The 40,725-nt window shown below is 33.1% G+C and carries 46 protein-coding genes and 1 tRNA gene (1 of these 47 only partly in view); 32 read left to right on the forward strand and 15 right to left on the reverse strand.

Annotated elements, in window-relative coordinates:
• From ACODSI_RS02720 to ACODSI_RS02735, 4 genes are all read right to left on the reverse strand, one after another.
• Positions 1-598, reverse strand: the 5' end (the start) of a protein-coding gene (locus ACODSI_RS02720; protein WP_488915314.1) for an ABC1 kinase family protein. The gene continues 710 nt to the left of window position 1, outside the view; the window shows 598 of its 1,308 coding nt (coding positions 1-598); the start codon lies at positions 596-598; its stop codon lies off the left edge, out of view.
• A 24-nt stretch (positions 599-622) separates the two neighbouring features.
• A complete protein-coding gene (locus ACODSI_RS02725; RefSeq protein WP_488915315.1) occupies positions 623-1,294 on the reverse strand; it encodes a TetR family transcriptional regulator C-terminal domain-containing protein in 672 nt (223 codons plus the stop codon).
• Positions 1,295-1,445: 151 nt separating this feature from the next.
• A complete protein-coding gene (locus tag ACODSI_RS02730; RefSeq protein WP_488915316.1) occupies positions 1,446-2,141 on the reverse strand; it encodes a YiaD family glycine zipper/OmpA-like lipoprotein in 696 nt (231 codons plus the stop codon).
• Positions 2,142-2,159: 18 nt separating this feature from the next.
• Positions 2,160-2,633, reverse strand: coding sequence for a lipocalin family protein (locus tag ACODSI_RS02735; protein WP_488915317.1), 474 nt, complete (start codon positions 2,631-2,633; stop codon positions 2,160-2,162).
• A gap of 174 nt (positions 2,634-2,807) precedes the next feature.
• Here ACODSI_RS02735 and htpG point away from each other — a divergent pair, with 174 nt between their 5' ends.
• The 4 genes from htpG (at position 2,808) to ACODSI_RS02755 (ending at position 7,209) form a co-directional block, all read left to right on the forward strand.
• Positions 2,808-4,694: a molecular chaperone HtpG gene (htpG, locus tag ACODSI_RS02740; RefSeq protein WP_488915318.1), complete on the forward strand. Its 1,887-nt coding sequence runs from the start codon at positions 2,808-2,810 to the stop codon at positions 4,692-4,694.
• A 118-nt stretch (positions 4,695-4,812) separates the two neighbouring features.
• The gene (locus ACODSI_RS02745) at positions 4,813-5,247 is read left to right on the forward strand and encodes a hypothetical protein (protein ID WP_488915319.1); all 435 of its coding nucleotides are present in this window, start codon (positions 4,813-4,815) and stop codon (positions 5,245-5,247) included.
• A 26-nt stretch (positions 5,248-5,273) separates the two neighbouring features.
• Positions 5,274-6,692: a hypothetical protein gene (locus tag ACODSI_RS02750; protein ID WP_488915320.1), complete on the forward strand. Its 1,419-nt coding sequence runs from the start codon at positions 5,274-5,276 to the stop codon at positions 6,690-6,692.
• A gap of 106 nt (positions 6,693-6,798) precedes the next feature.
• Positions 6,799-7,209: a DUF2721 domain-containing protein gene (locus ACODSI_RS02755; RefSeq protein ID WP_488915321.1), complete on the forward strand. Its 411-nt coding sequence runs from the start codon at positions 6,799-6,801 to the stop codon at positions 7,207-7,209.
• Positions 7,210-7,215: 6 nt separating this feature from the next.
• Here the strand turns inward: ACODSI_RS02755 and ACODSI_RS02760 are convergent, their stop codons facing one another.
• The 3 genes from ACODSI_RS02760 to ACODSI_RS02770 all read right to left on the reverse strand — a co-directional run bounded on the left by ACODSI_RS02760 (position 7,216) and on the right by ACODSI_RS02770 (position 9,921).
• On the reverse strand, positions 7,216-7,881 hold the full coding sequence (locus tag ACODSI_RS02760) for a response regulator (RefSeq protein ID WP_488915322.1): 666 nt from the start codon (positions 7,879-7,881) through the stop codon (positions 7,216-7,218).
• Between the two features lie 7 nt (positions 7,882-7,888).
• Positions 7,889-8,656, reverse strand: a complete 768-nt coding sequence (locus tag ACODSI_RS02765) for a sensor histidine kinase (RefSeq protein WP_488915323.1) — start codon at positions 8,654-8,656, stop codon at positions 7,889-7,891.
• Positions 8,657-9,387: 731 nt separating this feature from the next.
• Positions 9,388-9,921, reverse strand: coding sequence for a hypothetical protein (locus ACODSI_RS02770; RefSeq protein WP_488915324.1), 534 nt, complete (start codon positions 9,919-9,921; stop codon positions 9,388-9,390).
• A gap of 469 nt (positions 9,922-10,390) precedes the next feature.
• On the opposite strand from ACODSI_RS02770, the gene ACODSI_RS02775 reads away from it, so the two are divergent.
• From ACODSI_RS02775 to ACODSI_RS02820, 10 genes are all read left to right on the forward strand, one after another.
• Positions 10,391-10,939: a TIGR02594 family protein gene (locus ACODSI_RS02775; protein ID WP_488915325.1), complete on the forward strand. Its 549-nt coding sequence runs from the start codon at positions 10,391-10,393 to the stop codon at positions 10,937-10,939.
• A 12-nt stretch (positions 10,940-10,951) separates the two neighbouring features.
• Positions 10,952-11,632 (forward strand): YEATS-associated helix-containing protein, encoded by a 681-nt coding sequence (locus ACODSI_RS02780; RefSeq protein WP_488915326.1) that lies wholly within the window; start codon positions 10,952-10,954, stop codon positions 11,630-11,632.
• A 24-nt stretch (positions 11,633-11,656) separates the two neighbouring features.
• A complete protein-coding gene (locus ACODSI_RS02785) occupies positions 11,657-13,144 on the forward strand; it encodes a hypothetical protein (RefSeq protein ID WP_488915327.1) in 1,488 nt (495 codons plus the stop codon).
• A 61-nt stretch (positions 13,145-13,205) separates the two neighbouring features.
• Positions 13,206-13,346 carry a hypothetical protein gene (locus ACODSI_RS02790; RefSeq protein WP_488915328.1) on the forward strand — a complete coding sequence of 47 codons (141 nt, stop codon included), beginning with the start codon at positions 13,206-13,208 and terminating at the stop codon, positions 13,344-13,346.
• Between the two features lie 114 nt (positions 13,347-13,460).
• Positions 13,461-14,255: a hypothetical protein gene (locus tag ACODSI_RS02795; protein WP_488915329.1), complete on the forward strand. Its 795-nt coding sequence runs from the start codon at positions 13,461-13,463 to the stop codon at positions 14,253-14,255.
• A 134-nt stretch (positions 14,256-14,389) separates the two neighbouring features.
• Positions 14,390-15,124: a hypothetical protein gene (locus ACODSI_RS02800; protein WP_488915330.1), complete on the forward strand. Its 735-nt coding sequence runs from the start codon at positions 14,390-14,392 to the stop codon at positions 15,122-15,124.
• Positions 15,125-15,611: 487 nt separating this feature from the next.
• Positions 15,612-15,842 carry a hypothetical protein gene (locus tag ACODSI_RS02805; protein ID WP_488915331.1) on the forward strand — a complete coding sequence of 77 codons (231 nt, stop codon included), beginning with the start codon at positions 15,612-15,614 and terminating at the stop codon, positions 15,840-15,842.
• Positions 15,843-15,861: 19 nt separating this feature from the next.
• Positions 15,862-16,164, forward strand: a complete 303-nt coding sequence (locus ACODSI_RS02810; RefSeq protein ID WP_488915332.1) for a hypothetical protein — start codon at positions 15,862-15,864, stop codon at positions 16,162-16,164.
• Positions 16,165-16,289: 125 nt separating this feature from the next.
• Positions 16,290-16,931 carry a hypothetical protein gene (locus ACODSI_RS02815; protein ID WP_488915333.1) on the forward strand — a complete coding sequence of 214 codons (642 nt, stop codon included), beginning with the start codon at positions 16,290-16,292 and terminating at the stop codon, positions 16,929-16,931.
• A gap of 44 nt (positions 16,932-16,975) precedes the next feature.
• Positions 16,976-17,338 carry a VOC family protein gene (locus ACODSI_RS02820; RefSeq protein WP_488915334.1) on the forward strand — a complete coding sequence of 121 codons (363 nt, stop codon included), beginning with the start codon at positions 16,976-16,978 and terminating at the stop codon, positions 17,336-17,338.
• A gap of 153 nt (positions 17,339-17,491) precedes the next feature.
• Here the strand turns inward: ACODSI_RS02820 and ACODSI_RS02825 are convergent, their stop codons facing one another.
• From ACODSI_RS02825 to ACODSI_RS02840, 4 genes are all read right to left on the reverse strand, one after another.
• Positions 17,492-17,995, reverse strand: a complete 504-nt coding sequence (locus ACODSI_RS02825) for an outer membrane beta-barrel protein (RefSeq protein WP_488915335.1) — start codon at positions 17,993-17,995, stop codon at positions 17,492-17,494.
• A gap of 19 nt (positions 17,996-18,014) precedes the next feature.
• Entirely contained in the window at positions 18,015-18,434 is a 420-nt protein-coding gene (locus ACODSI_RS02830; protein ID WP_488915336.1) for a hypothetical protein, read from the reverse strand.
• A 241-nt stretch (positions 18,435-18,675) separates the two neighbouring features.
• Complete coding sequence (locus ACODSI_RS02835) at positions 18,676-19,323, reverse strand: response regulator (protein ID WP_488915337.1); 648 nt, start codon at positions 19,321-19,323, stop codon at positions 18,676-18,678.
• A gap of 32 nt (positions 19,324-19,355) precedes the next feature.
• Positions 19,356-20,906 carry a sensor histidine kinase gene (locus ACODSI_RS02840; RefSeq protein WP_488915338.1) on the reverse strand — a complete coding sequence of 517 codons (1,551 nt, stop codon included), beginning with the start codon at positions 20,904-20,906 and terminating at the stop codon, positions 19,356-19,358.
• Positions 20,907-21,378: 472 nt separating this feature from the next.
• Between ACODSI_RS02840 and ACODSI_RS02845 the strand changes: the two genes are divergently transcribed.
• Positions 21,379-24,291 (forward strand): M4 family metallopeptidase, encoded by a 2,913-nt coding sequence (locus tag ACODSI_RS02845; protein WP_488915339.1) that lies wholly within the window; start codon positions 21,379-21,381, stop codon positions 24,289-24,291.
• A gap of 112 nt (positions 24,292-24,403) precedes the next feature.
• Here the strand turns inward: ACODSI_RS02845 and ACODSI_RS02850 are convergent, their stop codons facing one another.
• Positions 24,404-24,595, reverse strand: coding sequence for a hypothetical protein (locus tag ACODSI_RS02850; protein ID WP_488915340.1), 192 nt, complete (start codon positions 24,593-24,595; stop codon positions 24,404-24,406).
• A 194-nt stretch (positions 24,596-24,789) separates the two neighbouring features.
• Here ACODSI_RS02850 and ACODSI_RS02855 point away from each other — a divergent pair, with 194 nt between their 5' ends.
• Entirely contained in the window at positions 24,790-25,599 is an 810-nt protein-coding gene (locus tag ACODSI_RS02855; RefSeq protein ID WP_488915341.1) for a hypothetical protein, read from the forward strand.
• 116 nt (positions 25,600-25,715) lie between these two features.
• On the forward strand, positions 25,716-26,180 hold the full coding sequence (locus ACODSI_RS02860) for a hypothetical protein (RefSeq protein ID WP_488915342.1): 465 nt from the start codon (positions 25,716-25,718) through the stop codon (positions 26,178-26,180).
• Here ACODSI_RS02860 and ACODSI_RS02865 read toward each other — a convergent pair.
• A complete protein-coding gene (locus ACODSI_RS02865; protein ID WP_488915343.1) occupies positions 26,177-26,770 on the reverse strand; it encodes a murein L,D-transpeptidase catalytic domain-containing protein in 594 nt (197 codons plus the stop codon). The two genes, ACODSI_RS02860 and ACODSI_RS02865, sit on opposite strands and share 4 nt — an antisense overlap.
• A gap of 94 nt (positions 26,771-26,864) precedes the next feature.
• On the opposite strand from ACODSI_RS02865, the gene ACODSI_RS02870 reads away from it, so the two are divergent.
• The 11 genes from ACODSI_RS02870 (at position 26,865) to ACODSI_RS02920 (ending at position 37,259) form a co-directional block, all read left to right on the forward strand.
• Positions 26,865-28,262, forward strand: a complete 1,398-nt coding sequence (locus ACODSI_RS02870; protein ID WP_488915344.1) for a DUF1800 domain-containing protein — start codon at positions 26,865-26,867, stop codon at positions 28,260-28,262.
• A 56-nt stretch (positions 28,263-28,318) separates the two neighbouring features.
• Positions 28,319-29,485 (forward strand): DUF1501 domain-containing protein, encoded by a 1,167-nt coding sequence (locus ACODSI_RS02875; protein ID WP_488915345.1) that lies wholly within the window; start codon positions 28,319-28,321, stop codon positions 29,483-29,485.
• A gap of 61 nt (positions 29,486-29,546) precedes the next feature.
• Positions 29,547-30,449, forward strand: a complete 903-nt coding sequence (locus tag ACODSI_RS02880; protein WP_488915346.1) for a DMT family transporter — start codon at positions 29,547-29,549, stop codon at positions 30,447-30,449.
• A gap of 79 nt (positions 30,450-30,528) precedes the next feature.
• On the forward strand, positions 30,529-30,894 hold the full coding sequence (locus tag ACODSI_RS02885) for a DoxX family protein (protein ID WP_488915347.1): 366 nt from the start codon (positions 30,529-30,531) through the stop codon (positions 30,892-30,894).
• Positions 30,895-30,909: 15 nt separating this feature from the next.
• Positions 30,910-31,626 (forward strand): aquaporin Z, encoded by a 717-nt coding sequence (gene aqpZ / locus ACODSI_RS02890; RefSeq protein WP_488915348.1) that lies wholly within the window; start codon positions 30,910-30,912, stop codon positions 31,624-31,626.
• Between the two features lie 73 nt (positions 31,627-31,699).
• The gene (locus tag ACODSI_RS02895) at positions 31,700-32,302 is read left to right on the forward strand and encodes an alpha-ketoglutarate-dependent dioxygenase AlkB family protein (protein WP_488915349.1); all 603 of its coding nucleotides are present in this window, start codon (positions 31,700-31,702) and stop codon (positions 32,300-32,302) included.
• 34 nt (positions 32,303-32,336) lie between these two features.
• Positions 32,337-33,164 (forward strand): sterol desaturase family protein, encoded by an 828-nt coding sequence (locus ACODSI_RS02900; RefSeq protein WP_488915350.1) that lies wholly within the window; start codon positions 32,337-32,339, stop codon positions 33,162-33,164.
• Positions 33,165-33,264: 100 nt separating this feature from the next.
• Entirely contained in the window at positions 33,265-33,540 is a 276-nt protein-coding gene (locus ACODSI_RS02905) for a TIGR03643 family protein (RefSeq protein WP_488915351.1), read from the forward strand.
• Positions 33,541-33,609: 69 nt separating this feature from the next.
• Positions 33,610-34,545, forward strand: a complete 936-nt coding sequence (locus ACODSI_RS02910; protein WP_488915352.1) for an alpha/beta hydrolase — start codon at positions 33,610-33,612, stop codon at positions 34,543-34,545.
• Positions 34,546-34,597: 52 nt separating this feature from the next.
• Complete coding sequence (locus ACODSI_RS02915) at positions 34,598-36,457, forward strand: M61 family metallopeptidase (RefSeq protein ID WP_488915353.1); 1,860 nt, start codon at positions 34,598-34,600, stop codon at positions 36,455-36,457.
• Positions 36,458-36,539: 82 nt separating this feature from the next.
• On the forward strand, positions 36,540-37,259 hold the full coding sequence (locus ACODSI_RS02920) for a DUF4369 domain-containing protein (RefSeq protein WP_488915354.1): 720 nt from the start codon (positions 36,540-36,542) through the stop codon (positions 37,257-37,259).
• Positions 37,260-37,293: 34 nt separating this feature from the next.
• Here ACODSI_RS02920 and bamM read toward each other — a convergent pair whose 3' ends face one another.
• Positions 37,294-38,391, reverse strand: coding sequence for a BamM family beta-barrel-assembly machinery protein (bamM, locus tag ACODSI_RS02925; RefSeq protein ID WP_488915355.1), 1,098 nt, complete (start codon positions 38,389-38,391; stop codon positions 37,294-37,296).
• 79 nt (positions 38,392-38,470) lie between these two features.
• Between bamM and ACODSI_RS02930 the strand changes: the two genes are divergently transcribed.
• Genes ACODSI_RS02930 through ACODSI_RS02940 form a run of 3 tightly spaced genes read left to right on the forward strand, consistent with a single transcriptional unit; the run spans position 38,471 to position 39,927 of the window.
• A complete protein-coding gene (locus ACODSI_RS02930) occupies positions 38,471-38,857 on the forward strand; it encodes an RNA-binding S4 domain-containing protein (protein WP_488915356.1) in 387 nt (128 codons plus the stop codon).
• A complete protein-coding gene (locus ACODSI_RS02935) occupies positions 38,844-39,425 on the forward strand; it encodes a class I SAM-dependent methyltransferase (protein WP_488915357.1) in 582 nt (193 codons plus the stop codon). Before ACODSI_RS02930 ends, ACODSI_RS02935 begins: the two co-directional genes overlap by 14 nt.
• Before the next feature lie 4 nt (positions 39,426-39,429).
• Positions 39,430-39,927 carry a phosphoribosyltransferase family protein gene (locus tag ACODSI_RS02940; protein WP_488915358.1) on the forward strand — a complete coding sequence of 166 codons (498 nt, stop codon included), beginning with the start codon at positions 39,430-39,432 and terminating at the stop codon, positions 39,925-39,927.
• Here the strand turns inward: ACODSI_RS02940 and ACODSI_RS02945 are convergent.
• Positions 39,919-40,437, reverse strand: a complete 519-nt coding sequence (locus ACODSI_RS02945) for a shikimate kinase (protein WP_488915359.1) — start codon at positions 40,435-40,437, stop codon at positions 39,919-39,921. The two genes, ACODSI_RS02940 and ACODSI_RS02945, sit on opposite strands and share 9 nt — an antisense overlap.
• A 126-nt stretch (positions 40,438-40,563) precedes the next feature.
• Between ACODSI_RS02945 and ACODSI_RS02950 the strand changes: the two genes are divergently transcribed.
• Positions 40,564-40,636, forward strand: a tRNA-Lys gene (locus ACODSI_RS02950).
• The last annotated feature ends 89 nt before the right edge of the window (positions 40,637-40,725 follow it).

Below are 40,725 nucleotides of genomic sequence, written 5' to 3' on the forward strand. Positions count from 1 at the left end.
CTAAATTATAATCGGTTTCCTCTAACAATTTATCTTCAACTTCTTTAAAATATTTATCAGAATCTTTGCCTTTGATGTTGAACATTCTGATGGCAAATGGCTTTACTAAGGCCAAATCCGAACTTATACTGTCTGCTACACCCGGATATTGGATTTTCACAGCAAGATTTTTCCCATCTTTGGTTGCTTTGTGTACCTGACCGATACTCGCAGCATTCATAGCATCTGGTGTAAACGTGTCGTATAAGTTCTCTGGATATTGACCTAAATATTTTTTAAATGTTTTTCTAACCAACGGCGCTGATAAAGGCGGAACCGAAAACTGTGACAACGAGAATTTATCGACATACTGCTGCGGCATAATACTTTTGTCCATACTCAACATTTGAGCTACTTTCAAAGCACTTCCTTTCAAATTCTTCAATCCGTCATAAATATCTTCGGCGTTGCTTTCATTTAATTTATCACGATTCAAAGATGGATTTACTATTTTTTCGCCATAATAAGCAACATAGTTCCCTCCCACTTTGATTCCAGTTTTAACCAATTGACTGGCTCTTTCTATTTTTCCTGTTGGAATTTTGTCTAGTGTTTTCATAGTTATTTTGAACTGACCTCGATGTTAATTCATTTTTTCTTTCCAAAGGAATTTACCCAAATCGAATAAACTCTCTAAAGGTTTTGTATCTAACAAATCAACTACCGTATTGACAGATTTTTCAATTAAGACGTCTGTTTTTTCAAAGCCTTTTGAGGTATCATCCATCCAAAATTTCAATAAGAATAAGAACTGAATCCAAGCGCCTTCGGCATAAATTGGTTTGGTTACTTTAGCCAACTTCTCTTTCATTTCTGAATTTTCGGTCTCTATAATAGTTACGATAAAATCCTTGAAATGGTTTCGGAATTGTTTTAAATTCTTTAGGTTTTTCAAGCCCTCTTTATTTTCCTTTAAAGCAAACAAGGCATAACTTCTATTCAAAGTCAGAATTTCAAACAATGTAAAATACAACGTAAGTAATTTATTTTTATCTGAATAAGTAGAAAAAGCCTCTTCATTTTGAATGGTTGTTAAAGCATTTTCTAAAAATTTCACCCAAATTTCCTGCCTCAAAGCATCTAAAGATCCGAAGAACGTGTAAAAAGTGGCTTCTTCAATTTTATGTTCTTTACAAAATGAAAAAACATTCTTAGGCTCTTCGTTTCGTTCCAAAACAGCATCCATGTATTTGGAAATAATGAAGTTATCATCTATCAGTTTTTTCTTAGCGGTTGTTTTTTTAGCGGTATCCATTTGAAATAAATTTGATGTAAAGTTAATTATTGTTTAACAAATAACATTATTTTTTAAACAAAATATTTTGTTAAATGTCGTTCAAAATATTTGAAAATAAAAAAAGCGTCCATTTTTAATGAACGCTTACTTTATGAAATACATGCGAATTTTATCTTCCAGCTTCTTTAGCCGCTTCTTGTTTCATTTTCTCGTTGGCTACAATGGCAAACTCTACACGGCGGTTTTGTGTTCTTCCTTCTGGAGTATCATTGGTAGCAACCGGATCGGCAACTCCCATACCGGTTGTAGAAAAACGTGCTACACTTAATCCTCTTGATGCCAAATAGGTTTTAACCGAAGCAGCTCTTTGCTCAGACAAGGTTTGGTTGTATTCAACCGCACCAGTACTATCGGTATAACCGTAAATCACGATATCGGTATCGGCATAACTTTGAAAAACTGGAACCAATTTGTCTAGATTAGCTTTGGCTGTAGTCGTTAAAGTTGATTTGTTTGTATCGAAACGAACCGAATTTTCTCCTAACGTCAATTTAATTCCTTCACCTACTCGTTCTACTTGTGCACCAGGTAAAGCGGTTTGAATTTCACGTGCTTGTTTGTCCATTTTATTTCCAATCACACCACCAGCAACACCACCAATTACGCCACCAAGAACGGCACCTAATGCGCCATTTCCACCTTTACCTAAATTGTTTCCAATTACGGCTCCTAAAAGTCCGCCAGCTACGGTTCCAATGGCAGCACCGCGTTGTGTTTTATTGGTATTTTTCGCTGCTTCACAACTGGTTAAAACCGAACCTAAACTAAAAACACCAATCAATATGTATATAATTATTTTTTTCATTTTACTCTTTTTTATGGGTTAATTTCTTTGAAACTGATAAACTACATCCACCATTTTGCCGCCAACATTAACTTTATCAATCAATTGAAAAGAAGTTTCTGTTTGGTTTGCTACAGTTAAAATGTAACCATCAAGTACTTTTTTGGCTTTGGTATCGTTGACGATTTTCATTACAAAATTTCCGTCTTTATTAATATACCATGTAATCGGTGACGAAAAGGCGGTACATGCCGAATTGTTTAAAGCCATTTCGCCTTTATTATTATTGGAAACAAACTTCCAAGAACTTCCAACAAAACATTTAGAATCGGCTAAATCAAATGAAGTTACTTTGATGTAATCTGAGCCAGGATAAGTGACAGAACTAATCGTCCAATTTCCTTTAATTGCCACTTCCGATTTAGTATCTAATTTGGTGCTAGTTACTGTTTGTTTTGGCTTACAGCTTACAAAAACAATCGCTAATACGAAGAATAGTATGCTTTTTTTCATGGTTAAGTATTTTAGTTTATGATGTTACAAATATACAAACTATTGCGAAGGTACTTTTACACAATTCTTGAATAAATTTATAAAACTTTTTCTACGTCAATTTGTCAGATTGTGCGTTTTGGTACTGAATTTGAAATAAGCAAACACAAATTGTTTAACTTAAAAGTTCAAAATATGTCAACAGGAAAAATTAATGTTTCAGTAGAAAACATTTTCCCATTAATCAAGAAATTTTTATACAACGATCACGAGATTTTCCTACGTGAGTTGGTTTCCAATGCTACCGATGCGACTTTAAAATTAAAACATTTGACCAGTATTGGTGAAGCCAAAGTAGAATATGGCAACCCCATTATTGAAGTGAAAATTGACAAAGAAGGCAAAAAACTTCACATCATTGATCAAGGTCTTGGAATGACAGCTGATGAAGTTGAAAAATACATCAACCAAGTAGCTTTTTCTGGAGCTGAAGAGTTTTTAGAAAAATATAAAGATTCGGCCAAAGATGCTGGAATTATAGGTCATTTTGGTTTAGGATTTTATTCTGCTTTTATGGTTGCCGAAAAAGTAGAAATTATTACCAAATCCTATAAGGACGAACCTGCGGCTCATTGGACGTGTGATGGAAGTCCGGAGTTTACTTTGGAAGCTTCAGACAAAACGTCTCGTGGCACCGAAATTGTGCTTCACATTGCCGAAGATTCTTTAGAATTTTTGGAAGAATATAAAATACGTGAATTGTTGACCAAATACAATAAATTCATGCCTATTCCGATAAAATTTGGTACTAAAAAAGAAACATTACCAAAACCTGAAAATGCCCCAGAAGATTATGTAGCAGAAACGATTGAAGTAGATAACATCATCAACAATCCGAATCCGGCTTGGACCAAACTTCCGGTTGATTTAACGGATGAAGATTATAAAAATTTCTACCACGAATTGTATCCAATGCAATTTGAAGAGCCGTTATTCAACATTCATTTAAACGTAGATTATCCGTTTAATCTAACTGGAATCTTGTATTTTCCTAAAATGTCGAACGACATGCAAATGCAAAAAGACAAGATACAAATGTACCAAAATCAAGTTTTTGTAACGGATAATGTGGAAGGCATTGTACCGGAATTCTTAGGCATGTTGAAAGGTGTAATTGATTCACCAGATATCCCATTAAACGTGTCACGTTCTGGTTTGCAAGCGGATAGTAATGTAAAGAAAATTTCAAATTACATCACTCGTAAAGTGGCCGACAAATTGAAAGGGTTGTTCAACGAAAACCGTGAAGATTTTGAAGCTAAATGGAACGATATCAAAATCGTTTTAGAATACGGAATGTTATCCGAGCCAAAATTCTATGAAAAAGCAGGTGACTTTGTTTTATACCCATCGGTAGACAACAAATACTACACTTTAGCCGAATTGAAAGAAGCCATCACGGCGAATCAAACCGATAAAAATGGCAAATTAGTGGTGTTGTATGCGTCTAATAAAGAAGCGCAACACGGTTATGTAGAAATTGCTAAAGAAAAAGGGTATGAAGTGTTGTTATTGGATTCGCCAATCGTTTCGCATTTGATTCAGAAATTGGAAGGCGATAACGAAAACCTAACTTTTGTACGTGTCGATTCGGATCATATTGACAAGTTAATTCAGAAAGAAGACACGCAAATTTCAAAACTTTCGGAAGACGAATCCAATAAACTAAAAACAGTAGTAGAAGAAATTGTTCCGAAAGCCAATTATTCAGTTCAATTGGAACCAATGGACAGTAGTGCTGCACCGTTTATGATTACGCAACCCGAATTCATGCGTAGAATGAAAGAAATGAGTCAAACTGGCGGTGGCGGTATGTTTGGGATGGGTAATTTCCCAGAAATGTATAATTTGGTGGTAAATTCAAATTCAGATTTAGCCACTACAATTATAAATACTGAAGATAAAGCAGTACAAGAAAGTTTGGTAAAACAAGCATTAGATTTGGCTAAAATCTCTCAAGGATTATTGAAAGGTGAAGAATTAACCGCTTTTGTAAAAAGAAGTTTTGAGTTGATTAAGTAAAGAGAGAAAAGAATACAGACATAAGTGAAAAGACCTGTGAGTGCAAACTTGCAGGTTTTTTTTATTATATTTGAATCAAATTCAGCGTTTTTTATAGGTAGTTTAAAAGATACCCAAAATGAAATTCATATTTTTTTTCGGAATAATCGTTTTCTTTGGGTCATGTGCTAGTAAACCTAAGCTAACCAACCATCACATTTCTAAAAACCAACAAAATATTGCAGAAGTTATACAATTCATGAACGTAAATCACATCGATACGCTCGTGAAGAAACAATGCGATAGAAAGATCAAAAAGAAATTACGAAAATTAAAAACACCACTTGTAATTTGTTTTAAATCGTATTCCATCTATGATTATCCCAACACTATTAAAGAACAAGGCACTTTTTTCGAATTTACCCATGAAGGCCCCATTCTCGGTTACAGCGAGTTACTTTTGGTGATACCAAACAATACTAAAGATAGTTTAAAAAATGCCTTACTTAAAACTCATACCAAAATAAACGACACTATTTATCATAAAACTTGGCCAACCCTACCTTTAATGTGAAAAAAATTAACTTAAAATTACCAGCCATGAAACTACGTTTTGTATTGTATTTCTTTTTTTTGATTGGAACTTCATTTGCACAAAAACCACCAGAAGTTTCACTCATCATGATTGAAGGTGATAATATTGCCAGTGTCAATTCTGATGAAGATACCATGCTTAAAAGTTTGAGTGAAACCATTGATTTATTTAAAAAAGAATTTAAAGACATTCCTACTAACCAAAAAATTGGGTTACTCCTTACCTATCATAAAGAAGGTAAAACGACAATTGAATTGTATTCCAATCCGAAATTAAAAAAGGATATTGAAAAAGAGTTTTTAAATAAAATAACTGGTTTAAAACAGGTTAATACCAAAATTGTCGATTTCACCGTATTGCTTTTGGCTAATAGTAGTGATAAAAAAACTAGCGAAGATTTTCCAGACTTGCTTCATCCAAAAGAACGCATGAAGCAAACCTATGAAGCAGCCGATTTGAAAACCAAGTTGGAGTTGAATAAATCATGGGCCGTTACCGAAGTACTTCCGGTTTTAACTGCTTTTGAAACCACCGTTGACGATAAATATTCAGGGGTCAAAAACTTTGGCAAACTGGTAGCCAAAACCAATTTTAATACCACTCAAGACATTGGTATGCTGACCAGCAACAATTCGGATTATTGGCGAGCTGTCATGGAAATGGAAAAAGGAAATCAATTGATTCCTGTTACCAAAATTGCTATGTTGATGACACAAGGTGAATTGGATTATGCCTTTAAATACCTGGAATTACTCGGGGCTTTTTCCAATCCTGAAACCGTTTCTGATTCGTATTTGAAAGAAATGAGCTGGCGTTTAAGAACATTCAACAACCAATTGAACGAACAAATAAGTAAAGGAATTACCCAACACGATAGCGGAAACTACAAAAAAGCCATTGGTATTTATGATGGAATTTTAAAAGACTATCCAAACTCGGCTTGGACGCAATATGAAAAATACTATTCTCAAAATGCGATAGACCTTGCTAATGGACAAAGTAAAACCGAAGATCGAAAACTATGGGATGCTTCTAAAGTAAGTATTTACAAAAGCAATCCGTTGTACAATATGGATGTAAGAGCCAGCAATGGTGCCGAAGGATATTTACTGTATCGCCGTCAAGAAATAGGTACTTTATTTAAAACCAAGGGACAACTCATCAAAGACATTTATAAATATGCTGATATTGCCTTGGATTTAAAAGTCTATGATTTTGCCGCACAATATTTTTGGATGACGGCTAATTATGATAAAGACGAAACCAATTCGATTACATGCTATTTATATTGTTTGGAGAAATTGGGTGTAAAAGATTTGAAATCAAACTTTAAAGGCGACCACGAAAAGGAATTCCGCCAATTGGAAGCAACCAAAGAAAAAACTATGAAAGAAAGCAGTATTTATAACTCGTTTAAAAACTAAAACATCGAACTTTGTAATTTACAATTGATAATTAATAATTGATAATTTACAATTCTTAATTCCTAATTCTTAATTCCTAATTCTTAATTCCTAATTCTTAATTCCAATGACTTTACACATAGAAACTCCAGCCTTATTATTCTCGGCAACATCGTTAATATTATTGGCTTATACCAATCGGTTTTTAACCATTGCACAAATTGTTCGTGGATTGAAAAAAAACTACGACGAAGTGCAAACCAAGAGTATTTTATTAGAAATTCATAACCTGAACTTGCGTTTGACCTTAATTCGGTACATGCAATTGTTTGGTGTATTGTGTTTGTTTCTATCGGTTTTTGCTATGTTGCTCTTGTTTTTTGAAAACCCAACTGCAGGCATTTATTTGTTTGGTTTGAGTTTGCTTAGTCTTCTAATTTCACTAGGCATTTCCTTTTGGGAAATTAGTATCTCGGTCAATGCCTTACGCGTTCATTTGAGTGACATTTTGGAACAAGAAAACGAAAAAAAAGCCTAACGGTTTTTAAATAAAAGGTTCGGTAAGTCTGTATTTAAAAGAAAACAAGACCAACCCAATTTTAGATCGAATGTCAAACCGTTCAAAAAGTGTCGAGCGATAGAAATCGATAGATTTTAAGGACATCCCCATAATTTCGCTCATTTGCTCATAGGTCAGTTCTCTTTCATCACATACCAATTTAAGAAACTCCAATTCTTTATCACTCAATACGACATTGGCTTCTTTTCTTTCCAGTGTTATTTTTTCAAATTTTTTAACCCGTTTTAAAATATCAGTTACGTTGGTATACCCTGTAGTGACGATACTTTCAATGGCAAATTTCAATTCTTGAGCGGTACAGTTTTTATTTAAAAAACCTCTAGCACCATAGCCATAAGCGGCATCAATAATGTATTCGTCAAAATGCTGTGTGAGTAATAGTATTTTATAATCTTCATCAACTCTCCTTCTTTCCAATTCCATCAATACTTCAATACCCGTCATGTTGGGCATCGAATAATCTAAAATATAAATATCTGGCGGTGACGCTAAGGGTAGAGCCTCAATAAAGTCTTCTCCGTTATCAAACTCATAAACAACCTGATAATTATTGATTTTATGTAATAATTCTTTGAGTCCTTGACGTACTATTTGATGATCGTCTATAATACCAATTGTTATCGAGTCCATGGCCAAATTATTTAGTTTCAAACAAAAATAAGGAAGTTCCCTTACTTATTTCAGATTCTATTCGCACATTATAGTTTATTATTGATGCTCTATTAATCATATTTTGTATGCCCATAGTGCCTTTACTTTTTTCGATATCTGCATCAAACCCTTTTCCGTTGTCGGTAATGGTCATTTCAAAAAATGGCATCATCTCAATAATAATAGTTACTTGCTTGGCTTTGGCATGTTTTAAAATGTTATTGATTGACTCTTGAAAGATCCGGTAAATAATTATTTTCTCGTTATCACTAAATACTTTTTTACCACTTTTCTCAATACTCAAATTAAAATTTACTTTGGTATTTTTATTCAATCGTTGCACTTCAGTTTCTATAGCTTTTAAAATATCTTGTTGCAGCAGTAATTGATTGTTTAAAGAATGACTTATCCCTCTAATTGATTCCGACAATCTACTTACTGAGGCTGACAATGGATCTAAGAATTCGTTTAGTTCTGGCGAATCAAACTTTAAATTCTCTATTTGAAAATTAATATACGTTAGTTGTTGCCCAGCATCATCGTGCAAATCTTGTGAAATGTTATAAAGCACTTGCTCTTGTGTTTCAACAATAGTAGCGTTTAATGCTTTTTGAAAATCAATATCTTTTTGATAAATAACCTTGGTATAGTTTTTTATTTTACTAACATAAAGTTTGATAAGTATGGCGCAAAACAATACTATTAAAATTACAAAAATGAGAATAATGATGATTCCTAGGCTTATATTATACATAACTATTTCTATTTTCTCTAAACATATATAGGTTCATTAATGCATAGTAGATTATATTAATTGGATAATTAATTAATTGGTATACATTCAAATTAAAACACATTTTGGTAGTGTAAAGTGTTGGACTTTTAAACCCCAAAATAAAACTCAATCCCAGAAAAAACAATACTGGACAAAACAGTAGTAAGTAGGTATTGGACTGAAAGAAGGACAGATTTTCAATATTCAACTGATGAAAATTTTCCATAATAAACAAGACCAGATACAGTAAAGCACCTACTATAAACAAATTGAAATTTATTCCCGATTCAATAAATTCTAAATTGATAATGCATACTATTAAATAAAAAATTAGTGTTACTACAATCCTTTTTTTGTTATGCGATATCTCATAAAAAATTAAAAACCACAACAAATCAAGTAGTACAAAATACGTATTGATATTAACGTGCTTAATTTTAGGACTATTACTAAAAATTGATGTTACAATTTCGCAGCATAGACTCAACAAAAGAATGACCAATAAATACCTATTTCTTTTGTTGTCTACATAAAAAAATACACACCACAATAAACTGAATAGAATGTATATTTTAATATAATTAGCTGGATCGGATAGAAAATGATTCATTTAATAACTGTTCTTATAATCATAATACTATCAAAAATAGCTCAAAACCAAGTAACAAACTAAAAAGCAGACTTCTTTTTTTATCCATTAATAGTATTTATCACATCGGAACATTCGAAATATTATAGTAATGAGTAGTTGCATTATCATCAACTTTAAATACAATTCCAATTTCATTGTTAGCCATTTTGGCTTTGGTAAAATAAAAACTAGAATGATTATTTAATCCTAATTTGGCCGCAATACATTTTAAAAAAGAAGGCGAATAATAACGACAATCTGGGTCTGACTGAAAGGCTCCTAGATTAAATTCAATATCATCCACTTCTTTATCTTTAGTAAAACTTATACCTAAATAGTTTTGATACAAATCGGTTCCTATTTTTTGAGAAAGCTCTTGCCAGCTTACTTCTTTATACAACACCTCATCTGTATCCCAAAAATCTTCGGTTATTGTTGTAAAGTCAGTTTTGTCAATAACATGTTTACTTTCAATAGCTTCATACAATCCTAAATCATAAAAGGTACTTCCGTATTTGTACAGCCAATCTACTTGTTCCGATATTTTCACTTCTTCCAATAAAGAAAAAATCATTTTGCAAAAAAGGTCTTTGTCAATAGTAATAGTGCTCATAGTTAAGTTGGATTTAATAGTTTAAACAAAGATTATTAAAAAAAATAAAATAACCATTAGGAAAAACCCTAATCCTTTATTTACAAGGCTTCGTAGAGCAAAAACACTGTTCAACCCCTATAAATACTCACTTTTTATTCATTAGGAAAAACCCTAATCCTTTATTTATGGGACTTCACAGAGAAAAATCGTTGTCAACCCCAATAAATACTCATTTTTCATCTCATTAGGAAAACTCCTAATGGATCTTAGGGTTTTTCCTAATGACTATGTAAAAAAAACAAAATAGATTTGAAATCATTCATTTACAAACATTTACAAACCAAAATTACTTTATAAATCATGTTCAAAATCATACTCGTAGCCTTATTGTTTTTACTAAGTCTAACCTTTATCAATGGATAAATGATTTTAGCATAATGATAAAAAACACCATAATAAAATAAGTAACTCTAAAAAAACACCTCTTATGGCATTAGAACAACACTACCAATGGTTATTGCAAGAGCCAGGACCATTAATGATTACGAAAGCATTAGAGCTTTTTGACACTAAAGAATTGAGTGGTACGCCCAACAATCCAGTGATTATGAAATGGGCTAAAGAAGTTGGCGACGATGTTGCCAAGGTATACAATGCCGATGAGATTCCATGGTGTGGCTTGTTTATGGCGGTGGTTGCCAAGAGGGCTAAAAAACAAATAGTCAAAGACCCATTGTGGGCCTTGAACTGGGGTACTTTCGGAAAATATACCAGCCAACCGATGCTAGGTGACGTACTGGTTTTTGTTAGAAAAGATGCCCAAGGACATAAAGCGGGTCATGTATCTCTTTATGTAGGCGAAGATCAAGAGTGTTATCATGTATTGGGTGGCAACCAATCGGATAAAGTGTGCATTACGCGCATTGTAAAAACCCGATTGTATGCCGCTAGACGCCCTAACTATAATGTACAACCCAAAAACGTTAGAGTCATTCAGCTTTCTAGTACGGGTGCTGTTTCTGTTAATGAAGGGTAAAAAGGAGAAATTATGGTATTAGAAAACATTAAAATTTTCAATCTATTATTTATAATACTTGCTTGTGGCATTATTGGAGGAATTGGTAATACCCTTAGAGAAAACTGCATCGAAAGAAAATTGTTGTTAAAAAATATTGTATTGGGAATAATAGCCTCATTAACAGTACCTCTTTTTCTTCAATTGGTTTCTAGTGAAATAATAAAAAAAATAGTTACTGAAAATGATAAATCACATTATTTGGTATTTGCTGGCTTTTGTGTAATCGCTTCTTTTTCTGCTATTTCATTTTTAACTTCTATTTCGGGAAGAGTGCTACAAACCATGAAAGAGGAAATTAAAAATTTGAAAAATGAAAATGAAACCATAAAAACCAATACCGAAAGAATAGACAATAATTTGAATGCCATAGCCATAAATGAAGGAAGCAAAAATATTGACCAAAGTGATTTAGATAAAATTGTTACTCCAGAGACTATTGAAATAATGAATTCAATACAAAATGCTGGAAAAAATTTTAGACCGTTGGAAATTATCAAAGAAGAAGTAAATCTTGACAATAAAGAAATAGAAAAAAAGGTCAATATTTTGGTTGAAAAAAATCTGGTCAAAGAAGTTACTTTAAACGATGGTTCTAAAGCGGTAGCACTCTCGGAAGGTGCTGAAGACATATTGAATAATACTAAAATATAATAATAAACTTAAATAATCATAATTATGAAAACAAAATTATTATTAGTGTTTCTATTCATAGGATTTTCTATGACAGCACAAAAAAAATCACAAACAAAAGAGAAAGAGTTAAACACAAACGTAATTACTATAAATCTTTCAACTCCTAGTCCAAAATCTGTTAAATCTACAGAAAAAGGCAAACGCCTCACAGTTAGAAGTAGAGATTTTTTGCAGTTGGAATTAGTAGGTGGTAATCCGTTTAAATACAATTACGTTATTGATAAAAAACTATTAAACTTTTTTGAAGACAAAAGCAATAATCCACTTGACAATATTCAAAAAATAATTAATCAAACTCCAGTTAAAGATACTAAATCATCTGAAGAAAATGATAAAATTGAAACCGACAATAAAAAATTAAAAGAAGAAGTATCTAAATTGATGGCCAAAAAAGAGGACAAATCAAATAAAGGAAAGCCTAAAAACATAGCTTTTATTGACACAAAAATTTCTGCAATTAATAGTGTCATAATCTCAAACGAATACAAAACTTTAGGAATAAAATCGTTAAAAATTATTAACAGCGAAGAACGTGGAACTAACAATGATTTAGAAAAACCAACTAATAAAGAAGAAGACAAAGATAATGTTATCAAAGCCTTAAGATTGATTCAGTCTGATTTAGAATCGTTCACAACAGATTTAACAAATTTTGTCATTGTGAATAAAGCTAATGACGAATTAATAATTAAAGAATTTGTTGAAGAAAGAGATTCCAAATACAAAAAATTTAGCAAAATAGTTAATAATTATTCTGATGTGAAACAAGATGCAGCTAAATTTAAAGATTTAGGAACCGATTATGAAGTTTTAAATACAACAGTTGCATCAACTTTAACCTCAATTCTCGCTAACTTTAGAGAAATGTATGCATTAAAAACTCAAAACTACATGTTACCCATAGAGTTTAATGGAAAAAACATAGATGTAGTAGCACTAAACTTGAAAAAATTTGAAAAGAACAATCCTGTTCCAATTGAAGAATGCAACTATAATGTTTGGTTGAAAGGTGGTTTTAAAATTGATGTTAGTGGTGGTGTATTTATAAGTTCTCTTATTAATAAAGAATTCTTTGCAGACAATGACCCAAACAATGCTGGAAAAAAAATAATAAAAGAAAAACAAAAAGGAAACTTTGATTTTGGATTTGGCTCAACCATAAATATAAGTCACAGAAGTGCTGGTTGGGTTAACCCAACTCTAAATGTAGGCGCAATGTTCAGTAATACTCAACAATTTCAATTATTAACTGGAATTGGAGCTATTTTAGGTAAAGAAGAGCGACTAATCTTTAGTAGTGGTCTTTCCATGGGACGAATTACAAAACTTCAAGGCGATTTAAATGTAGGAGATACAAATCAAGATTTTGGCACATCGGGTACTATACCTACTACGAATGTATTTTCTTTTGGCTATTATTTTGGAATAACTTACAATTTCACTTCAAAGACAAAACCACCAACAAAATAGAATAATTTAAACAAAGGACCCAGCCAAAAATCCTATAAAGAGTAGGCTAAAATTAAAAATTATGGAAACAATTAAATCAATTAAACCTGGGTCAAAACTGAAAAAAGAAGATGGTACAGATGATAGAAGACATAGAGTAGACCCTGTAACAAAACCAAAACATCCTACTCTAAAACCGCATGTGCACAAGCCGAAAGATTAATAAAAGCTTGAAATTTAACGATTTTGATCCCATAAATCTATATTTTCAGAATATTTTAATAAAACTGGAGTGCTAAAAAATGATTGAATTAATATAAACAAAAAAGTAGAAAATATGGAATCCATTTTAAAAGATTGGCCAAGTACAAAAAGATTTATTTTATTAATGTTAATAGCTTTTTTAGGTCTTTACATAGTAATTAGCAGATTTGCAACAAATAATGAATTCAACATTAATTTTCAAAATGATAAAACATTGGTAACAATGATTGACAAAAAAAATGTTATTGCCAATTCCGTTCTTTCAGCTAGTGACTCATGGATAAATACCGGAATTGAAATTCGTCCAGGTGAGGAATATCAAATAAAAGTAAGTGGTAAAATACATGCAACAGCAGATAAGTTATTAGAAGATGTGAAAAATAGAGTTATGCCCAGATTTAATTGGATTGGCCCTATGGGAAGTCCTTTTCACTATAAAGATAGTATTATATATAGAGAATCCGATTCTATAAGACAAAGCTTACTCTTAGATCCTAAACAAAATCTTGGTGCTGTTTTATTCTTTATTCAAAAAGGGAATTCAAAAGAACCAAATTGTAGTATTGGAAATGACCAATATATTCCAAAACCTAACTCTATATATGCAAGTTCAACAGGTTTAAGAGGAAAAAATGACACGGATGAAGTATGGTTTGTATGGGCTGCTGTAAATGATATGTTATTTAAGAATATGAGTTCTAACGAATCAAAAATTGCATTTATTGGAGGTAAAAAATCTGTCAAAAGAGAAAAAGCGTGGGAAGAATTAAAAAAACATAATTACAATAGATTATTTTTTGATGATAATTTCGGAAATTTTGTTATTAGTGCAATAATAACAAAGCCTAGAGGGATATTTGGATTTTAGATTTAAATAAAATGTCACATATACTCTTTGAATATAATAACCTTTTAAACAATTTAAAATAAAGAAGATAAAGAATAAATTTAGTTTTTATAAAACCTTTATCCGTTTATAAAATAACAGTAAATCAACCAACCATGAAACCAACCAACCACAACCCCAAAGTCAACCAAACCCAGCAAGACTACACCGCCTCCTACATTGTATTGCGGCAGCTTATAGGTATTTTGGGTATTTCGCTGCCTTTTGCTTTGATTATTGGCAACCGAGTATTGGGTAGCACCCATTGGGTGCAATCGTCTATCAGTCATTATTACTACAGTTATATGCACATCGCTTTTGTGGGCGTGTTGTGTGTGCTGGGCATTGTATTGATTACTTACCGCGAGGCTAATTATCCATTGGCCAATAGGGTTTCAACTTTGGCAGGTTTTTTTGCCATTGGTGTGGCTACTTTTCCAACTGAGTTTGACGGATTTTTAGGTCAAGAATACATTGGTACTACAGTTTGGAAAGATTGGTTTCGTATGATACATTTTGGTAGTGCTTTACTACTGTTTGGATGTTTTGCCTTTTTTTGTTTTGTAATCTTCCAAAAATCGGATGAAAAAATAGCACCCGAAGATTTTGATCAAAAGAAACGGTACCGCAATACAATATATAAAGTATGCGGTTGGGGCATCGTTATTAGTATTGCGTTGATTGGGTTAGGAATAGTCCTTGATACTGCGCCATTTTCTACCTATTCCACCTTTATTTTTGAAACCACAGCCTTATTGTTTTTTGGCAACAGTTGGCTCTTAAAAGGTTCTGTAAATTGGAAAAACGACTCCAACATCTTGTTGAAAAAAATTGTATCGCCAGTGCGATAAATGCCATTAAAACCATTAAAAAACAATTATACCCCAAACAGCCAGAGTATCCTACAAGTCCATAAATTGATTATACATTAAGTTGGGATCCTGAGACATCTTTTTACAGTCTAGCAATAGCATAAAAAGATGCTCCTCGGGACAACTACTTAAACCAAAATAGAAAATACCTTTTACACAAAAAACACGTAAAAATACGTATATACAGGTAAAATCTTTACGCTAGTTTTGTTGGGTATTATTAGTCGTTATTTGAAAAATGAATACTAACTCAAAACGGGCATTTGCTAGTTGAAATCAGCCATAGACACACTATACAAAGCCCATGATGATCAGTAATAGTATTTTTAAAAAAGATACTATAACAAAGCATCTAAATTAGAATTATAGATTATTTGGGTTACTATTTTTAAAGTTAAGTTGGGATCCTAGGGCATCTAAATAGCAGCAATGTTAGGCGGATGCCTCAAGGATAAAATTAATAAATATGAGAACGAATAGTACAGATTTAGAAAATGCCTTTGCAGACAGTATGTTTTGCAAAATCCTGGTAGGATTAGCCGTTACGCTTACCCTAATTATAATGACTGTTTTAATGATTCAGCTTTCGGGTATAAATTTTATTGACATTGAAAAACTTACCATTGCACTAGCCTCTGGAAGCATTGGAGTAGTAATTGGAATCAGCATTCCGAATCTTTTTAAAAATAAAAAATAAAAAACTAAATAAAAAAACAATGATTACCCTATCCAAACAAGACTTGTATTATAAGGATTATACTTGGTCTGATTATGCCCCAACTAGCCCAAAAGTTTCGGGTAAAATTGATGCTACTCGATTTAATAGAACCGAAGGAAATGAAGTGCTGTATCTTATTAATAAAATTACCGAAATGTGGGATTTTACCAAAATAGAAAGTTGCATCAAAATGGAACGCATCATTAGAGAAAAACTGCCTGTAACTGTACAAACGCAAGAAGATGTGACCACTTGGATACAAATTAATTGGAAAACGGTAACCTTCAAAGAATTAATATAATTAGAAAAAACCATAAAAAAAACCTCTGTCTCAGTAGCTGTGTCAGAGGTTTTTTTTCATGGTCTAAATGATGAACTAATGGTTATTTATCTAAATTTGTGATAACACACTTCAATTTTTATTCTATGAAAAACTGTATTGTAGCACTAATGGCAATGATGCTCTTAACCAATTGTCAAAATAACGCGAAAGCAACAACTTCAACCTCAATCAAAAAAGTAGGAAGTAAAAATGTAGTAGTTGCCAAAGTTGACAGCATTCCCATTCGAGAAATGATTCCCGATTATTTTGAGATTCCAAACCAGTTGTATGATAAATTTACTTCGGGAAAAAATGCTAAATGGTTTTTGAGTGCAGATGGAAAAATGAGGTTATACTTTGTTCCTTACACCGATGGTACTATCACGAATGCCATACTAACCGACAGTAAACTAATCGATCAAGAATACCGCAATGTACTCACTTCAGAAAACATTAAAATAGATGAAATTGAACATGCAATTCCTATCTCAAAAATAGAAACCGTACAACATCTTACTATTGGGTCTAGCCTTGAACAGGTAATTGCTGTTTTTGGAGAACCCAAGAAAGAGATTCAAACTAAATCATCCAAAACATTATTTTGGGATTTTAAAATGAAAGACAAACCTAACTATGATTTTGGGACTCTAAAACCTTTTATTGAAGAGGGATTTGAATACAATGTCAAAATTATTTTTCAAAACAATCAAGTAAAACAACTGTATTACAGCTATGAAATTCCGTAATATCTAAACAAAATATAACATATTAATAAAACTAATTTACTGCTATGAAATTCTCCATCAAATCCATTCGTCCCTTTATTGGCGCTAAAGACTTCTCTGTTTCTCGAAAATTTTATTCCGATTTGGGTTTCGAAGAAGTGGCGCTATCTACCACTATGTCTTATTTTAAAATAAATGAATTTGGTTTTTACCTGCAAGATGCTTTTGTAAAAGATTGGATTGACAACACGATGGTTTTTGTAGAATTAGAAGATGTTAATGACTTTTGGGAACAATTGGTAGCCCTAAACCTAACGGCAACTTATCCTACTTCCAAAATAGTTCCCATTCGACATTTAGATTGGGGCAAAGAGTGTTTTGTACACGACCCTAGTGGCATTTTATGGCATTTTGGATCTTTTAATTAAATTGGTTTTGCTACTCAGGCAAACAACAGTTTTGTTACTGCTACCTACTTCTGTAACCTATTCAACAGAAATTACATTTCGTATTCCAAATCTATTATATACGAAAAGTAGCATGCTATTTACCTGATGTAACAAAAACCCCTAATCTTTCTTTTATAGTTTATAGGTGATTCCGAATTTAGCACCATTGGTAGCATTACCACCGCCTAATTCAAAATTTACTCCAAATTTATTCGTGAAAAAATAGCGTGCTCCCAACTGTGCTCCTAGTCCGATAGAAGAATCATCATTGGATTTATAATTGCTATTTTCATAGCTCCAAGCAAAATAATTAAGTCCTAAACCGGCATATAAATTCCACTTTTTTGACATTTGCAAAATTCGGTTGAAATGGTAATTCCCATTCACGCCGATACCTACCACCGAAGAACGGTATTTGGTAGCACCATAATAATTACTATCCGATCGGTAAGACAACTCACCACCAACCGTAATATCTTTGCAGGCACCATAATCAAGACCAACATACACTGGGGTTCCCCAATTGGACGTTCCTACACCAGCATTCAACTGAAAACCACCTACCTCTAATGGACTCTGAGCAAAAGCTCCAACAGCTACCAAACAAAACATTGTTACAAAAACACATTTCTTCATACGACTTTTTATATTAAGATTAGAAAATTCTATTCAAATGGGGTTCTCTTTTGGGAATTCTTTTCTTTGCTTCTAGCGCTGCATCCAAAAAATGTTTAACCTCTTCTTTGCTTTTTGATTTTATTTTTAACTCCAATTGTTCACCCATTGAGAAAGAAAATATCAGAAAATAATCTTTTCTGTGATACAATGCCGATAAGGCTAAGGCTATCGAGCATAAAAACAAGAAAAAATAAAAAAACAATAGGTCTGTCATTCTCGTTTGTGCCAAAGCAAAAAAGAAAATTGAGGTCAATAAAAAAACCAAATTGATTTTATAATTTACCTGTTCTTCCATATTCATAGAGACAATTCTATCGTAAAAAAAACGATTATTATGAATAACCATTTTATCATCATAAAGCTTTCCAATACTACAATTCAATAATAACTTGCTCATCTCTTATAGTGTAAAACAACTAGTTTTAGATACTACTTCTAACAAATTAGATTTATTGAAGCATTACCTAAAACAAAAGTAATTCCTTATGAATAAAGAACTTGTAGAATGAATTTCGTGTGAATTGTAGAATTACTTCGCTGTAGTTATAAAAAACTGAATCGCAGTACAATGCACCGCCAAGTGGCGGTTATTAAAGGCCAATTAAAAGTCATTTTTTTTGATCTAATCTGTTGAAGTATTAAATTTCATCCCCATAGGAATGAAAAATCTCAATTAATGATACTAAATTATCGATGTTTAGTTTTTCAAAAATTCGTTTTTTATAGGTACTAACAGTAGTCGGTTGAATTCGTTTGGCTAATGAAATTTCTAGATTACCATATCCTTTTACCAAAAGTCGTGCTACTTCCATTTCACGATCGGACAATTGATCCAGCGGATTCAACATCTTTTTATACATGTATTTATCTAGAATTTTTTCTTTGATATTGGGCGTAATGTATTTGCCTGTTTCAATAAAAACAGCCAAGGCTTCTTTCATTTGATCTTCTGAGCTCAACTTATTCAAAAAACCGTGAGCACCAGCGTGCAAATATCGTATGGCATAAACATCCTCTTCTAATGCCGAAAATACCAATATTTTGATTCCAGGATAACAATGTTTGATGTCGGTAACTACTCCTACACTATTCCCTTCAGGAAAATTAATATCTAAAATTAAAAAATCAATACGGTTTTTACCCAATATAGTTAAGGCATCATTAATGGTAGAAGCATGATGAATTATGGGCTCATCCAACAATTCTTCAATAAGCAAGCTCATCCCTTTACGCACAACACTATGATCGTCTGCCAACAGAAAACTCAAATTTTTCTTAAAAAACATATTCTTTTATTTAAATACCTACTATTTTATTTCTAATGCAACTGTACTATAATTTTGAAGGAGACTGTAGTGCCTTTATGAAGTGTACTTTCAACAGCTATTGTACCCTGAAACAATTCTACAATTTCTTTACAAAGCTTCATCCCAAGACCGACTCCTATTTCACTGACACTTTTAGACGCATCACCTTGGTAATGTTCTTCAAATATGTGGGCTAAATCGGCTTCTGAAATTCCTGGGCCATTATCGGTAACACTAACAAATAGTTCAAGTGAATTATTGTCTTTTTTTTCTGAAATAACCTCAATAGCGATGACGCCATTTTCAGTAAACTTCACGGCATTACCCACCACATTATAGAACAATTGGCTAATTCTAACCGAATCGGAATGCACCATAGTATGCTCGGGAACTTCAAGTTGTACAACGAGTTTATTGCCTTTATTTTCTGCTAAAGTCGTCAGTGGTAACACAATTTTATCAATCTCAGACTTGAGATTGAATGTTGTGTTTTTGAGTTCCATTTGTTTGTGTTCGTTCTTAGAATATTCTAAAAGTTGATTCGTCAACACCAATAAATTATTGGTGGTATATTGCATAGACTTGAATACTTCTTTAATTTCTAAATCTTGAACTTTGTCACTAATCATTCGACTGTACATGGCTAGCACGCTTAGCGGCGAACGTATTTCATGGCTAATCATTCCAACAATTTTATTTTTATAATTCAAATTTCGCAGGATTTGTTTTTGAGCCAATACCAGTCGCTTTTCAAAACTAAACGTCATTCTAGTAAAATAAAGCAACAAAATTGTAAAAGTCAACATCAATAACACCAAAATGAAGATGATGTAATTGCGTTTTTTAACCGAATCATTGTGTGTATCGCGAAATTCTTTTTGGGTATTGTTTTGCAATAAATTCACGGAATCGTTGAACGAATGGATTAAGTCTACACTTTGATCCAATAATTGGTTGTTCAATTTAAAGAGATTTAGATCGCTATTGTTGGTAATGAAAAACGTTTCTTTCGATTTTTCAATCTCTTTTTTGTAATAATCGTTAGAGGTTTTTAAAAGATTTTTTATTTGATTTTTAACATCACCCGATTTGAGTTCATTCAAATATTTGTAACTAATAATGATCTTTAATTTCTCTTTTTTTACATTATATTTTCCAGATATGGCGTCTAATATTCGTGTCAAAAACCCTTTTCTAGCAACACTATCATTGGTAACCAACGAATCAACACTCACACTTTTTAAGATATTATTGTAATCAAAATTCTTGAAAGTGTAGGCATCCAATTTTTTATTTAAAATACCCGATTGATTGGCCAAAATAGAGTCAGCTTTTAATTGCAAAAGCTCTAATTTCTTTTTTTCTTTACTAAAATTTGGGTCTTTTTTGACCACATACGATAGAGAATCCAGACAAATTTTCAGCTCTTTAACATTAGCATAATAGTCTTGAATAGATTCTTTATTGTGATTGAGTAAATAATTTCTGTAATTTTTTTGAGAATTGTACAAAACACCATAGGCCATATTAGAGGAATTCATTCCGTCTTTATACAACTCCATTTTTTCTGTTAAGTCACTAATTTTATCATCATTCTTTGTCTGCAAAAACCAAAATACAATGACTAACAATTGCAGAATGATTATGATACTGATAAGTAATAAATGAAAAAATTTTCTCTTTTTAATTTCTTCCAACTCTAATTATTTATGTTAATTCGTGAAATTACAATAATTTTCCACAAAAATAGTTAGACCAAATGCAAATATCTGTAGTATGTTTACGAATACTTTGTAGAATTTAGTCCACAAATGCCGCACTTTTCAACTAATTAAATTTGAAGTAACTTGCATTGTCCAGTTTAACTTTTTATCAAAACTAAAGTAGCAAAAATTAATATACCATTTTATTTATTAGCCTTTAATTTCAAACATCAATCTAATTAATTCACTTAAAATCATAGTAGTAAATCGTTTACCCTTAAAAATTAAATTTATTGTTTATATTTGAAATCTAAATTAAAAACTAACCTGCATGAAAGTTATTACGCTTTACATTTGTTGTTCATTCTTATTTATTCAGTCTGTTGCTGCGCAAACCAACAAACGCTTAAACGAGAATGAAGCCATTCAAACCACACTACAATTTGATATGCCGCTGCAAAAAGCACAAGCATTGAATCAATTCAAATCCAAAAATAAATTGGATAAAGCCAATAGTTATGTTCCTACCTATTCTAACACTGATGAATCGGGAAAAACACACGAACATTTTCAGCAATTCTATAAAGGCTTAAAAGTAGAATTTGGAGTAATCATCACCCACAGTACAAACAATGAAGTTTTTATGATTAATGGTGAAGTATATAACGCTTCAACATTAAATGTAACACCGTCATTAAATAATGTGCAAGCACTAGAAGTAATTTTAAATTCCAAAAAAGGCGCTACATTTCTTTGGGACTCTAAGGACGATGCAGCAGCTATGAATTATCAAAAACCATCTGGTGAATTGTTGATTCTTCCAAATGTTAGAACAGGAGAAATTAATTTGGCTTACAAATTTGATATATACACTACTGCCCCATTGGCTAGAGATGAAATTTATGTTGATGCCCATTCAGGAGCCATTATTTACAGCAACCCAATCATCAAACATGCTCATGATGTTGCTCCAACTACTAAACAACAAGACGCTATAGCTAATACTTTTTCATCTGTTACAGGAACGGCTAATAACACCAAATACAGTGGCAGCAGACAAATTAAAACCATGTTTGACATTGGTTTAAACAAATACATTTTAAAAGATGATACCCGTGGTGGTGGCATTCAAACGTTCAATAGCGCCAGAACCACAAATTATCCAACCACCAATTTTTCGGATATTGATAACAATTGGACTACTGCAGAATACAACAACACCAACAAAGATATTGGAGCTTTAGATGCCCATTGGGGTGCCGAAATGACCTACGATTTTTGGATGAATAACTTTAACCGAAACAGTTATGATGGTAACGGTTCTATGCTTAAAAGCTATGTACATTACCGTTCGGTTGCCACTCAAAGTTTGGTAAATGCCTTTTGGAATGGGTCGGTAATGTCTTATGGAGATGGAAATACAAGTGTTTCTATTCTAACTTCTATTGATGTTTGTGGCCACGAAATTGGTCATGGCGTATGTTCGTCAACGGCTAATTTAGCCTATCAAAATCAGTCAGGTGCCATTAATGAAGGGCTTTCTGATATTTGGGGTGCATGCATCGAACATTATGGAAGAACGGGTTCTTTAAACGGACCTTTTGCCACTGGTGTGTGGACGATTGCCGAAGATTTAGGCTCATCACCTTTCAGAAGTATGAGTAATCCAACATCCAAAGGAAATCCTGATACCTATTTAGGAACCAACTGGACTTCAACTGGTGATGAAAGCTCTTGTGTGCCTTCTAGCGGAAATGACCAATGTGGCGTTCACAACAATAGTGGTGTTTTAAACCACTGGTTTTATATTCTTACGGTTGGAAAATCAGGCACCAATAATGCTCCAACGCCACGTACTTATTCGGTTACGGGAATAGGCATGACTAAGTCATCTCAAATTACCTATTATGCCGAAAGAGATTATCTTACACCCAATGCAACCTATTTAGACATGAGAAATGCGACGCTTGCTGTGGCAAACAATCTATATTGTGGTTCCAGTGCCGAAGTTATAGCAGTGACTAATGCTTGGTATGCTGTAAATGTTGGTACTCAATATGTTGGATATGCTACCGATATTTCATTAAAAAAAGTGGTGCAACCTATTTCTGTAGCTTGTGGCGCGGTTAATAATCCAACAATTACTTTTGAAAATACAGGAACTAATGCCATTACGGCTGTAACCGTTTCTTACACAGTTGATGGCGGTGCTGCTACCAATTTAAACTGGACTGGTAATTTAACGTCGTGCCAGAATGTTGATTTCCCAATTACCATGGGAACACTTTCTAGAGGAACTCACACTATTGTTTTCAGTACCACTACCACTAGTGATGGAAACAGTAGTAACAACACCAAAACAGCTATTGTGGTTGTAAATGATGCTGGTGCTGTTAACAATACGAATACTTTTGAAAACGCAACTGACCAATTAATTTCTTATGATAAAGGTGGCATTACAAATAGTTTGTGGCAAAGAGGTATGGCTTCAGGAGCCGTATTGACCAATGCAGTTGCAGGTAATTCTAAAGTCTATGGAACCAATCTTTCAGGATTATATCCTAACAGCATGACATCCTATTTAGTTTCTCAATGTTATGATTTGACTCAATATCAAAATCCTATTTTTAAGTTTGATATGGCTTTTGACTTTGAACCAGATTATGATTTTATGAATGTAGAATACACAACCAATGGTGGAACTACATGGTCTATCCTAGGAGATGCAACATCTACTACTACTTGGTACAACAGTTCTAATGTGCCTAATGCTACCAATTGCGACAATTGCGTTGGAGCACAATGGACCAATACAAATGCTGTAAAAACAACCTACCAATGGAGCATGCCCGAATTTGGATATGGTGGAACCAATCCGCAATCAAACATTATTTTTAGATTTAATTTTGTTTCCGATCCAGGTGTAGTAAACGAAGGTGTAATTATTGACAACTTTGTGATCACAGGTTCCTTAGTTTTAGCTAACCAACAAAACACTTTTGATCTTTTTGAAGTAACTCCTAACCCAACAGACGGTTTAATCAATGTTAGATTGACAACCTCTGAAGATGTTAAAGTTGACTTATTTGATATGAGAGGTAGAAAGTGTTTCACGAATGATTTCAAAAACTCAAATACAACGTTCAATCAGGAAATAAACTTAGGTCAACTTGAAAAAGGAATTTACCTACTTACAATTACTTCCGAAGGAAAAACTGCTACTAAGAAAGTTATCATTAAATAAGAACTAATTTCAAAAGGATTTAATTCAAATCAATCAAATCCTTTTTTCTTAAAGATTAAGCATAAAAAAACGTCCAATTTCTTGGACGTTTTTAATTTGGGCAAAACCTCGACTATTTTTTAGCCTCCATTTTTTTAGCTTCTTTTTTCTCAGCTTTAGCTTCTTTTTTCTCAGCTTTTTTCTCAGTTTTAGCTTCTTTTTTTTCTGTTTTAGCTTTTTCTTTAGCTACAGGTTTTTGTTGAGCGTTTACAGTTCCACCGATTAATAACGCTGCTAATGCCAATGTTGAAACAACTTTTTTCATGATTTTTAAATTTTTGAATTAATACTATTTATTTTAAATTTCTATGACAAAGTTATCTTCGCAGTATTTAAATTCACTTTAAAAAAACTTAATTAAAACTTAAATCGATTTTTAACAAAATACTTTTATAACTTTATAAAACAATATTAAACCATTCCTAAATTACATAGTCTTATTTCAAAAATTAGTTGAATATGAAAAAAATAGCCACACTTTTACTTGTTGTTTTCGGATTGACAACAAGTTTCGCTCAAGAAGACGATCGCCCAGAAAATACTGGCGATAATTTTAGTTTAGAAGGTGCCTTAGTATTATTCAAAAAAGCCAATTCATTGGAAGAGTTTGAAAAATTACTAAACGAAGAAAACAATAATGTAAACAATCTTGACCTCAACAACGATGGCACCATTGATTACATTACCGTTGATGACTATCAAGAAGGTGAAACCCATGCCATTGTGCTGAGCACCTATCTCAATGAAACCGAAAAACAAGACATTGCTACCATTGGTATAGAAAAAAACGGCGCCGAAAGTGCTGTTCTTCAAATTGAAGGCGACAAAGACTTGTATGCGGAAAATACCATCGTAGAACCATCTGATGTTGACGAAACCCTAAACGGCGGTAAAGGCCCTGACTTAGGAACATACCAAGCCGAACAAGTAATTGTAAACGTTTGGTTGTGGCCAAGTGTTCGCTTTATATATGCACCAAAATATGTCATTTGGCATTCACCATGGCGTTGGAACTTATATCCAAATTGGTTCAGACCTTGGAAACCGTATCGTTATTCTGTCTTTTATGGCCGATGCGCACCGCATAGAGTGTATTACAGAAGAGTTCCAACCCGAAGAGTTGTAGTCGCTCAAAAAATATATGCACCTAGAAGACATCGTTCAACACTTGTCATTCATAACCGCCGTGGCACAACCATAGTTCGTGAAAACAGACGAGGCGCTGTTAGAGCCGTTAGAGTTAGAGGTGGCGGCCGAGGAAGACGATAAAAGGATTTTATAACATAAATTAATCCCGTAAGTAATTACACTTGCGGGATTTCTTTTTTTGTAAGCAACTAATAAATTAGTACTTTTGATTCTATATCAATTATAAATATTAATCAATGCCAATAGATTGGTTTGCTGCACTAAAAAATATTCCCGAATTAGTTTCTGGTTTGGGCAACTTGATTAAAAACAATCAAGCCACTAAAGATGAATTACTTCGAGAGTTGCGATTGAATATTAAAGCATTTCATACCGCTCATAAATCGAAAAAAATAAATTTTGATAAGTTGTTGGAACTGTTACAAAATGAAGCCATTAAAAATGCTCGTAAAAAAAGATTTACCTTCAATTCTATAAAAATGGGTACTATTGATAAATCGGAAATACGTGACGAACGTAATTACCGTTACGAAGGAAAAGACTGCAATTGGTTGTTTAAAAATATTGATGAAAAAATTGAAGATTTAAGAAATCAACAAAAATACCACGGTTCGTTAAACAGTATTGAAAACACTAATGTTGCGCTGCAATTTTCCAACCTTCTATACAAATTAAAATTGTTAGCCGAGTACATTCATTAATCAATAATCCACAACAAAACGGGCTTCGTACTGGTTTTCAATTTGGCATCGAGTTTCTTCATAAATTCATTGGAAACAGCAGGACATCCCCAACTTAACGGACTTACTTGCGGATAGACTTCTTTATCCGATACCGCATCCCACGAATGCAATACGACTACCCGTTCTTCGGCATTTGAGTTGGATTTTTCCATACCGTGCAACACATATTTAACATGTATTCCCCACGAACTGTAATCGCGTTTGCCTATCTTAAATTTTCCTTTCATCGAGCAATGACTGTCGGTTCGATTGTCAAATTTTGCTTTTTCCCATTGGGTAGGATTTTCTTCAAATGTATCGCAACTTCCGTGGGTTACTAAATTTTTATCTGTGATGGTATTGCTCTTAAAATCATGTATAAAAAAGCGATTCTTTCCCGGATGAATACTCATGTCAATCAAAAAATAAAAATCTTGATTGAACCCATTATCCTTACAATATTTCAAGGCTTCTGCGTTTTTAGTCGTATAATCTTTTACCGGAATTTCTACTTTGGCATTATTACAACAAATGAAACTCAAAAAGGAAATTAGTAAAATGTTCTTCATAAATTAAATTTAAAATATAATAACTCCATTTTATCTTTTTTATTTAAACCTTTTATGTTAAATAAAGTCTAAATTTTATAGTAATTTGTTGATTATGAATAAAAGCAATCTTTGGTCACTGCGTCTCGGATTTTCAAGCAAGCAAGCTACTGAAATCGAAAAAATAGGTTTTGAAAAATTCCTGAAACAGTCGTTCGCCACAACGTTTGACAAAAAACTACCGCAATTTTTGGAAGACGATCCTAAAACCTTAGCCGAACTCCGCGAATTGCGTCAATCCATCAAAAATGCCGATTCGGAAGCACAAAAAAAAATTCTGAAAAAGCAAATCAGAAATTCATTTGAACTGAAAAAATGGTGGTTGGATAAAATGCGAAATGATGCGCATCCTTTAAGAGAAAAAATGGTATGTTTTTGGCACAATCACTTTGTCGCAACATCGCAAAAAGTAAAAGTCAATTATTGGGTATACCAACACAATATGGTGCTTCGGGAGCATGCTTTTGGCAATTTTAAAGAACTGACCAAAAAGATCATCAAAACCAACGCTATGGTGCGTTATTTAGACAATGTTGACAACAAAAAAGGAAATTATAACGAGAATTTGAGTCGGGAATTACTCGAACTTTTCACGCTTGGTATTGGAAATTATTCTGAAACGGATATTAAAGAAGGTGCCAAAGCATTAGCTGGACTCAATTTAGGCGCCGATGAAGCGATATACCGCAGGTTAATAGAAGACAACAGCAGCAAAACCTATTTTGGTCAAACTGGAGATTTTAAAGCAGACGATTTGGTGGATATCATTTTTGAACAACCAAAAATTCCGTATTTAATTACTCGAAAAATTTTAAAATGGTTTGTTTATGATACTCCGTCAGACGATTTAGTGCACTATTATGGCGATTACTTTAGAAAAGTGAACTTTGAAATCGAACCACTGTTAACTAAAATATTTACAGAAGAATACGCCAAAGAAAATGCCGGTAGTAAAATAAAAGATCCTTTGGTTTTTATGTTACAAATGATGGACGAATTACATATTGAAACGGTAGAAAATACCTTAATTGCTTTTTTCTTAAAACAACAAGGAATGGATTTGTTCAATCAAACCAATGTGAAAGGATGGGATGGCGGCAATTCGTGGTTAACTTCTCAAATTTACCTGCAACGAAACAATACGTCTGATTTATTGTGCAATGGCCGAAACATCAGTCGGAAATCTTTTAACAAAATTCCTGAAGATGGAGAAACTCCTGAAATTTCGATTGAAAAAATATCGGTTAAAGTAGCATTTGACACCAAAGGAACAAATAAAAAAATCATTTCCGATTTAGCCAACCGATTGTTATTTCAAGTGGATGAAAACACTCAAAAAGATATGGAAAACTTGCTGAAATACGACTTTGATGCTACCAATGAAAATGCCAATAATGCCGTATTACGCCTATTCAATTACATCACCAAAACACCCGAATACCAGTTAATTTAAGTCACTAAGGTTCTAAGAAACTAAGTATCTCAGAACCTAAAAAAAAAACAAAAAAAATGAACAGAAGAAATTTTCTATCGCTCACAGGAACTTATACTGGCGGACTACTTTTACTTCCTGATTTTTTACATGCATTCGGTTCTCAAAATAATTTAGTGGTTGGCGAACAATGCTTGGTCTTCATTCAGCTAAATGGTGGAAATGACGGATTGAATACGTTTATACCGTATGAAAATCCGCTGTATTACGATTTGAGAACTAAAATTGCTTTGAGCAAAGAGGCTGTCATTGGCAAAAACAAAGGTATGGCGTTTCATCCAGCATTAAAAGATTTTGCACAAATGCAACAAAATGGCGATTTAACCATCTTGCAAAATGTGGGTTATCCGGAGCCGAATCGTTCGCATTTTCGCAGTCAAGAAATTTGGCAAACAGCCACCGATTCGAATAAATACCTCAATGAAGGTTGGCTCGGTCGTTATTTAGACTTGCAATGTAAAGAACACCAACCAACAGCTGGAATCAACCTCGATTCTATTGACAATTTGGCTTTAAAGGGTATCGAACCCAATGCCATAACGGTAAAAGACCCTAATCGATTTAAAGTAAAAAACGATAAAGAGGAAACGGTGAAATTATCGGATAATCCACAATTGGATTTTGTTCGAAAAATTGCTAATTCAGTATCCGAAGGTTCCGATGATATTCAAAAAGCATTAGCCAAATCTACTTCTGAAACAAGTTATCCCAAAACAGGATTGTCTAAAAATTTAGAGTGGATTTCACGACTAATTAAAGGAAATTTAAACTCAAAAGTGTATTATACCTCTTTGGGTGGATTTGACACACATGACAATCAATTGGGCATTCACGAACGAAAATTAACCGAATTGAACGATGCACTATTTAGTTTTTATCAAGATTTGAAAAAAGCACAATTACTTCAAAATGTAACTGTTGTGGTATTCTCCGAATTTGGAAGACGAGTAAAAGACAATGGTAACGGTACCGATCACGGAACGGCGGCACCTATGTTTATTATTGGCGGCAACAACAAAGGAACCATTTTAGGAAAAAATCCAAATTTATCCGATTTAGATAATGGTGATTTGAAACATGAAATCGATTTTAGAAGTGTGTACGCCACACTATTAAAAGAGAAAATGACTTTTGACGCTACTAAAATTGGAATTAATAATGCTTTGGTGAATGGTTTATTTTAAATCCTAACTTGGAACTCCTAACTTTATAACTATCTTTGCAGGCTTTTTAAAAATTAAAAGAATGTTTAGAAATAGTGTCTTAAAAGGAGTTTTTTTAGTAGGATTAGGCGCAACAAGCTACGGAATGTTGGCCACTTTTGTGAAATTAGCGTATAAAGAACAATTTACAACCGCAGAAATTACCATTGCGCAATTTGTATATGGCATTATTGGTGTGTTGATTATCAATGCCTTTCAAAAATCGAATAGCAAGCAAGCTATTGAGAAAGCCACTCCAAAAAACATCATGCAATTGATGATTGCTGGAACTTCATTAGGAATGACCAGTGTTTTTTATTACTTATGTGTTCGATACATTAATGTTTCGATAGCTATTGTTTTGTTGATGCAAACCGTTTGGATGGGCGTTTTATTGGAGATGATTCTTGAAAAAAAACTGCCTTCAATGCAAAAAATTATTGCAGTGATTGTAGTGCTTATCGGAACCATCATGGCTACCAATATTTTAAATAAAAACATCGAATTGGATTGGCGTGGTATTTTTTGGGGCATATTAGCTGCGGCATCTTTTACTACAACCATGTTGACTGCCAACAAAGTAGCTACCGGAATTTCATCGGCACAACGAAGCTTGTACATGCTTTTGGGCGGCGCTGTTATTGTGTTAGGCTTTGCGCTTTTTACACAAACTACGCCATTCAATGTTACTATTTTTATGAAATGGGGAATTTTTCTGGCATTGTTCGGAACCATTATTCCACCTATGTTACTTAATTTGGGCTTCCCAATAACAGGCATCGGATTGGGAAGTATTGTTTCGGCTCTAGAGCTTCCGGTTTCAGTAATGATGGCCTTTTTCATCCTTAATGAAAAAGTAATTTTATTGCAGTGGATTGGAATTATTTTAATCATACTGGCTATAGTCATCATGAACATAAATACTAATTTTTTGAAAAAGAATTAATTTTTTGTCGAATTAAATCTACAATCGCAACTATTTAGTTAATTTTTTTATATTTTCGTAATATCAAACTAATTAAACTATGGATAAACCTTGGCACTTATATGTCATGGCGCTATTGTATGTACTTGCTGGAATTAATCATTTCAGAAAGCCCGAACTGTATTTTAAAATAATTCCGCCTTTCTTTACCAATAAGAAATTCATAAATGAGATGACTGGTTTATTGGAAATCATGTTAGGTGTCTATTTGTGCATTCCGATATTCTCTAATCTTGCAGCGATTTCGATTATGATTTTGCTAGTTGTAATTTTTCCTTCTAATATTTATATGGTTATCGAAAAAAAAGCCCATTTAGGATTACCAAAATGGCTTCTTTATCTAAGATTGCCCATTCAGTTGGTCTTGATTTTATGGGCGTATCATTACACTAATTTAAATTTCTAACTAAACTATACTATTATGAGAAAACTATTAGCAGAATTTTTTGGTACTTTTTGGCTTGTTTTTGGTGGCTGTGGCAGTGCATTATTTGCTGCAGGTTATCTAACTCCAACAGGAGTTCATTTAGGAATTGGATTTGTAGGTGTTGCTTTTGCATTTGGACTTACAGTCTTAACTATGGCTTACGCCGTTGGACACATATCTGGTGGTCATTTTAACCCTGCTGTATCTTTTGGACTATGGGCTGGAGGAAGATTTTCACTGAAAGATTTGGTGCCATACATTATCGCTCAATGTATTGGAGCCATCGCAGCAGCTGGAGTATTATTTAAAATTTGGTCTGGTAAAACCGGAAATATTATAGACAATACTGTTGCTGGAGCCTTTGCTTCAAATGGCTACAATAAATTTTCACCCGATGGATATTCTATGCTTTCCTGTTTTATAACAGAATTTATTTTAACTATGTTCTTTTTAATCATCATTCTTGGTACAACTGATAAATTAGCGAACGGAAAATTTGCTGGAATTGCTATAGGTTTGGCTTTAACATTAATTCATTTAATCAGTATTCCAATTACAAATACATCTGTAAATCCTGCTCGTTCTTTATCACAAGCTATTTTTGTTGGAGGCGAGCCATTAAGTCAGTTATGGCTTTTTTGGGTTGCGCCATTATTGGGAGGATTAGCTGGTGGTTTAATTTATAAAAATCTACTTCAAAAAAACGAATAAGAATAAATTGATAAACCAAATTAAAATGGAAAGCGACAGGAGATATTTTGTCGCTTTTTTCTATTTTTGACTAATGAATTCTCTATTCCCATCCGAAAAAATTTCATTCGATGTACCCAATGCCACCATTGAATATTATCCTTCATTTTTCAATGAGGAACAAGCTACATTGCTCTTTGAAAAATTACTCCATGAGACTCCGTGGCAACAAGATGATATTACCGTTTTTGGAAAAATACACCCACAGCCGCGATTAACTGCACTTTTTGGAAATGAAGGTAAACCTTACTCCTATTCTAATATTGTGATGCAACCCCACCATTGGAATCCGCTTATAATGTTTATCAAATCAGAAATTGAAGAAGTAATCCAAGAAAATTTCACAACGGTGTTACTCAATTTATACCGTGATGGGAAAGACAGCAATGGCTGGCATGCTGATAATGAAAAAGAATTAGGTAGAAATCCGATAATAGCCTCTGTTAGTTTTGGTGCCGAACGCAGTTTTCATTTACAACACAATTCTATTAAAGATGCCAAGCTTAAAATTACTCTAGAAAACGGAAGTTTACTACTGATGAAAGGTGAAACACAACATTTTTGGAAACATCAAATTCCGAAAACCGCTAAACCAATGGCGCCAAGAATTAATCTTACGTTTCGTATAATCAAATAGTATTTTCATTATTTTTGGTGTAAATCCAATTCAAATGAACGAAATTATAGCCTATTTTGAAAGCATCCCTTCTTCCCATCGTGCCTTAATTCTTGCTGGCGGCATCACCTTATTTTGGTTAATTGAAAGTGCTGTTCCGTTTTTCAAATTCAAATACAACAAGTGGCAACATGCTGGTATTAACATCTTTTTCACGATAACAACGATTATAATTAATTTTGCTTTGGCGTTTATTTTGCTTAAAGCAGCCCATTATGTAACCCTTAATCATTTTGGAATTCTGAATTGGTTACCACAAATGAACACTTGGCTTTACACCATCATCGGATTACTTTTAATGGATTTTATTGGTGCCTATTTAGCACATTTCACCGAACATAAAGTCAAATTATTGTGGCGATTTCACTTAATTCATCATTCGGATACTTACATTGATACCACCTCGGGAAACCGCCATCATCCTGGTGAAAGTATCATTCGATTTACATTTACTACACTAGCTGTAGTACTTGTTGGAAGTCCGATGTGGATGGTTTTTATGTACCAAACGCTTTCTGTTGTAGCCACACAATTTACGCATGCTAACATTTGTCTGCCCAAAAAACTCGACAAAATTATAAGTTACTTTCTAGTTTCACCCGACATGCACAAAGTTCACCATCATTACAAGTTGCCGCATACAGATAGCAATTATGGCAATATTTTTTCTATTTGGGATAGACTATTAGGCACTTTTAGCTATATGGAACGCGAAACCCTTGTTTACGGCATAGATACCCATATGGAACCTGAAGAAAATAACCGATTGGTACCCTTATTAAAAATTCCGTTTCAAAAAATGCGTTCACCTCGAGAAGAATAAAATTTTTACAATCATTTTAAAAAGTAATTATTTTTTTTCTTAATATTGGTATACGAATTGATAATATAAAAAAACTAACGTTAATTGTGCTTTTCAACTAATGAAAAAAAGTAAAAGAGTAGAACTTGACAACGAACAATTAGAGCGCGTTGTTAGTATGGCTCAAGAGGAACGAAAACCTTTTGAAGTATTAAAAGCTGAATTTGGAATAACTGAAAATGAAGTTACCGAGTTGATGCGCAAAAGACTATCCAAAGACAATTTTGAACTTTGGAAGAAAAAAGTTACTGCAAGTAAACCAAAACCAAAACCAATCATCGACGATTTTGATGACGATTTGGAAGGTAAATATTATATTAAAAATAAATTTGACTAAAAAACAAACCTATAAAACACTTAAGCGATAAATACTTATCGCTTTTTTTAATCTTACTATACCTGCAACATGAAAAAAATAATTACAGTGCTTTTGATGTGTGTCTCAACACTAACTTTTTCTCAAGAGTCAAAAACTACAACACAAGACATTGAAATAAATCCTTTGATTAAAGGAACACTATTTTCTCCAGAAAAAGTTACCGATAAAACCAAACTAGTCATTCTTATTGCAGGTTCAGGTCCGACCAATAGAAATGGAAACAGTACCATAGGAGGCATCAACAACTCTTTAAAATTTTTAGCCGAAGGTTTAGCGAAGAATGGAATTGCCGTTTTTAGTTACGACAAACGAATATTTGCACAAATGGTAAACAAAACCTTAGATGAGAAATCCCTTTCATTTGAAGATTTTATAAACGACTCTAAAGAGGTAATTGCCTATTTTAAAGTACAAAAAAAATATTCCAAAGTTATCATAGCGGGTCATAGTGAAGGCTCTTTGATTGGAATGGTAGCCGCCAAAGATACTGCTGACGGATACATTTCTTTGGCTGGTGCTGGTCGTCCAATTGATGAAGTGTTATCAGAACAAGTGGCTAAAAATTCACCGGCCTTAAAAGAAGCTGCAGATCAAAATTTAGCACTTTTAAAGCAAGGAAAAACTTTTGAAAATCAAAATCCTTTACTGGAATCACTCTTCAGAGAAAGCATTCAGCCGTATATGATTTCATGGATTAAGTACAATCCTCAAGTTGAAATAAAAAAATTACAAATTCCAATATTAATAATTAATAGTACCAAAGACATACAAGTGCCTGCAACGGATGCTGAACTACTTCACAAAGCCAATCCCAAATCAGAGTTGGTCATTATTGCAGGAATGAATCATATTTTTAAAGACATTGAAAAAGACGAAGACAATATAAAATCTTATTCCAATCCAAAATTACCCGTAAATCTTATATTAATAGAAACCATGACTAAATTCATAAATTCCATTTAATGTGTAACAAAAACATTAGCTTAGCTACCTATGTATCACTAAATGAATCTTAATGAAAAAAATTATTCTAAGCCTTGCTTTCGCATCCCTTTTATGGAGTTGTAAACCAACGACATCCGTAACCTCTAAAACCGAAAAACCAGAAATAGCGGTTACTATAGACTTAAATCATGTAAAGGAAGATAAAGTAATGGTTGCTGTTACAGCTCCATTAATTACTACTGGTGAAATTACATACCACATTCCCAAAATAATCCCAGGCACTTATTCTGAAGACGATTACGGAAAATTTATAGACGATTTTAAAGCCTTTGATACGAATGGAAAAGCTTTAGAAGTTACCAAATCGGATGCTAATTCTTGGTTGATAAAAAATGCTACAAAATTAGATAAGATTACCTATTGGGTAAATGACACTTATGACATTGAAGGTGGTGGTGGCTTTGGAAGTGGTGTATTTTCACCTGCTGGAACCAACATCAATGAAGGCAAAAATTTCATGATAAACAACCACGGATTTGTGGGTTATTTTGACAATAAAAAAGATTTTACATACAATGTAACCATTTTGCATCCTGAAACGCTTTTTGGAGCTACTTCATTAGTCGATTCAGACAATAGCAATCTATCGGACACCTTTGTGGTAGCACGATACAACGATTTGGTTGACAATCCAATTATGTATTCGGCACCCGATTATACTACCTTTAATGTAGATGGAATGGACATTTTATTTAGTGTTTATTCGCCAACAGGAAAACATTCTGCTAAAGCGCTTTCACCCGATTTAGAAAAGTGCATGCGTGCTCAAAAGAAATTTTTAGGCCCTATCAACACCAACAAAAGATACACTGTTCTTTTATATCTTTCTGATATGAAGGCGAAAGATGCCAAAGGATTTGGAGCCTTAGAACACAACAGTTCTACTTCGGTAGTTTTTCCAGAAATGATGCCCACCGGTGCCTTAGGAAAACAAATTATTGACGTAGTTTCACACGAGTTCTTTCATATTGTAACACCACTTGGGGTACATTCTAACGAAATTCATTATTTTGATTTCAACACGCCTAAAATGTCTAAACATTTATGGATGTATGAAGGGGTAACTGAATATTTTGCCAACCTTTTTCAAGTCAATCAAGGATTAATTGATGAAGATGCTTTTTATAAAAGAATGGTGGGTAAAATCAATAATGCCAAGCGCTTGAATGACACAATGCCGTTTACTACCATGAGTGAGAATGTTTTGGTAGAACCTTATAAAGCGCAATACCTAAATGTCTATGAAAAAGGAGCATTAATCGGAATGTGTATCGACATTATAATAAGAGAAAAAAGTAATGGCCAACGCGGAATTTTAGATTTAATGCAGAAATTAACTAACGAGTTCGGTCCAAAAAAACCCTTTACCGACGACGAACTTTTTGCTAGAATTACCGAATTGACGTATCCAGAAGTTGGCGATTTTTTAACTACACATGTTTCAGGCACAACCCCAATTCCATATGATGTTTATTTCGCTAAAATGGGAATTGCTAAAGGAAAAATCAAAAAAGCAGCCAATCCGTTTATGTACAAAAAATCGGCTGGCATCACTGGAAATGCTACCACTAAAGAAATTGTAGTTAAAAATTACACCGAATTGAGTCCGTTTTTAACCTCATTAGGATTAAAAGGTGACGATGTAATTTCTTCTATAAACGGAACAGAATACAACTTAGACAAAATTTCAGAAATGATGACCGCTGCTCAAAACTGGAAAGAAGGAGAAACAGTATCCATAAAAATAAAACGCGACGGAAAAGAGCAAACCCTTTCAGGAAAAGTAATTGTAAATTATGAAGAATCGGAAGGTTATCATTCAGTCGATGCAACAAAAGATTCTTTAAAAGAAGCTTGGTTAAAAGGATAAACTTGAATGTATCCATTTTTAAATCCTCAATTTATGTTATAGATTGGGGATTTTTTCATTATTTTGCCAAAAATAAAAAACCATGCGTAAAACAATTATAGCCTTAGCATCTTTGGCATTACTTTCATCTTGTAACGAAAAAAAATCCGATAAAAACCTTCATATCACGGGATATATTAAAGGTTTAAAAAAAGGAACTTTATACATTCAACGAATTAAAGACACCGCATTAGTAGCAATTGACACTATTAAAATTGATGGTGATTCTCATTTTTCTAGTGACATCAATATTGATTCGCCAGAAATGTTTTATTTATTCTTAGATCGTGGCGTGACCAATTCTATTGATAATAATCTTCCGTTTTTTGTTGAACCAGGAACGGTAAACATTGAATCTTCTCTAGATTTTTTTACTGCCGATGCCAAAATTACAGGCTCCAAAAATCAAGAACTGTATGACGAATACCGAAAAGTAGTTTCGCGTTATGTGGACCAGAATTTAGATTTAATTCAAAAACGATTCAATGCACTTAAAGCTAAAAACGTAGCTGAATTGACTAAGATTCAAGAAGAGCAAGACAATGTTTTAAAACACAAATACCTTTACACTACTAATTTTGCTGTAAATCACGCCGATTATGATGTAGCACCTTATGTGGCCGTAGCCGAGATTTATGACATCAATTTAAAATATTTGGATACGATTCAAAAATCGATGACGCCAAAAATTGCCAAATCACTTTATGGCAAAAAACTCAACGAATTGATTGCAGAACGAAAAAAATCAGAAACTACCAACTAAAAAAAATCCCGTTCCAATGGAACGGGATTTTTTTTTAATTTACTTCTTCAAAATGACATGTTGGATCCAAATATTTTCTCAACCTTGTTGGGTCAGTAAAATCAGATGATAAAGGTGTAGAAACAGGATTGTCAGGCAAAACCGCAGGACCTGTAAATTTTCTAGGAACCCCTTTTCTCTCATCATAAGGTGTATTAGGGTCATCAACAGCAGCACCTTCAAATGGATAGTGAGCAGATGTAGCAGTTACATCACCCTTGATTTTATGTGTTTCCGAACGGGTTGTAAAATTATCGCCATCATCATCGGTATCATACATATTTGGAATTCCGTCTCCATCAGTATCGTATATTTCAACAGTACCATCACCGTCATAATCATAGCCTAAGTATGGATTTTCTTTCCATCTAACAGATGTTGGAATGGATGTTAACATTTTGCGCTCGTCTTTAGACAAAATTCCGTCACCATCTTGATCTCGATATTGCAACTCATATAATTTAAAATTGAAAATTATAGGTGAATAGGCCGGAATAGTTCCTGCTGGATTGTTGTAATAGGCCAATCCAGAAGGCAAAAACATTACACCAGCACCAAAATCATTGAATGTGGCTGGATTTCCATTAGTTGATGGCGTGTAAGTTCCTGTATGGAAATTTGGTATAATATGAGACCATCCTGTAATAACTTCTTGAAGTTTAAACCAAACAGGAGTATCCGCTATATCAAATTGCGCACTTTTTTTCAAGTTGATCCCTTTATAAGCCACATGGATAGAATCCACTTGAGTTGGTCGCTTACCGTTAACAATATCGCCTTCTCTAAATTTAATGAAATAAATTTTATAATTTATACCGCCCTGAGCCACTGTAGTATCACTTAAATGAAAGGCAACATCTGTTCTAATAGAGGAATGACCATTACCTGGCACTAACGTATCAAAAGTCACATTATAATTAGAATCATACGTTAAATAATGGGTGTCAATGTATTGATCTATTGCTGCAATATCTGTGGCATATTGAGTAGCGTAGTCACGTAAAGGCTCCGTAGACGTGTTGTCATTCTTTGAACAAGATAAAACCACAGCGGAAAAAACAAATACAGAAAGTATTTTATAAAAAGTATTCATTATTAATCAATTTTAAGTGCGCAAGATACAATATTGATTTATTTTTGTAAACTATTTAACGTTGATTTTAGATATTTTTATGAGAGTTGATAAATACTTATGGTGTGTGCGCTATTACAAAACCAGAAACATGGTTACCGAAGCCTGTAAAAAAAATCATATTACTGTAAATGGCCAAGTGGCAAAAGCTTCTAAAGAGGTTTTCCCATCGGATAAAATAACCTTTAGAAAAGACCAAATTACGCACATCATATCAGTTTTAGACATTCCAGCCAATCGTGTTGGGGCTAAATTAGTTGACATCTACAGAAAAGATGAAACACCTGCAGAATCTTTTGCGCATCTGGAACTTTTAAAACTTTCTAAAGAACATTACCGAAAAACAGGCACGGGACGTCCTACAAAAAAAGACCGCCGTGATTTAGACGAATTGGAATTTAATACCGATAGTGATGAAACTGAATAGTACGTATTGGGAGGAACGCTATAAAAATAAAGAAACGGGTTGGGATGTTGGTACAATAACAACGCCTTTAAAGGAATATATCGATCAAATTGAAGATAAATCAATAAAAATTCTCATTCCTGGTGCTGGAAACAGTTACGAATTGGAATACTTATTAAACAATGGATTTGAAAATGTTTTTGTCTTAGATTATGCGCAAGCTCCTTTAGATAATATCCAACATAGAATAGCCAATTGCAAGCCAAATCAACTTATAAAATCAGATTTTTTTGAACATCAAGGCAACTACGATTTAATACTAGAACAAACTTTTTTTTGTGCTTTAGACCCTCAATTAAGAAAAAAATATGTTGAAAAAGCAACTTCTTTATTGCATCCTAAAGGAAAAATTGCTGGACTACTATTCCAATTTCCATTAACCGAAGTCGGACCACCCTTTGGCGGTTCAAAAGTGGAATACATTGATTTATTTCAAGATCAATTTGAAATAAAAACATTAGAAACAGCAAATAATTCTATTAAACCAAGACACGGAAACGAACTCTTTTTTATCTTTATCAAAAAATAAAACCATGAGCCAAAATATCATTCTTACCCACCAAGAAATCGAACACAAAATTAAACGTATTGCTTATCAAATTTACGAAACATTTGTAGAGGAAGAAAGTATTGTTATTGCTGGAATTGCTTCAAATGGTTACGTTTTAGCAGAAAAATTAGCTACGGTTCTAAAAACAATTTCACCATTAAATATCATTTTGTGTGAAGTGAAAGTAGACAAACAAAATCCAAATTCTGAGATAAAAACTTCAATTTCTAAAGAAGATTATCAGAATAAAGGCATCGTTCTAGTAGATGATGTATTAAATTCAGGATCTACATTAATGTATGGTGTAAAACATTTTCTTGATGTTCCATTACAGAAATTTAAAACCGCAGTTTTGGTTGATAGAAATCATAAAAAGTTCCCTATAAAAGTTGATTTTAAAGGCATTTCACTTTCTACTTCATCACACGAACATGTTTCGGTTGTATTTGAAGCTCACGATAGTTTTGCCAAATTAAGCTAATTTTTCAACAATTTCAGCAATTATTTCTTCTATAGTTTTACCATCAACGGTAACCTTAATTGTTGCTTGATTGTAATAAAAACTACGATCAAAAAGATGCTTTGCGATGAATTCTTTCATTGCATCATTTGGTAAATTGGCGAGTAATGGCCGCTTGCTTTTTTCGAGTACTAACCGATCAAACAATGTATCTACAGAAGCTTTTAAGTATATGGAAACAACTCCTTCTGAATGTAAAAATTCATGATTATTAAAATAACACGGTGTCCCACCTCCTGTGCTTAATATTATATTAGTATCGCTATTTAAGATTCTTAAAAAAATCTCGTGTTCTTTCTTTCTAAAAAAAAGCTCTCCTTTAGTAGCAAAGATTTTTTCAATAGTCATTTCACATTCTTTTTCAATAATTTCATCCAATTCAGCGACAGGAATTCCGGTCTTATCAGCTATTTTTTTTGCTATAACCGACTTACCACTTCCCATATAACCTATTAAAACAACTTTCTTCATAGAATAAAACCTTATATATTAAGGCATTAAGAGATATTATTAAAAAAAGGTAAATTTAAAACAAAATTGCTTTGAAAAATAAATAATATCGTCTTATATTTGCACCCGCATTCAAGAAATGAAAATGACTCGATAGCTCAGTCGGTAGAGCACATCACTTTTAATGATGGGGTCCTGGGTTCGAGCCCCAGTCGGGTCACAAAATGACCAAAGTCTAACAAAATATTGAATGCAAATGACTCGATAGCTCAGTCGGTAGAGCACATCACTTTTAATGATGGGGTCCTG

It is taken from the genome of Flavobacterium sp. FG139 (assembly GCF_057809695.1).

Excerpts from the sequence above, each read along its gene's own strand:
- ACODSI_RS02750 (WP_488915320.1), top strand. The coding sequence starts at position 5,274 with ATGAAACTACGTTTTGTATTGTATTTCTTTTTTTTGATTGGAACTTCA.
- ACODSI_RS02880 (WP_488915346.1), top strand. The coding sequence starts at position 29,547 with ATGTTTAGAAATAGTGTCTTAAAAGGAGTTTTTTTAGTAGGATTAGGC.
- ACODSI_RS02760 (WP_488915322.1), bottom strand. The coding sequence starts at position 7,881 with ATGGACTCGATAACAATTGGTATTATAGACGATCATCAAATAGTACGT.
- bamM (WP_488915355.1), bottom strand. The coding sequence starts at position 38,391 with ATGAATACTTTTTATAAAATACTTTCTGTATTTGTTTTTTCCGCTGTG.
- ACODSI_RS02875 (WP_488915345.1), top strand. The coding sequence starts at position 28,319 with ATGAACAGAAGAAATTTTCTATCGCTCACAGGAACTTATACTGGCGGA.
- ACODSI_RS02755 (WP_488915321.1), top strand. The coding sequence starts at position 6,799 with ATGACTTTACACATAGAAACTCCAGCCTTATTATTCTCGGCAACATCG.
- ACODSI_RS02745 (WP_488915319.1), top strand. The coding sequence starts at position 4,813 with ATGAAATTCATATTTTTTTTCGGAATAATCGTTTTCTTTGGGTCATGT.
- ACODSI_RS02725 (WP_488915315.1), bottom strand. The coding sequence starts at position 1,294 with ATGGATACCGCTAAAAAAACAACCGCTAAGAAAAAACTGATAGATGAT.
- ACODSI_RS02730 (WP_488915316.1), bottom strand. The coding sequence starts at position 2,141 with ATGAAAAAAATAATTATATACATATTGATTGGTGTTTTTAGTTTAGGT.
- ACODSI_RS02850 (WP_488915340.1), bottom strand. The coding sequence starts at position 24,595 with ATGAAAAAAGTTGTTTCAACATTGGCATTAGCAGCGTTATTAATCGGT.
- ACODSI_RS02770 (WP_488915324.1), bottom strand. The coding sequence starts at position 9,921 with ATGAGCACTATTACTATTGACAAAGACCTTTTTTGCAAAATGATTTTT.
- ACODSI_RS02905 (WP_488915351.1), top strand. The coding sequence starts at position 33,265 with ATGAAAAAAAGTAAAAGAGTAGAACTTGACAACGAACAATTAGAGCGC.
- ACODSI_RS02900 (WP_488915350.1), top strand. The coding sequence starts at position 32,337 with ATGAACGAAATTATAGCCTATTTTGAAAGCATCCCTTCTTCCCATCGT.
- ACODSI_RS02790 (WP_488915328.1), top strand. The coding sequence starts at position 13,206 with ATGGAAACAATTAAATCAATTAAACCTGGGTCAAAACTGAAAAAAGAA.
- ACODSI_RS02855 (WP_488915341.1), top strand. The coding sequence starts at position 24,790 with ATGAAAAAAATAGCCACACTTTTACTTGTTGTTTTCGGATTGACAACA.
- ACODSI_RS02945 (WP_488915359.1), bottom strand. The coding sequence starts at position 40,437 with ATGAAGAAAGTTGTTTTAATAGGTTATATGGGAAGTGGTAAGTCGGTT.
- ACODSI_RS02785 (WP_488915327.1), top strand. The coding sequence starts at position 11,657 with ATGAAAACAAAATTATTATTAGTGTTTCTATTCATAGGATTTTCTATG.
- ACODSI_RS02735 (WP_488915317.1), bottom strand. The coding sequence starts at position 2,633 with ATGAAAAAAAGCATACTATTCTTCGTATTAGCGATTGTTTTTGTAAGC.
- ACODSI_RS02815 (WP_488915333.1), top strand. The coding sequence starts at position 16,290 with ATGAAAAACTGTATTGTAGCACTAATGGCAATGATGCTCTTAACCAAT.
- ACODSI_RS02915 (WP_488915353.1), top strand. The coding sequence starts at position 34,598 with ATGAAAAAAATTATTCTAAGCCTTGCTTTCGCATCCCTTTTATGGAGT.
- ACODSI_RS02825 (WP_488915335.1), bottom strand. The coding sequence starts at position 17,995 with ATGAAGAAATGTGTTTTTGTAACAATGTTTTGTTTGGTAGCTGTTGGA.
- ACODSI_RS02765 (WP_488915323.1), bottom strand. The coding sequence starts at position 8,656 with ATGTATAATATAAGCCTAGGAATCATCATTATTCTCATTTTTGTAATT.
- ACODSI_RS02810 (WP_488915332.1), top strand. The coding sequence starts at position 15,862 with ATGATTACCCTATCCAAACAAGACTTGTATTATAAGGATTATACTTGG.
- ACODSI_RS02780 (WP_488915326.1), top strand. The coding sequence starts at position 10,952 with ATGGTATTAGAAAACATTAAAATTTTCAATCTATTATTTATAATACTT.
- ACODSI_RS02935 (WP_488915357.1), top strand. The coding sequence starts at position 38,844 with ATGAAACTGAATAGTACGTATTGGGAGGAACGCTATAAAAATAAAGAA.
- ACODSI_RS02895 (WP_488915349.1), top strand. The coding sequence starts at position 31,700 with ATGAATTCTCTATTCCCATCCGAAAAAATTTCATTCGATGTACCCAAT.
- ACODSI_RS02865 (WP_488915343.1), bottom strand. The coding sequence starts at position 26,770 with ATGAAGAACATTTTACTAATTTCCTTTTTGAGTTTCATTTGTTGTAAT.
- aqpZ (WP_488915348.1), top strand. The coding sequence starts at position 30,910 with ATGAGAAAACTATTAGCAGAATTTTTTGGTACTTTTTGGCTTGTTTTT.
- ACODSI_RS02840 (WP_488915338.1), bottom strand. The coding sequence starts at position 20,906 with ATGGAGTTGTATAAAGACGGAATGAATTCCTCTAATATGGCCTATGGT.
- ACODSI_RS02835 (WP_488915337.1), bottom strand. The coding sequence starts at position 19,323 with ATGTTTTTTAAGAAAAATTTGAGTTTTCTGTTGGCAGACGATCATAGT.
- ACODSI_RS02775 (WP_488915325.1), top strand. The coding sequence starts at position 10,391 with ATGGCATTAGAACAACACTACCAATGGTTATTGCAAGAGCCAGGACCA.
- ACODSI_RS02820 (WP_488915334.1), top strand. The coding sequence starts at position 16,976 with ATGAAATTCTCCATCAAATCCATTCGTCCCTTTATTGGCGCTAAAGAC.
- ACODSI_RS02940 (WP_488915358.1), top strand. The coding sequence starts at position 39,430 with ATGAGCCAAAATATCATTCTTACCCACCAAGAAATCGAACACAAAATT.
- ACODSI_RS02830 (WP_488915336.1), bottom strand. The coding sequence starts at position 18,434 with ATGAGCAAGTTATTATTGAATTGTAGTATTGGAAAGCTTTATGATGAT.
- ACODSI_RS02870 (WP_488915344.1), top strand. The coding sequence starts at position 26,865 with ATGAATAAAAGCAATCTTTGGTCACTGCGTCTCGGATTTTCAAGCAAG.
- ACODSI_RS02800 (WP_488915330.1), top strand. The coding sequence starts at position 14,390 with ATGAAACCAACCAACCACAACCCCAAAGTCAACCAAACCCAGCAAGAC.
- ACODSI_RS02805 (WP_488915331.1), top strand. The coding sequence starts at position 15,612 with ATGAGAACGAATAGTACAGATTTAGAAAATGCCTTTGCAGACAGTATG.
- ACODSI_RS02920 (WP_488915354.1), top strand. The coding sequence starts at position 36,540 with ATGCGTAAAACAATTATAGCCTTAGCATCTTTGGCATTACTTTCATCT.
- ACODSI_RS02845 (WP_488915339.1), top strand. The coding sequence starts at position 21,379 with ATGAAAGTTATTACGCTTTACATTTGTTGTTCATTCTTATTTATTCAG.
- ACODSI_RS02860 (WP_488915342.1), top strand. The coding sequence starts at position 25,716 with ATGCCAATAGATTGGTTTGCTGCACTAAAAAATATTCCCGAATTAGTT.
- ACODSI_RS02885 (WP_488915347.1), top strand. The coding sequence starts at position 30,529 with ATGGATAAACCTTGGCACTTATATGTCATGGCGCTATTGTATGTACTT.
- ACODSI_RS02930 (WP_488915356.1), top strand. The coding sequence starts at position 38,471 with ATGAGAGTTGATAAATACTTATGGTGTGTGCGCTATTACAAAACCAGA.
- ACODSI_RS02795 (WP_488915329.1), top strand. The coding sequence starts at position 13,461 with ATGGAATCCATTTTAAAAGATTGGCCAAGTACAAAAAGATTTATTTTA.
- ACODSI_RS02910 (WP_488915352.1), top strand. The coding sequence starts at position 33,610 with ATGAAAAAAATAATTACAGTGCTTTTGATGTGTGTCTCAACACTAACT.
- htpG (WP_488915318.1), top strand. The coding sequence starts at position 2,808 with ATGTCAACAGGAAAAATTAATGTTTCAGTAGAAAACATTTTCCCATTA.